Origin of the sequence: uncultured Piscinibacter sp. (assembly GCF_937952055.1) — a bacterium.
In the GTDB taxonomy this organism is placed as follows: Bacteria; Pseudomonadota; Gammaproteobacteria; order Burkholderiales; family Burkholderiaceae_C; genus Piscinibacter.
Genome location: NZ_CALFYO010000032.1, coordinates 111,243 through 166,515, shown reverse-complemented (window position 1 = coordinate 166,515; position 55,273 = coordinate 111,243). Strand labels below are relative to the sequence as shown.

Here is a 55,273-nt window from a genome sequence, read left to right as displayed (position 1 = left end):
AAACCTTGGTCGACCAGCGCTGCCCAGCGCTGGTACTCCACTTCGGCAGCACGTGCCGCTACGTCGGCCCGGGCCAACGCTGCGGCACTTTCGGCCTGGCTGGACGACACGGCCCGCTCGGCTTGAGCCAGCGCCGCCCGGCGGCTGGCCAGCTGCTGCTCCGCGACGGCAAGCGCGGCTTGCAGTGCCGGTGCACTGTCGAACACGGCCAGTGGCGTGCCGGCCAGCACCTGCTGACCCTCGGTAACCAGGATCTCCGCCACCCGGGCATCGCCGGCACCGAACGGCGCAGCCAGCGTGCGGAGTTCGCCCGACGGAGCCAGCCGGCCGAGGGCCGCGACGTGAGGCGGTACGTCAGCGGTTGGCTGCGGCCGGACCGATCCAAGCCCCGGGGCCAGGGCCGCTGGCTGATCGAGCAGGACAGCGCCACCCGCTGCCCCTGTGGCGAGAAGCACGATCAGCCACCACCACCGCCGTTGCAGCCATGGACCCCGGACGTGCGAGGCAGGCTCGCCTCCGCGGGCGACCACTTGAAGCGGCAAGCCAGCCGACATCGGCGCAGCAGGTGTTGGGGCAGTCGAATTCATGACGATGGTCAAATTGATCAATCGGACAAATTGTACAGTTGATCAAACTTGGATCGCAAGCTGGGCAGGATCCACTCTGGCGGGCCTCGACCTGCTGGCGCTTGCGCTTGCCTGCCGATGGCTTGGCCGCCAGATGCTGGCAACTGTGGGCGCCCTCAGTCCGCGTGCAGTGCGCCACCTGCATGACAGCGGCCGACCAGACAGTCTCCACAGCCGTGACGGCTCATCCGGCTCGCTCGGCATGTCGCCGCGAGCGGCGGCTTTGCACGAACAAGGTCAAGACTCCGGATGTCGGCAACGGGTCGGCTTGTTGAGTTCGCCCGAAGTGGAAGCAGTCATCCGCCCGACGCCGGCTTATCGGCCGACCTCGACCGCACGCTTCGCGAGTTCAGCGGTCGCTCGCGGCGCGGACCCTCGAGGGACCGGCCACGATGATCTTCAACTCGCCTTGACGCCGTCGGTCGTGTGCGACCGCAGATGGCCGGGTCCGTGAGTTCGGGGTCAAGGCAAGAAGCGGACCTCGAGTTCGGAGGCCTCGCCGGACAAGTTCAGGTCAAGGCAGCCTCAATGTTGACCGGCGCCGTCATCGGATGTCGGTGGTCAGGGGTGGCTCTCTGGCATTCCTTTTGGCGTGCTGTGTCCGATGGACCGGCAAGGCGGTCACCTGAAGAACTCCCGCTGCACGGCACTGGCCCGCACGCTGCGCGGATTCGCAGTCGCGGTCAAGGGCTGTACTGATCAGGTAGCGATTTCCATCGTGGTCGGTTGCCGCGCCTTGGGCAGCGCCCCGCTGTTGTGGCCGTGGTCCTCGGGCGGGTGTACCGCACTCTAGCCGCGCGGCACCTCGCGCCCGGCCAGGTGGCAGGTCAGAAGCGCGTCAAATCGGGGCACGTCGATTGGCTTCGTCACGAACTCGTTGAAGCCGGCGCCAAGCGCCTTCAGATCCTCGCCCGGCATGGCATTCGCGGTCAGCGCGAGGACCGGAACGGCCCGTGTCGATTCGAGTGCACGCAACTGCTCAAGCACCTTGTACCCATTCATGTCGGGCAGGTGGATGTCCAGCAGGATCAGGTCGAGGCGCCGCGCGCGAGATCGAGCCCGAGACGCGCCGAAGGCGCCGTGATCAGTCGAGTGCCCGGGTGGCGCAGAACGATCTCCTGTACCAGCACCAGGTTGGCAGGGTTGTCCTCGACATGGAGCACCACCGCCTCGTCGGCGCGCGGCACGGTAACGACCGGCCGGCAGTCGAATGACCGGTGACGGCCATCGCCGTCGTTCGGGTCATCGACCGCGCCTGACTCAGGCCTGTCTTCAGCCGCCCTTCGTTCGCATGCGGCGACGTGATCACGCCCGTGCGGTGCGAGCGGCATTCGCGGCCCAGCGCGCGGCTACGATAGCGTGCATCGTGCAGCGTCGCCTCGCTCTCACATCGCTCGCAGCCGGAGTCGCCGCGCCGTGGGTCGCGCGTGCCTCAGGGGCAAGGCTGCCACGCGTTGCCGCAGTGCCGGGAGGTGTCGCGATCGTCGAACTCGGCGCCGCGGCGCTGCGCCCGTCGGCAACGTTCGATGGCCGCCGCGTGATGGTGCTGTCCAAGCCCGAACGGCCGGGATTCTGGACAGCCGTCGTCGGCATCGGGCTTGCTGCAGATCCGAAGCGGCGGCACACGCTCAGCGTATTCGCCGGCGACGGCCCGGCGCGTGAGATCGCGCTCGCGCTCGAGCCCAAGCGCTACGCCGAGCAGCGGCTGACGGTCCCTCGCCGGCATGTCGATCTGTCGCCGCAGGATCTGATGCGCTACGAACGCGAGCGCATCCACCTCGCCGACGTGTCGAGCCGCTTCACGGCGTCGCACGAGCCGGCGACACTGCTGCTCGCGAGCCCGGCCGAGGGAACGCGATCGTCGTCGTTCGGCCTGCGCCGGATCTTCAACGGCGAGAAGCGCAATCCGCACAGCGGTATGGACATCGCCGCACCGGCGGGCACGCCGGTCGTCGCCGCTGCTGCCGGCGCAGTGGCCGACACTGGCGACTACTTCTTCAACGGCAACACCGTGATCGTCGACCACGGTCAGGGGTTCCTAACGCTGTACTGCCACCTTTCCGAGATCGAGACCACCGTCGGTGCGATCGTCGACGCCGGCGTGCAGATCGGCCGGGTTGGCGCGACCGGTCGCGTGACCGGAGCCCATCTGCATTTCAGCGTCTATCTGAACGCGACGCCGGTCGATCCGGCGCTCTTCCTGGCGCGATGAGCGGTGGGCGTGTCCGATTCGGATCGAGAGTTCGCATTCGACAAGGCTCAAGACAGTCCAAGATCGCTCTCGCCGACAGCGTTGGCTTGACGTGCACCCCCCGACTGGCAGAAATCAGTCTGATGCAGCGAGAGCCAAGAGATGGCGTCCCACCTCCCGCCACCGCCATTGAGCCAGGCGTGAGCAGACAGCGGACCTCGCGCCCCGGGCCGATCAATTGAACGCGGAGACAGTTCGGTATCCGCCGCTCCCAGGACACTGGCGCGGATATCGAAAGCTCACTGGACTGGCACGACCAAGGGCGATGGGCGAGTTCAGACTTCAGTGAAGCGAAGCCTGAATGGTTCAGCCTTGAATGAATAGGTGGTTCGGGATCCACCGAATCCGTCGCGCCGAAGTGATTGATTCACCTGTATTTTTGATTCAGAGCTGGGCGACGTTCGACACGAGGTTCATCGATTTCTGAACTTTGTTCTTTGATTCCTGGACGCCTGACGGGGCCGCGCGCGCCACCAAGGAGTTGTCGCACCATGGAAATCTCCTGCGCAAGCACGAGGTCGGTTCAACTGCACGAGACCAAGGAGCAAGTCAGTCTCGCGACAGGGGATGTCGGCATGGGAGCGCACTGGGGTCAACGCCAGCGGAATTGCCTGCCGAGGTGGCGACCCAAGAGGCCTGGACGCCGGCAAGTGTGTGGACAAAGTGTGTGGACAGTTTGGCGACTCATCTCGCTCGTGCACTTGGATTTCGGCCCAATGCCCGAAGCGCTGGCAGGGGTGGTCGGATCGTGTTCAGTGATGAATCGAACGGCAGGTGTCAGAGCCCAAACCAACGAGCCGAGCGGCTGGATCCGAAACGCAACTTGTGCGCCCGCCCGGAGACCGAGGGCGGGTGGAAAACGCTCTTCAGGTTCGGTCCGGTCAAAAAATCCAGGTCCGCCCAGCTGAGGCGGCCGTCGCCGAACTCGACCAGGCAACTGCCAGTTCCCGTATTGGGCGCCGGTTCGCCGATGCCGAGCTTGGCGAGGATCGAGCTCGCTACGGCGCGGGCTGCGCTCTCGGCAAACGACCCGGCCTTCGGTAGCCCCGTCGCGGCTCCGTCGCCGATGGCGTAAACGTCGGGAAAGCGCGTCTCCAGCGTGCGCACGTCGACCGGCACCCAGCCGTTCACTGCCAGGCCGCTTTCCAGCACCGGCAGCGGTACCTGGTGCTTGGGCACGCCGAGGTACAGCGCATGGGGCAACTCGGTTCCGTCGTCGAGCACGGCGGTCTTGCGCGCCGGCTCCAGTGCCCTGACCGAGCGACCCAGCAGCAGTGTGATGCCCGTTTCGGCAAACGCGTCGACGAGCGCTTTCGAGACGTCGGCCGAGGCCGGCATCGGGCTGGACAGCGGCAGTACGAGCGTGAGGTCGCACGCGCCGCGCACGCCGCGCGTCGCGAGGTAGTGGTGCAGCGTCAGCACGCACTCGCTCGGCGCCGGCGGGCACTTGAAGGGAAAGGCGGACACGCCCACGATCGCATGGCCCCTGGAAAACGCGGGCAGGATCTCGCGCACCCGGCTTGCACCCGCCACCGAGTAGAACTCGTTGCCGTCCTCGGCAAGGCCCGGCGTCGCGGCGAGGTCGTGGTCGGCGCCCAGCGCGACCACCAGGCACTCGCCTTCGTAGGTGCCGCCGCTGGTGGTCACGCGCCGCGCCACGGGATCGATCGCGGTGATCGTCTCGTGCACCAGGCGCACGCCGGGCTCGACAAAGTTGCGGTAGGGCAGGCGCACCGACTCCGGGCTAGCCTTGCCGAACATCACGTCGATCTTGGAATAGTCGAAGACGAAGGCGTCGCCCTTGTCGATCACGGTCACGTCGGCCTGTTCTCCGAGCGCCTCCGACAACAGGGTGGACAGCTCCATGCCGCCGAAACCGGCACCCAGCACGAGGACGCGGGACTTCATCACGATTCGTTCGCCCGTCGTGCGCTGCCAAGCGCTCTGCTGAAGAAACTTGTGGACGAACGCAATCGCCATGCTGCCTTCGCCGACCGCGGCGGCGACGCGCTTGACCGGGCTCAGGCGCACGTCCCCACAGGCGAAGACCCCCGGCACACTCGTTCCGAGCAGGTAGGGGTCTCGCTCGAGCGGCCAGCGCCCGGCCTTCACCACGTCGTCGCCGGTCAGGACGTAGCCGCGCGCATCGCGCGCGATGCTCTGCGGGAGCCAAGCAGTCTCGGCGTCGGCGCCGATGAAGTCAAACACGCCACCGCAGTCCTCGCGGCGCACCTCGCCGCTTGCGTTGTCGCGGATGTCGAACGCCGTCAGGTGCGTGTCGCCGTACGCGCACACGACTTCCGAGCGCAACTGCACCTTCACGTTGGACTTCCCGGCGAGCTGCTCGATCAGGTAATGCGACATGCTCTTTTCCAGCGAATCGCCCCGGACGACGAGCGTCACGGTTCGCGCGTGATTCGCAAAGAACATGGCCGCCTGGCCGGCCGAGTTGCCGGCCCCGATGAGGTGGACATCGAGTCCGAGCGTCCCCGAGGCTTCGCTGCGCGCGGCGCCGTAGTAGACGCCCTTGCCGATCAGTCGATCGAATCCCTCGATCTCGAGGCGGCGCCACGAGACTCCCGTCGCAAGGATGATGGTGCGGGCCCGGACGACATCCCCGCCATCGAGGTGGATCTCACGCGTTTGCGGATCGATGCGATCGACCGCGCGCGTGACCAGGATCTCCGCGCCGAGCCGCATTCCCTGCTTGAGCGCCCGGCTCGCGAGCTCGTCACCCGAGACCCCGCTCGGGAAGCCAAGATGGTTCTCGATGCGCGAGGAGGTTCCGGCCTGCCCACCGGGTGCCTCGCGCTCGATCACGAGCGTGCGCAATCCCTCGGACGCGCCGTACACCGCCGCCGCCAGGCCCGATGGGCCGCCGCCGATGACGACGGTGTCGTAGTCGGCGAACCGCGCCTGCGTTTGCAGGCCGAGGTGCTGGGCCAGTTCACGCGTCGCGGGCCGACTGAGGCGCGTTCCGTCGGCAAGCAGCAGCACCGGGCAATCCGCGTCCGCCGGAGGAGGTCCGGGCCAGCGCGCCCCCAGGTCGGGCGCATCGGGCGTGATCCATTCGTGGGAGATCTGGTTGCGGGCGAGGAACTCGCGCAGATCGCTGCAGGCCTTGTCCGAGCGGTGCCCGACCATGATCACGCGGGGCTTGGGCGACTCGGCCGCGATGCCCTGCATTCCGCCGATGCGCTCGCGCGCCAGCGCCGCCACCTTCAGCGCAATCTCGGGCGATGCCGCGGCGATCGCGTAATACTCGCGGATGCCCACGCGCATGACGCGAGAGGGTTCGGACGCACGATAGCTTCCGTACAGCGGCGTCCCGATCGCAATCGGCAGTTCGCCGAAAAACACGCCTGGAAGGCGCCAGCCGAGCCTGCGCTCGACTCCGGCGAAAACTTGATGGCCTCCATCTTGCCGGAGAGAACGACGTACAGCGCGCGCTCGTCCGCACCCTCATGCGCCGCGAACTCCCCAGGCGCGAGGTGCAGGTCGGCAGAGGTCTGCGCAAGCTGCTCGAGCTCCGGCTCGGCGAGTGTCGAGAACAGCGGCACGGCCCGGACGTCGTCAATGGTCAACATGCTTCGGTCACTGGGAGGAAGAGGGAGCAAACCAAAGGTCTTGCTTCACGCAACTGTCGCAGCCTGGCAAGAAGGTGCGTGTGCAAACTGGTCGCTTTGCGGCCCATCGTTTGGGCTGAGCCGCCCGCGGCGGCAGGACGGCTCGGCCGGGCGGCGGGAAACGGGCGCAGCTTGCTCCGCTGCCCGGCCAAGGCGGCCCGCAGCCGCGGGTTGGCCCAAGTGAGTGGATAGACCGCATTCGACGCTCGATGGGAAGGCTCATGGCCATGCATCTGGCAGGGCGGCCGATGCTCCTGCGAGCTTGCGTGTCCGCTCCGTCTCCGCCATCAGCACGCCCCGGCGCGTGCGCAGCTTGATCGGCCGGGTGATGATCGTCTGCAGCAGCGCGTGCAGCCCATCGTCGGTGGGTGCGCCCACCTCGACGAACACTGGGGCACGCCGTCGGCGCCGCGCCCAGCCCTACGGGCACCTCAGGAAGGTGTACGCTACGGGTTCCGATCAACTGCGAAAGGAGGTGACATGTCTAAGACGTCTCGGTTTGGGGCGGAGCCCTACCTCTTGTAGTTGGTTCTGTAGCCAGACCCGCGGGCGCTGCACACTTCGGTGGCAGCGCCCGCGTCATTTGAGCGCCGCGTGATCGTCCGTGTCCGGCGATCCGCCTCGATGCCGCGGCGCGTCAACCACGCCGCGCCGCCTCGATCACGGCGATGTCGATCTTTCCCATGGATATCATCGCCTCGAAGGCACGCTTGGCCGCGGCCCGGTCGGGGTCGGCCAGCGCTGCGGTGAGCGCGCGAGGCGTGATCTGCCACGACAGGCCCCACTTGTCCTTGCACCAGCCGCATTCGCTGGCCTGACCGCCGCTGCCGACGATCGCGTTCCACAGGGGGTCGGTCTCCGGCTGGTCATCGGTGCGTCCAGTTCGTCGTCGGTGGGCGCGCCCGCCTCGACGAAACTGTGCATGCCGTCCGCGTCGCACCGGTACACACGATACGGCACCAGGCCATGCAGCCTGATGTTGAGGTTGGCCGCTGAGCCAGAGCGCTGGACCAGCATGGCGGCGCCGCCATGGCCTGTTTCCGGGCCTTCGAGGTGGTCGGCCCCGGCGTGCTCGAATGAGCCGGTACGCGGGCGCGTTGGCGATCACGCGCCACATTCCGTCAACACAACGACGGCCGGCCTTCCTGCGTGCCGGCGGCATTGCGGTAGCCTCGGGGCCATGCAGCCCGACTACCTGATCATCGGCAGCGGACTGGCGGGGCTCTCGTTCGGGGCGTTGATGGCGCGAGCCGGAAAGCGGGTGCGCTTGCTCGAGGCACACTCACTGCCCGGCGGCTACGGCCACACCTTCGAGATGGGCGAACGCTATCGCTTCAACGCCCAGCTCCACTATGTGTGGAACTGCGGCGAGGGGCAGACCGTGCACCGCCTGCTCTCGAAGCTGGGCCTGGCCGACGAGGTGACCTTCGAGCAATACGACCGCAACGGCTTCGACCACATGCGCATGCCGGGCTACGCGCTCGACATCCCCTATGACCTGGACGAACTCGCGGCGCGCCTGGGCCGGCTCTTCCCCCGGCACGCCGGGCCGCTGGCGCGCTTCGTGGAAGAAGTGCGGCGCACTGCAGAAGAAATCGACGCGTTGCCGGAGCCGCTGAGCACGCTGGCGCTGCTGCCCCGGCTGCACCGCTTCACCCGGGTGCTGCGCTACCGCAAGGCAACATTGCAGCAGGTCTTCGATCGCTTCGGCTTGCCTCTGGAGGCGCAGACCTTGCTCGCGCTGCAATGGCCGGACTTTCTGCTGCCGCCCGGCCAGCTTTCCTTCTTTGCCTGGGTGATGCTGTTTGTCGGCTACACCCGCGGCGCGTACTACCCCACCCGACACTTCGAGCACGTGATCGACTCGCTGGTCGGCGTGATCGAGAAGCATGGCGGTGAGGTGCTGACCGGGCACAAGGTGATCGAGTTCGTGCTCGACGGCGATCGGGTGCGCGGCGTGGTGGCCGAACAGGTCGACGACAGCGGCGTACCGACCGGGCCGGTCGCGGAACACAGCGGCACCGAGGTCGTGTGCAACATGGACCCGCGGCGGGCGGCCGAGATGATCGGCCTGGGGCACTTCTCGCGTTCGGTGCGCCGCAAGCTCGACTACGACTACTCCCCATCGAACTTCGTGGCCTATTGCGTCGTCGAGGGGATCGACCTGCGCGACCACGGCTTCGGCCGCTGGAATCTCTTCCACGCCGAACATCCGGATCTGAACCAGGCGTTCCACGATATGCTGCTGCGTGGCGACTACTCGCGGCCGAGCTTCGCCGTCACCACGCCTGGCCTGCTCACCGACGTGAAGGGCGACTGCCGCGAGGGCCAGCAGATCATCCAGTTCCTGACCGTCGCCGACCACGCGCGCTTCCGCGACCTGAAGCTCGCTGATCCGCGCGCCTACCGCGACAAGAAGCGCGAGATCTTCGACGCGATCCTCGACGTGATGGAGCGCGACTACGTGCCTGGCCTGCGCAGGCACATGGTGTTCAAGATGACCGGTAGCCCGACGACGAATCAGCGCTACTGCCACAGCCCGGCCGGTCACTCGTACGGCTCGAACATGACGCCACAGAACATCGGCCCCGGCCGCCTGGACCACCGGAGCTCGCTCGCCCATTTCCATTTCTGCAGCGCATCGGCCGGATACGCGGGATTCGCCGGTGCGTGCTGGACCGGTTGTCGGCTCTACGAGCACCTAAGCGGCGACAGGCTTCGCTAGCGGGTGCGCCGCCACATTTCCGCGGCCGCGCGCGGGCCGACCGCGAGCCCGCCATCGACGGAATCGTCGTGGGTCAGTTCCCGGACCTCTTCTCGGCCGCTGCACCGACAGGCGCCGCGCGCTCGAGCAGCAGCCACCACAAGATCACGTAGCTCACCTTCTGCCGGAACTGCGGGTCGTAGTGCTCGTCCCATCTTCGTTCACCGAACAAGCGCATCCACGTGTCGGCCTTGATCTCGATCCACTTGTGCAGGTGATGGGGATCGCACAGCAGCAGCAATGGAATCATGCCCAGCTTGCGCAATGTCCAGCGGATCTTGGGCGCCTGGAAGTGATCGCGGTCGAGGACGCCCGTCAGCCGATAGTCCTCGGTCTTGTCCCAGCGTGCCTTTTCGTTGAACCAGTCACGTGACCAGCGGGAGAGGCCATCGGGGCCCATGGGATAGAAGCCGGAGTGGTAGCGCGTCAGGAAGTAGGCCGAGACGTTCGCCTGCAACCCCCAGGTCTTGTCGTTCTGGTGCAGGCAGGAGATGAACACCCGCCCGGGCCTGGCCTGCGGACGCAGCAGGTGTGCGGCGAGTTCGAACATCTGGCGGTAGATCTCACCTTGCTTCTCGAGGGACTTGCGGTGCGTCGAGGGCACGTAGTGCTCGATCGTGTCCATGAAGGTCACCGCGTCGAACTGCCCGAAGAGCTGCTCACGAAGACGCGCATCACCGGAAATGTCCTTCCAGTTTCGCGCAACGATCTCGAGCCCTCTGTGCGTCTTCGCGTAGTCCGCCTGTTCAAGCGAGATGTTGACGCCGACGACGTCGACCCCTCGGCTTCGGGCGTAATCCAGCCAGTCACCGTACCCACAGCCGATGTCGATGAGCCGATCGCCGGGTTTCAGGCCAAGCTGGGCGAACATGAAGGCCCACTTGTCGGCCTGAGCGCGAGGCCCCGTCTTGGTCAGCTCGCCGTCGTAGAGGTTGAAACCCAGGTCACGGCCATGCCCGGAGACACGGTCGAGAAAGACGTGTGCGAATTGGTAGCCCCTCTGCACGGCCACCTCGGTGTCGAGCAGCGAGCGCCCGAATCCGAAATACAGGACGTCCTCGAGGAGGAGAAAGCCGGGCCAAAGGAGCAATCCCAGCGGACTCCAGACCACAGCGAGGATGAGGCTGAAGGCAACCAGCGCGACATTCAGCCCACTGTTGCGGTCGAAGAATGGCAACGTGAGCTTCGTGTCGCTCGTGTTGACGGCGGCCATCGACCTGGGCGCCGGCAGCGCGGACGTGTCCAGGGGTTCCATGTGCTTGTCCTGCATTCCATTCCTTGGCGTGCCGATATCCGAAGCATGCCCCAGAAGTCGCCGCGACGCAGCGGTCATTGGTCGCAGTCGACCCACTGCCAATGCAACTGTCTGGCCGCAGTGGATGCGCGGCGGATACCCTTACGGCACCCGCGGGCCGGTCATTCACAGCAACTGTCCGCCGAGCCGCCGGGAGACCTGCACGGCGGACGTCACGGCGCCCTCGTGCAGGCCGTTGCCGAGCCAGGCCCCGGCGTGGAAGGTATGCCCCTCGCCTTGAGTCTCGATGACCTCGACCCGGTAGCGCAGCGCCTCGACGGTGTAGAGCGGCGTGTGGTGCGCCTGCTCGTGCACGATGCTGTCTGGGTCGATCTCGTGGTCGAGGCCGTAGGCCAGGAAGTAGTGAACCGGATGATCCGGCCCCAGGCCGGCAAGGCGGTTCAGGTAGGCGTTGTAGCCCGCGCCTCCGTCGGGGGTCTCGAAGAGGTCGAACTCCGAGAAGTAGCCGGCACGGCGGCGTGCATACAGGCTCGCATCGGTGTGGATCACGGTGTGAATGTGGTTCGCGCGCCAGCCCGCGAAGCGCCGCGTCTCCGCGGGCGTCGGGTCCGCGAGCAGCTTCAGCACCTGGTCGGGCGGCGTCGCGAATACCACCGCGTCGAAGCGTAGCGTCTCGGCGGATTGCAGCCGGATCTCGACGCCGCCGCCGGCTCGCGATACCGCCTCGATGCGCGCGTCGAGCAGGTACCGCGCATGCGTCGCCTCGGTGATCCGTCGCAGGTATGCGTAGGTCCCGCCGACGATGGCCGTCCAGTTCACGGTGCCGGTGAACGCGCGCAGCACGGGCACGGCCAGCGCCGCGGGGATGTTCCCGGTTTGCGCATACGGGATCGAGTAAGCGTACATCAACAGCATGCGCAGCCAGGTTGCATAGGTACCGGCCTCCAGATAGTCGCCGATCGAGTGCGCATGGAGTTCCGCGGCCGACAGGGCCTGGGTGCGCCGCTCGAACCGCCGTTTCTGAGGCGCCACCGGCAGCACACGCGCGGTGGCGGCAACGCGCTCGATCCAGCTGCCGCTCCCGAGTTCGATGTTCTCAAGGGAGCGAAAGTGCCGGCCATCGGCCAGAAACAGCGCCGTGGTGCCAGGCGCCGCGCGCCGCGCCACCTTGAGCTCGTCGAGCAGCCGACCCACCGAGGGGAAGTGGTGCTCGTCGAACTCGATGACTCCGGCGTCGAGAAGAACCCGGGGCGGGACTCGTTCGCAGCGCACGTTCTCGCCGAGGGTGCGCACGTGGCCACCGAGCTTGTTGCAGGCCTCGAAGACGGTCAGCTCGTGTCGGCCGCGCAGCAGATACGCCGTCACCAGACCCGCCGCGCCACCGCCGACGATGGCGACTTTCATGGCGGCGATGCCATCGCGCGCGTCGAACGGGCAGGCGCCGATGCACCGACAGGTCGCCATGTCCGGGCCTCGACGTCCCGGCCGGGCCCTGCGGTGGCGAGCAATAGGAAGATGGACAGCGACATCGTCGTCGACGGCGGACAGCAGGCTCAAGCGTTGTTGAAGGTGTCGGCGCCGCCCTTGTACCATTCAACCGAAGAAGTCGGGGTCGAGTTCCTGTCGATTGGCCGTGAAGCCCCCGAGGTCCGGAGCATGCGTCGCTGTCGAAACTTCCGGGTTTCGCGGAGTACGGATGGCGTGGACCGCTGCAAGACATCTCGATGTGAGCAGACCGTCGCCTCAAGACTGATCTGAGACAGTCGCGCCCGCCGGTCTGAACGGCGGCGGCGGCGGCCGTGAGCAGTCGTTCAACGATCGACCACTCGTACGACTGCTTCACATGCAAGACCGGGTACTCGCCGACTAGTGGCAACAAGCCCGCAGTGAAGGACCGGTTTCGCTCGGAGCGAACTGGTGCTTCCGACCCTCAGCGGAAGTGGCCGCAGGGGCCTACGACGCCCGTTGGGCAGCGGTTTCAGTCCTTCGACCGCGCACTGCCCAATCACACTGGCTGATCCAAAGCAGCCTTTCGCATGAGCGACCGTTGTCGACGCCAACAGCGGCTGTTTGAGGTGGTGCTGTCGTTGGCCTCAGGATCTCCCGCGAGCTGGCTCACCGACCGTTTCCTGAGCGCCTCAACGGGCGATACCTACCCTAAGCAGTCCTCAACCACGGCATCAGCAAACTCAGACGACCGATCCGGGACCGCGCCATGGTCCAGCAAGTACAGGGCAACGTGCTCCTGCCTGGCGAGGATTGCTCCGACCAACGGCGTCGACAGGAACTCTGGATAGTTGACGTCGACCCCGCACTTCACGTGGTACTCGACGAGGACAAGGTCACCTTCGCACCCCGCATTGAACAGTTCCTTCCAGTTCCCGCCAGACATCGGTTTATCCCAAGTTGAGCTTGTGCGGCTGCGCACTGTATGCCACCGTCCAGAGCCGCACGAAACCGTTGCGGCGAAGGCGGCACCAAGGAGACCAGCGACTGCTCTGCGGCGCCTAAAGTGTTAGTGAGGAAAACCTTACGTCGTCTATTACGACAGGTATCGTCTAACACTACCGCCACTGGCATCCGCAAGGGCTTGGCGCATCTGCGCTTTCCACTCGCTTGACTGGAGCGGAAGTGGCTGAGCCGAGCTGGGCCGGGCGAGGCAACCGCGAGCCACCAGCACGAGGTCCCTGAAGGACGCTGATGAGTTCGCCGGGCACCAAGGCGCAGGGCCCGCGCCGGCAGCCGAAAGGTCATGCCCCGACCTGCAGCTCCGCATCCCCGATGGGGATCTACTTCGCCACCTCGATGGCAGTCACGAGGAAGGCGCCGCCGGACCTCTCGGCGCGAAACCGCACGAGGTCGCCGACCTTCACCTTCGACAGCAGCCCCGGGTCCCGGACCTGGAAAACCATCGTCATGCCGGGCATGTCGAGGTTCCTGATCGCGCCGTGCCTGAGCGTTAGCCGGCCGGCATGCGCGTCGACCTTGCGGACCTCGCCGTCGGTCAAGGTGGCAGTGTCCGCGACAGTGCCGGCGGCGAGGTGTGCGGAGTGGTCGTCCGCCTTCGGCTCGGCCAAGGCGGGGCCGCCGAGCAGTGCGGCAACGAACAGCGAGAGAGCAAGGGGGTTCATGAGGACACCATGGTCAAGAGTTTGGGGAGGAGTCGGCACGGCGTTCACCTGGCGCCTGTCATGCGCCATCGACACTGAGGGTGCCGACCATGCCGGCTTGGTAGTGGCCGGCGATCAGGCAGGCGAACTCGAAGCGACCGGCGCGGTTGAAGGTCCAGACGACCTCCCCGACGCGGCCCGGGGCGACGTGGGCCATGTACGGCTCGTCGTGCGCCATGCCGGGGAACTTGATCATCTGGTCGGCGTGCTTCGCGTTCGCCGCCCGCGTACCGATGACAAACTCGTGCATCACCCGGCCGTCGTTGTGGACTCGGAATCGCAGCGTCTCGCCCTGACGCACGTCGACTCGAGTCGGCGTGAAGCGCATGGCATCGTTCATGCGGATCTCGATGGTGCGATGCACTGCCGCCGCATGGCCAGCGATGCCCCATGCCATCTGATCGCCCTGCACCGGGCGGGCGTGCGCCGCATGGCCGTCGGTGCCGTGGGCTCGAACGGGCCCGGACCGGCCGAGAACGAGGGCAGGCAGAACGAGGAGAAACTGACGCTTGAGGGTATTCATGGAAGGGCTCCAGAGGGTCGATCGGTGGACGCCGTAGCAGGCCCGGGATCGGCAGGCCTGCAACCGGCGAGGGGGTCGGTGCTCTATTCGGTCGCTGCCCCGCGCCAGCGCCGCAGCGTCAGGGCGTTGGCGACGACGCTCACGCTGCTGAAGGCCATGGCCGCACCGGCGATCACCGGGCTCAGCAGGCCGAAGGCTGCAAGCGGGATGCCGAGCACGTTGTAGGCAAAGGCCCAGAACAGTCCCTGCTTGATCTTCGAATAGGTGCGGCGCGAGACGTCGAAGGCGTCGGCTACCAGGCGCGGGTCGCCGCGCATGAGCGTGATGCCGGCGGCCTCCATCGCGACATCGGTGCCGGTGGACATCGACAGGCCCACGTCGGCGGCCACCAGCGACGGTGCATCGTTCAGTCCGTCGCCGACCATCGCGACGACCTGGCCCTCGTCGCGCAGCTGCTGCACGATGCTCGCCTTGTCCCCCGGCAGCAGCTCGGCGCGGACCTCGTCGATGCCGAGCTCGCGCGCCACGGCCTGGGCGCTGCCTTGGTTGTCGCCGGTCAGCATCACGGTGCGGATGCCGAGCGTACGCAGCCGCTCGACCGCAGCCCGGGAAGACAGCTTGATCGTGTCACCAAAGGCCAGCAGGCCGAGCACCTGGGTGCGCTCACCCGAGCCTTCGCCCGGCGCGAGCAGCCACGAGATGCTGCGGCCCTCGCCTTCCAGGCGCTGCGCCAACATCATCAGCGGTCCCGGTTGGGCGCCCGACTCGTTCATCAGCCGCGTGCTGCCCAGCAGCAGGCGCTGGCCGCCGACCACCGCCTCGACGCCGCGGCCGGGCAGCGCCCGGGCTTCACGGGCCTCAGGCATGGTGACGCCGTCGGCCTTGGCCTTCTCCATCACGGCATGCGCCAGCGGATGGTCACTGGTCTGCTGCAGCGCGGCGGCGAGTTGCAGCACGCGGCTCGCGTCAACCGCTGCGCCGGCCTCAACCGCGACGAGCGACGGCTTGCCCTCGGTGAGCGTACCGGTCTTGTCGAAAGCGACCGTGGTGACCGAGTGCGCCACCTCGAGCGCCTCTGCGTCCTTGATCAGGATGCCGCGACGAGCGGCCACGCCGGTGCCGGCCATGATCGCGGTCGGCGTCGCCAGCCCCAGTGCACAGGGGCAAGCGATGACGAGTACCGCCACGGCGCTGATCAGCGCCTGCTCCCAGTCGCCACTCCACGCCAGCCAGCCGGCGAAGGTCAGCACCGCGATGCCCAGCACCACGGGAACGAAGACCGCACTGACGCGGTCGACGATGCGCTGGATCGGCGCCTTGGCCGCCTGCGCCGACTCGACCATGCGAATGATGCGCGCGAGCGTGGTCTCCGCACCGATGGCACCGGTGCGCACCTGCAGCACACCCTCCTCGTTGACCGAGCCACCGGTGACGGTGTCGCCCGACGCCTTGGCCACGGGCAGGCTCTCGCCGGTGATCAGCGACTCGTTGACGTGGCTGCGGCCGTCGACGATCTGGCCGTCAACGGGTACCCGCTCGCCAGGCCGGATCACGACAACATCCCCCACCGCCACCTGCTCGACCGGTGTGGTCACCTCCGCGCCGTCGACCAGCACGCGGGCCACCGTCGGCCTCAGCGCATTCAGCGAGCGGATCGCGTCGGCGGTCTGCCGCTTGGCGCGCGTCTCCAGCCACTTGCCAAGCAGCACCAGCGTGATGACGGCGGCCGACGCCTCGAAGTACAGGTGCGGTGTGCCGTGGTCGGCGTGTTTCCACAGCAGGTAGACCGACAGGCCCCAGGCCGCGCTGGTGCCCAACGCCACCAGCAGGTCCATGTTGCCGGCGCGCGCCTTCACGGCCTTCCATCCGGCGCGGTAGAAGCGTGCACCGAGCCAGAACTGCACCGGAGTCGCCAGTGCGAGCTGCACCCAGCCATCGGGCATCCAGTGGATGCCGAACAGCTGCAGCAGCATCGGCAGCACGAGCGGCAGGGTCAGCAGCGACGCGACAAGCACCGGCCACCACTCGGGCAGGCGGCGCGTCGCAGGGGTGTCCGGGGTCGCCTCGACCGGCTTCGCCGAGTAGCCTGCCTTGCCGATGGCGGCGGCCAGGGTCGCGAACGACACCGAGGCCAGCGCGGTCACGGCGGCCTTCTCCGTGGCCAGGTTGACCGCCGCCGCGGAGACGCCGGGCACCTTCAGCAGAGCCTTCTCCACCCGCGACACGCAGGACGCGCAGGTCATGCCCTCGACCTGCAACTCGACCTGACGCGACCGAACCTCGTAGCCGGCCCGGCGCACGGCGTCGGCGAGCGCGACGGCCTCCATACCACCCGTGGCCCGCACGGTCGCCTCCTCGGTGGCCAGGTTCACGGTGGCGCTCTCGACGCCGGGAAGGGCTTTCAGCGCCTTCTCGACCCGCAGCACGCACGAGGCGCAGGTCATGCCGTCGATCGGCAGCTTGAAGTCCTGAAGTTGCGTTGCGAACGCGAGAGTGCTCATGGTGTCGGTCTCCGCAGGGTCGGTTTGGCAATGGACGGGAGCTTCGTCCTTGACCTCATGGGAAGGTCAAGCGGCGGCTTGGGCCGCACTCCCGTCCGCCGGGTCAGCGTCATCCAGACCGCGGCCCCTTGACCTTGCTGTCGGGGCAAGCCCAACAGTGAAGCCTCCCTCAACCGCTCAACATGGAGAGCACCGTGATTGCATTCGAAGTGAATGACATGACCTGCGGCCATTGCGCCAGCACGATCACCAAGGCCCTCAAGGCCACCGACCCGCAAGCCCGGGTGACCGTCGACCTCGCCCGGCATCTCGTGACCGTGGAGCCCGAGGCTGCCGATGCGGACGAATTGCGCGACGCGATCGCCGAAGCCGGCTACACACCGGTCCGGGCGGACGCCATGAGCGCGGCGGCGAACGCGGCAGACGGCGGGTCGTGTTGCGGCCAGTGCCGCTGACCCGCGTCGACGCGCGCCAAGCCCGTCCGGTCATCGGCGCGGGCTTGACCTTCACCCTGTGGCAAGGTCCAAGCTGGCGTCCCACCATGCCATCGATCGACGGGAGGTTCCCATGGCACGCTGGATGAACATTGGCGAAGCCGCCGCAGCCGCGGGGGTGTCGCCAAAAATGATCCGCCACTACGAGCAGATCGGTCTGGTGCCCGAGGCAACGCGCACCGAGTCCGGGTACCGCCAGTACAGCGAGCGCGAGGTTTCGATCTTGCGCTTCATTCGCCAGTCTCGGCAACTCGGCTTCTCGATCGAGCAGATCGCCGAACTGCTGGGGCTGTGGAGCGACCGCAGCCGCGCCAGCCGCGAGGTCAAGGCACTGGCACGGTCGCACCTCGACGCCCTCAACCAGAAGATGCGCGAGCTCGCGCAGATGCAGTCCGCGCTGGAGCGCCTGGTCGCATCGTGTCACGGCGACGACGATCCCCACTGCGCGATCCTCGAGGGGCTCGCGGTGCACAGCCCCGAGGCGCCACCACCCGGGGCTGTCGGAGCCAAGCCGGTACGCATGTCGACGAGTGCAGAAGAACGCGGGGCTCACCGGCCGGCTCGCGCAACCGAGTCGTTACCGGGAACCACGACGTACCTTGACCTGATGGCGTGGACCCGAGCGGCCCACGACGCTCACGGCCGGCACTGACGCCACACCGGCGACCGGCTCTGCTTGTCGCAAGGAGCACGGCCCTGACGTCAGGCCGCTGCAGCGGCAGGTCCGGAAGCCCGGCCGCTGCTGCAGGCGCACATCGTCGATGGCAACCGCAGGCAGTGCCTGGCGCTCCATCGATATCAATCACCATCGGGGCGTCGACAGCCCGAGCATGGCATCTGGCTGGCGGCACTTCCAGATCGACGCGAGCCACAAGGCACACGTCACGACTCCGGAGGAGCTTGCTTCACTCTTCGCCACTCTGTGCGGGCACGAGGCCGGCGGCACGTCGCAGCCGCGCGCATGAGGGCTGAATGGCCGCTTCCCGGCGCCTTGGTAACGCGGTGAGCCTTTCCGAAGAGGGTCGGGTTCGCCCGGTCGTCCCGAGCTGAAGGAGCCGTTCGCGGACCGTCGGGCGGATGGCCATGCGCGAGTGACCGGTCGAGGAGGTGCAGCGGTCATCCGACTTGCAGCGCCACCGAAGACCGCTTCCGGCCGTGGTCGCCGCTCAGCGGCTGAACCTAACCGGCAGCAACCAGTGGGAAGCGGTCGCGTGGCACGTCGAGCGGGCCGACCGCTGCTGGCCGTCACCGGTCTCTCGAAACTGATCGTCGGTGTGCTGGTACGCAGGAGATGGGTCGTTCCTGCGTGAGCCGGATCCAAAGGACCGGTCCATCGGTCCCGACACGTTCGACGCCGACGCACGACGAACCATCAGCGCAGTTCACCGATCAGCAGGCCCCAATGATTCACGTCGCGGCCTCCGCCCTCGGTGCGCCACCGCTGCCGCAGCCGTCCTTCGAGCGTGAAACCCAGCGAGGCGAGCAACCGGTTGGAGGCTTGATTCTCGGGAAGGGCCTCGGCCTCGATCCGGTGCAGGCAGACCTGCATGAACGCGGCCTTGCAGAACGCCCGCAGCGTCTCACGCATCAGGCCTCGGCCCCAATGCGCGCGGCCGAGCACGTAACCGACTTCTGCGCGGGCGCTGGAGGGCTCGTGGCGGAACAGCAGCACTGTGCCGATGGCTCGCCCTTCGCCGCGAGAGACCAAGACGAACTGGCGCCCGGTGCCGGCATCCTGAAGTGCACGCATGCGCCCGAGCCACGCCTGCCCATCGGCGAGCGAGCGCCATGCGCCGCAGGGCAGGTGCCGCACGACCTCGGCGTCGCCATTCACCGCGAGCAGGTCGGCGATATCAGTGTCGTCCACCGGACGGATCACGAGCCGGTCGGTAGACAGCGCATCAAGGGTGTCGAGGCTCACGGGGGCTACCGCATGAGGGGAGCGGTATCGGGTCTGCGTCGGGAGGTGGTTCGCCTCAGAGGCCCTCGAGAATCACGCCATTGAAGCGCCCGGCCGCAAGGCGCAGCTGCTTCACCTCGCCATACTCCGGCGAGTCGCACCACTGATTCGCTTGGGCTGCGTCCGGAAACTCGATCATGACGAGATAGGCCGGCGTCCAGTCGCCTTCCACGCGGCGGGCGTTTCCGCCCAGCACCACGTAACGGCCGCCGAAGCGCCCCACCAGGGGGGCGACGCGTGCCTTGTAGGCCTCCAATTGGGCGAAGTCAGTGATCTCGAGGTTCTCGAACAAGCAATAGGCGGACATCAGTTTCTCCGTTTGGGTGGGGATGTGTAACTCGTGGGCGTGGGGTGGTCAGGCGCTGACGGCGGGGGGACGGTGGATGAACTCGATGCCGCTGTCGACGTTCACCTTGCGGTACACGTTGGCGTTGAGCTCGACGATGACCCACCGTGAGGACCCCTCTGGACCGACAACCTCGATTTGTGTCTGCTCCGGGTTCGCGAATCGCCAGCGTCCCGGTACGGTGCTGCCGTCGCGCAAGGTGCGCGTGCCGGACCCGTCGGACGCGTAGCGGACGCTGACAATGGGCGAGCGGGATGTGACGTCGACGCCGTCGGCAATGATCTGCACGTCGAACGCCTGGCGCGTGATGAGGTGGTGACGGTCCATCGAGTGTCCTTCCTTGAGAGCGTGGTATGCCGGCCGTGGCCGACCACTCCTTTGACGATCTGAGGGCCGTGCGTGTGACACGGTGGGCCTCAGCCGTAGCGAACTGCGGTGGCGAACAGCCGACCACCGGATTCGCCACCGACGACGAGCACCTGCCCACCAGGCAAGGCCGTCGCGCGATGCCACGCACGCGGGTCCGGCATGGGCGGCAGCCGGCGTGGCGCGGTGCCGAACGCCCACGCGGCAGCGACGGCGTGACCCGCTGCGTCCAGTCCGCCGAAGAGCAACAGTTCTTCGCCGCGCACGGCGCTGGCCGCCGCCGTTTCAATCCAAGGCGGCGCGCCGGCGACCGGGGCCGCCGTCCACGGTTCGCAGGCCAGCCACACCGCGCTCGGCGTGGCCGGCTGCGCGAGCGGCCCCTGTTCTCCGCCGGCGATCAGCACGCGGCCGTCGGGCTGCGCCATGGCCGCGTGGCGGTGTGGTGCAGCCACGTGGGAGTGGCTACCGCCTGCAAGGTCGTGCCCGTGCTCAGATCGACCCACTCCGCCGTGCGTGATCCTGCGAGGCTGCGCGCGCCGCCATGCACAAAGAGCTGCATCGAGCCCAGCGGGACCACGCAGGCCTCGGCTCGGCCCGTGCCCATTCGAGCGGCCTCTCTCCATGTGCCGGCGAAGGCGTCCAAGACGCTCACGCAATCCGACAGCACGACGTCGTCGCCCCCGCCCCCACAGGCGGCCAAGGCGAGGGACGGAAGCGGGGCCAGCCCGAAGGCAAGGAGCCGTCGACGGCTGAGTGTGCGGGTCCCATGGGTCGGCAGCCCTGCTGCCCTTGCGTCATGGACCGGAAGCCTTCACCCTGCCACAGGGGCAAGGTCAAGAGTTCGTTCTGAGCGCCCCGCCGTGTCACACAGCGGCACTGACGGACGTCCAAGGGAGCAGGGAACGCACGCTGCGGGCCCGCCACCAGGAGCGTTCAATGAGCCGACTGGATTACGCGACGCGCGACGGCGTTGCCTGGGTTCGCCTGTGCCGTCCCGAGGCGCGCAACGCCATCGACGATGACATGGATGCCGCGCTCGCCCGGGCCTGGCAGCAGTTCGAGTCCGACGCCAGCGTGCGTGTGGCTGTGCTGCACGGCGAAGGTCCGGCATTCTGTGCCGGGGCCGACCTGAAGAGCGTGATCCCGCGCTGGGCCGATGCGACCCCCGCGATGTTGCGCGCCAATGTGGCATGCGGCCTCGGGGGCGGCCTCACACGCGGCCGGCACCGGCTACGCAAGCCCGTGATCGCTGCCGTGCACGGGCACGCCGTCGGTGCCGGCTTCGAGCTTGCGCTTGCCTGCGACATCCGCGTGGCGGCGGACGACGCCACGTTCGGCGCCTTCGAGATCCGTCACGGCCTGCATGCGGGCGATGGCGGCCTCGTTCGGCTGGTGGCCATCGCCGGCGCCGGCGTGGCGCTTGACCTCGCGCTGACCGGCCGGCCTGTCGGTGCCGACGAAGCCCTGCGCCTGCGTCTGGTGAGCCGCGTCGTCTCGCGCGATCAACTGCTCGCGGAGGCTGCTCGAACGGCCGCCGCGATCGCCCGCCACAGCGGGCACGCCGTGGCGTCGGCCAAGGAGACCATTCTCGACCTGATCGGCCGCCCGCTGGACGATGCGCTGCGCCTCGAAGCTTTGAACGGCTACACCAGCTTCGGCCATGCGGATGCATTGCGACGGGCCTTGCCGTCCCAGGACAAGCGGCCGATGCGGCGCGACGCGGGGGCACCCACATGAGCTCAGGCTTCTCGATCGAAGCGACGAGACCGGGCCGCTTCCGCGCCCCCACCGACCCGCGATACTGGAATCAGATCGGCCCGTTCGGCGGCTGGCTCGCGGGGCTCGCGGTGGCGGCGCTGCAGCGCGAGGCGCCCGGCGGCTGGCCGTTGCGCGCGGTGACGCTTCAGTTCCTCGGTCGATTGCCGGCCGGCTCGATCGACATCGAGGTCGAGCGCCTGCGCCTGCAGCGCCGTGTGGCGGGTCTGCGCGCCACGTTGCAGCCCGAAGGCCACATGGGCGTCGCGGTCACGGCCGAGGCCGTGTTTGGCGAAGCCGGCCCCGGCGCGCCGTCGACGCAGCGGCAACGCCCCGTCCTGCCGGATCCCGTCACGCTTCCGCGGCTGACCTCGCTCGACGCACTGGCGGCATTCGTGCGCACCATCGACCACCGCGTGGCGTTTGGGCTGCCGTTCGCCCGTGGAGGCGCGGCGCGATCGGGGGGGTGGCTGCGGTCTCGCGAGCCACTGCCAGAAGGCCCCGCGGCGTTGCTGCTGCTGGCCGACGCATGGTTCCCGCCGCGCTGGGCCACGTCGTCCCAGCCGGTGCCGGTGTCGACGGTGTCGATGCAGGTGGTCTTCCACGACGTGGCGCCCGGCCCGGATTCGACCGACGGCTTCTTCGCCGCTTGCCACGAGGAGGACGCCTGCACCGAGGGCTTCGGCCTGGAGCGCGGTACGCTGTGGTGGCCCGATGGGCGACTGGCCCTGACGATGCAGCAGCTGACCTGGATCGGGCAGACCGCCGGCCCCAAGGATCACGCATGAACATGGACGACCCGACACTCGAAGTTGACCTCGCAAAGTCCCTCGAGGGTGACGCACGCGCGCTTGAACGCGTGTTGCGGGCGGCACAGCCGCTGGTCTTCAATCTCGCGCAACGCATGCTCGGCCGTCGCGAGGACGCGCTCGATGCCACGCAGGAGATCCTGCTGCGCGTGGCCACACACCTGTCGGACTACCGCGGCGACAGCCGCTTCTCGACCTGGGTCTACCGCATCGCGGTCAACGCGCTCCTCGACGAGCGGCGCGCCGGCGAGCGCCGCCGCGCCGAGCGCAACTTCACCGAGCTGGGCCTCGACCTCGAGGCTGGCATCGATCGTGCCGAGGCGTTGCCGGCACCCGTCGACGCCGTCACGCCCGAGCAGCGGGTCGCCGTGGTGGAGCTTGCGCTCGTATGCACCCAGGGCATGCTGATGGCGCTGCCGGCCGCGCAGCGCCTGGCCTACGTGCTGTGCGAGGTGATGGACCTCGAAGGCCCGGAGGCAGCGCACATCGCGGGAGTTTCGCCGGCCGCGATGCGGCAGCAACTGGCGCGCGCCCGGCAGGCGCTGCGCAGCTTCGTCGACGCCCACTGCGGCCTCGTCTCGCCAACGGCGCGTTGCACCTGCGACCGCCAGCTGCTGGCGCTCGACCAACGCCAAGTCGTGTGGCTGCTCCGCCAACCGTTGTCGCGCGGCACCGCAGCGCCCGTGTTGCACAACACGGTCGCCCGGCAGGGTCTGCGCGACATCCGCCGCCTGCAGTCGGCCGCCCAGCTGTTCCGCGCCCACCCGGAGTACGCGATCGACCCGGTCCGGGTGAGCGAGCTGCTGGCCAGCATCGACGCCACGGTGTTCGGTGCTGGTCGGTTGGCGGGCGATGCCCCGCACTGACGCACAGGCCTGTCCAGGCTGCTCGGTCAGCACAGCACCCGGGCCATCCCTTTCAAGGCGATAGACGCGCTTCGGTTCTTGACTTCCTCTGGGCTGGAAGCATGACGAAGGCGCTCCGTTCCACACCATCGGAGGCGTCGCATTCGGGGTCCAACCTCCCGACGTGAACTGCGGCCACGGCGCCAGGCGCGTCTCGCATGCCCCCTGTCAGGTGCCAAGCAAGGCAACGGAGCCGACAGCGCCCCTTTGGACGTCTTCTTCTGGGTGGTGGAGTCCGCAAACCGAGCGTCCCAGGAGGGGCGGGAGTAGCAGTTCGTTGATGGAGGAAGCTGCCGCCCGAGCCTCCTCAGAGGGCCTCGACGCATACAAGGTCAGCTGGACCTCCATGAGCGGTGATTGAGCCGACGATCTCGCCGCCGAGCGGAAGACTGCTTCGCGCGAGACACCGTGTGCAGACGCTGCGGCCACCACCGACCGCAACCGCTGCCAAGCAGTCGAAGAAGGTCTGGTCCCCTGCCCGTTGTCGTCCGACTGCAGCGCCCCGCCTGCAAAGGCGTCCACCTCGGCGAAGACCGCGTCCAGCAGCCGGGCCGCGGCAGCGCGGGCCTGCGACTGAAGGCATTGCAGCAGCCGCGCTTCGCCGAACAGGCGGCGCTCGGCGTCCTCGGCCTCGGTGACGCCGTCGGTGTACAGCGGCAGCGCGCTGCCAGGCGCGAGCTCCAGCTCGTCGCTGCGATCGCACAGCCCGGGGATCATGCCGACCAGCGGGCTGATCGGCCCCTCCAGGTAGGTGAAGGGCTGCCCGGCCGGGGCCACCAGCGGCGGGTGGTGGCCTGCATTCACGTACTGCAGTCGGTGCGTGTGCAGATCCAGCACGCCGCAGAAGGCGGTGATGAACTGGTGCGCGGCGATGGCGCGCACCATGAACAGCGCTGCGGGCAGGCCCTTGCCGCAGACGTCGGCAATCACGAAGAGCAGGCGATGCTCGTCGAGGAAGAACAGGTCGTAGAAGTCGCCGCCCACGTCGCGCGCCGGGCGCATGCGGCCTGCGCAATCGAGCCGCACGTCGCCGGCGAACAGCGACTCTGCGGGCAACAGGCTGGACTGGATGTCGTGCGCGAAGGCCAGCTCGCGTCGCGCCTGCTCCAGCGCCATCAGCTGGCGCATGCGCGAGATCGTCAACCGGTCGCTGCGGCGCATGCGCTCGGCCATCGCCGACATCAGGTTGCGCGCCACTCTCGGCATCGCCAGAACGCGGTCGAGGAAAGTGAGGCTGTCGATCAGCAGCAGCCGCGTGCCCGCCACCGCCACGACATGTGCCGACACCGGCTGATCGTCGATGACGGACATTTCGCCGGCGCATTCGCCAGCGGCCACCTCGATGAAGTCGCCGCTGTCGGACTGGTCCAGGGAGACATGCAGCGAGCCCTGCAGCACCAGCATGACCGACTGGTTGGCATCGCCGCGCTGCAGCAGCCGCAGGTCCTCCGTCACGTCGAGCAATGGCAGACCGACGAGCAGCGGCTCGAGTGCGCCCGCCGGCACACCCTGGAAGATCGGCGCCTTGGCCGCCTGCGAGAGCACGCCGAGGTCCATCGCGCCCGACGGCGGCCGTGCGAGTTCGAAGACCAGCGTCAGCCGGTTGCAGCCGTCACGGTGCTCGTAGTGGCGTTCGTCCGTGAAGCAGCGAGCAGATGCAGGCCCTGGCCGCCGACAGGCATGTCTTCCACGCGCTGCGCCGGCGTGCGCGGTGGTGCGGCCAACGGATCGAAGGGCGCGCAGCGGTCGACCAGCGTCAGGCTCAGGCGGTGCGCGTCGAGCACCACCTGCACATGGACCCGGCTGCCCTCGCAGGCTTCGCCGCCGTACTTGAGCAGGTTGGTGGTCAGTCCCGCAGCACACAGCTCCAGGCGGTATCGAACCTGCGCGTTGAGCTCTGCCTCGTCGCCCAAGACCTGACACCAGCGACCGATCGCACCCACCAGCGCCGGCCCCATCGGGCCCACCAGCGAACGCCGTCGCACGCCGGCGGAGGCGCCATCACCTGCGAGACCCCGATCCATGGTCCCGACCACCGGTGGCCACCGGTGGGCAGCTCGGAACAGCGCCAGCGCTTCGTCCATCGTGCCACGCACGGGCACGAACTGATCCATGCCGGTGGTCCTCCTTGACCCCGTCGGCGTCGAGCCGGCCGTCCAGGACGATGCGGAGAATGGTCTGGGGCTGGTCGACTGCCGCCTTGCCTGACATCTCCTGTGTGTCATGCGTCTCGAGCGGGCGGACCCCATCGCGGGATGGAGCCGCCAGTGCCCGCCCCATCCTAGGCGACCTGCACTCCCGCCAGCCATAGCCACTTGGGATACGGCGCGATAACCCAAATGGGCTATGGCACGGCATGCCGCGAAGGCGGTGTCATGTTGCCCTTCGAAGCCTGCAGAAGCAGTGATGATCACCCGGCTGATGCCGCACCCCGCCCGACCAGACTGCTCCGCCAACCCCTCGCCGTCCGCATGCGCCCCACCCACCTGAGCCAAGTCCTCGACCGTGAGTTCAATGCCACGCTGCAGGGGCTGCACACCCCGCTGATGCTGTGGGGCCCGCCCGGGATCGGCAAGTCGGGCCTGGTGGCACAGATGGCGCAGCGCCAAGGCGTGCCGATGATCGACGTCCGCCTGTCGCAGATGGAGCCGTCGGACTTGCGCGGCATCCCCTTCCGCGTCGGCGACCTGGTGCAGTGGGCCGTGCCCGCGCTGCTGCCGGACGCGGCGCGGCACGGGCCGCGCGGCGTGATCTTCCTCGACGAGATCACCAGCGCCGCGCCGGCGGTGTCGGCCGCGGCGTACCAGCTGATCCTGGACCGCCGGCTCGGGGACTACGTGGTGCCCGCGGGCTGGGCCATCGTCGCCGCCGGCAATCGCCAGGGCGACCGCGGCGTCACCTACACCATGCCGGCGCCGCTGGCGAACCGCTTCGCGCACTTCGAGCTCGACGTGGACCTGGACGACTGGGTGCAATGGGCCTGGACGCAGGGCATCGACGATCGGCTGATCGGCTTCCTGCGCTTCAAGCCGGAGCTGCTGTTCGACTTCGACCCCGCACGCACGCTGGCCGGCGAGATGGCCTTCCCGAGTCCGCGCACCTGGGAGTTCGCGCACCGCGCGCTCGCCAAGTTCGCCGACCGGCCGGCGTTGCTGCAGGCAGCGCTCGCGGCCTCCGTCGGCCAGGCCGCTGGCGTGGAATGCGCCGCCTACCTGGCGACGCTGGACCGCCTGCCCGACGTCGACGCCATCGTCGACGGCCGCGAGGCCGGCGTGCCGCGTGAGATCGACCTGCAATACGCGGTGGCCGCCGCGCTGGTCGGCCGCGCGCTGCGCGCCAAGGGCACGCCCGAAGCGGCGCGCGTGTGGGGCCACATCCTCGACTATGCGGAGCGGCTGCCCACGCGAGAGATGGGCGTGATGCTGGTGGCCGACCTGCACCGCGGCTTGGGCACGCCGCTGTTCGCGGTGCCGGCGTTCCAGCGCTGGGCCGAGCGGGCGGCGGAGGTGCTGCTCTATGACTGAGCCGGCCGCCAGCGCCGCCGCCGAGGCCGCACGGCGGCTCGCCGTGGCGCGCACGCGGCTGATCCTCGGTCACCCTTTCCTCGGCGCGCTGGCGCTGCGGCTGCCGCTCAAGCCCGCCGGCGCATGGTGTGCCACCACCGCCACCGACGCGCGCACGCTGTACTACAACCCGGCATGGGTTGCCGCGCTCGGTCCGGCGCAACTGCAGTTCGCTTTGGCGCACGAGGCGCTGCACTGCGCGCTGGGCCACTTCGCGCGGCGCGGTCACCGTGTGCGGCGGCGCTGGGACCTGGCCTGCGACTTCGCGATCAACCCGCTGCTGCTCGACGAAGGCCTGCAGCCACCCGCCGGCGCGCAGGTGCTGGATCTGTACCGTGGCATGAGCGCGGAGGAGATCTACCCCTGCCTGAGCGACGAGCAGGTGGCGCAGGACACGCTCGACGATCACGCCTGGGACGAGCCATCGCAAGACGGCAGCCAGGGCGGCGGCGAGGGGCCCGAGCGGCCCCCGCCACCCGACGGCGGCGGCGCACCGCCGCAGGACAGCGCCGCGCCGACCGACCTGGCGACGAACCGCCCGCAGCCGCTTTCGGCCGGCGAGCGTGAACAACTGCGCCAGCAGTGGCAGCGCCACATGGCCGCGGCCGCGCAGCGCGCGCGCGAGGTGGGCAAGCTCGGCGGCGCGTTGGCACGGCTGGTCGAGACGGGCCTCGCACCGCGCGTGTCGTGGCGCGCGGCACTGGCACACCACCTGATGCAGACCGCGCGCGAGGACTATTCCTGGCTCCGCCCCTCGCGGCGCGAGGGCGAGGCGTTGCTGCCCAGCCTGCGCAGCGCCAGCGGCCATGTGGTGGTGGCGCTGGACATCTCGGGCTCGGTCGGTGATGACGAACTGGCGCAGTTCGTCGGCGAGATCAATGCGTTGAAGGGCACGCTCAGCGTGCGCACCACGCTACTCGCCTGCGACAGCGCCCTGGCCGAGGGCGGGCCTTGGGTGGCCGAACCCTGGGAGCCGCTGGAGTTGCCCCGGCAACTGCGTGGCGGCGGCGGCACCGACTTCCGGCCGGTGTTCGACTGGCTGGCGCGATCGGGCCAGCGGCCGGATGCACTGGTGTACTTCACCGATGGCGAGGGCGAGTTTCCCTCGCATCCGCCCGACTATCCGGTGATGTGGCTCGTGAAGGGCCGCGCCCCGGTGCCCTGGGGGCGGCGCATTCCATTGAACTGAGCTGCGGCCGCCGGGCCTGCCCGTTGCGGGTAGCTCTTCCGGGTGGGTTCGCGCGCCCCGTGACCGTGTCATATTCGCCCGGCCCCTCCCCCTGCGCCCGACGCGGTGCGACGACCTTGGCCCTGGAACAACTCGCCTCAGAAGACGCGCTTCGCCTGGCCGTGCTGCTGGCCGGCGAGTTGCATGCCGTGCGCATCGACGAAGGCACGCTCACGCTGCACGCGCTCACCCCGCGCGGCGAGGCGTGCATCGCGCTGCATCCGGACACCCGCGCCGAGCGCTACCTGATGCGCGTGCGCGAGGCGCTGGCCGGCCATGCGATGGGCTCGCCCGGCGGGTACCCGGTCCATCTGCGGCGCTGGACGCGCAGCGGTCACGCCAGCCCCAGCAACCTGGCTGCGCTGCTGTGCCTGGCCGAGCCCGAGGCGGTGACGGCGGTGTCGCTGTCGGCCCACCTGACCGACGAGTTGGCGCGCCGCGTCTGGTGGCTGCAGGCCGATGCACCGACCGCGCGTGCGATGCTCGGCCATCCCGTGGTGCGCCGCGGGCCGATGGGTCCGGTGCTGGCCGCGCACCTGCTGGAGCTCCTGCCCTTCGAGACCGACCCCGACACCGCCATGGCCTCCATCGACGTGGTGGCCGCCGCGGGACTTCTGGATGCGCCGGCGCGCGAGCGGTTGTGGCGCGCAGCGCAGCACCGGCCGCACTACCTGATCGGCTGGCTGCAGCGTGCGCCCGAGACGCTGCCGCCCGAGGCGGCACGCGCGCTGCCGCCTGCCGTCGAGGCCGCGGCCGAGCGGGGTGACGCACTCGCCGGCCTGCTGCGCCAGTGCGCCGCGCCGGGCGGTCAGGCGGTGCTGCGCGTGATGCAGCTCGCGCTGGACAAGCTGCCCACGCATGCAGCCACCTACCGGCTGCTGGACCTGATCGGCGAGCGCTTCGCCGCAGCGCGCGGGGCCGCTGCCGGCGCCGCCGTGCCGAGCCACTTGGCCGAGGCGCTGCAGGTGCTCGGCAACACCAGCGCGGCGACGGCCGAGCCGGTGCTCAGCCGCACCACCGCGGTCGGACCGCTGATGCGCCGGCATCTCGCGCCGGTCCTGCAGCCCATCGGCGCACAGTTGCAGGCGCTGCGCGAGCTGACATGAAGGGCGGACTGACGCTGGACCCCGAGGCGGGCCAACTCGTCACGCGCGCCTGGGCCGTCATCCATGCCCGGCGCGGCAGCCGCAAGCGCTTCGCCGAGGGCTGCGTCGAGCTGTTGCCCAGCGCCGAAGCCGCACTGGCGCGCGCCGACCCGGCACGCCAGCAGCATGCGGCCGAAGTGATGGGGCCTTCGCGTTCGTCGGAAGGCGTGCGTCTGTACTACCTGGTGCGCTGGCTGTCGGACGAGGCCGCGGGCTGCTGAGTACCGTCGCGCCCACCGCGGCGCTGCGCCAGGGGGCAGATCAGCGGAAGACTTCTGCCTCGCGTGAATCGAGGACCCAGAGGCGACTGAATCGGCACTCGTAAGTGCTTGATTTACGGCGAGAATCGGTTCAGGACCAGACGACCTTCGAGAATGACGACACGCCGACGCCTGCTTCTCGGCGCCGCCACCGCGCTCGCCCTGCCCGGTCAGGTCGGCGCGCAGCAGCGCCAGTCCTTGGACAACCCGCTGCGGCTGGGGGCCGACCAGGCCCTGGTCGATTCCGGCCTGGCCGCGGCGCTGCGCAAGGGGTTCGGCCGCGACACCGGCGTGGTCATGCAGCTCGTGCCAGAGCTCGCCGTGCCGCTGCTCGGGGCGCTGGAGCGCGGCGAACTCGATGTCGCGCTGAGCAACGTGCCCGAAGCCGAGGAGCGGCTGGTCGCCCAGGGCCTCGCCCACGATCGCCGCCGCGTCGCGGAGACGGCGCTGGTGCTGGTCGGCCCGGCGGCGACGAAGAAGAAGCCCGACCCGGCCGGCATCGCCAGGATGCGCGACGTGGCCCAGGCGCTGGTCACCCTGCGTGACGCCGCGCTGGCCAATCCCGGCACGGTCAGCTTCCTCACCGCCGGTGACGGCTCGGGGTCGCACATCGCCGAGCAGGCACTGTGGCGAGCGGCCCGGATCGCCCCGGAAGCCCCCTGGTACGCGAAAGCGCAGCCGGGTCCGCTGGCCGCCCAGGCGCGTGAGCAGCGCGCCTATGCGTTGATCGAGCGCGGCGTCTGGCTGGACCGCGCCGGGGCGCCGCTGGCCGTGCTGGTCGAAGGCGACGCGCGCATGGCGATGCCGGTGCACCTGCTGCGCTCGTTCCGCGCCAGCCACCCGGCGGCCAGACTGTTCGCCGCCTGGGTCACCGGGCCGAAGGGGCGTGCCGTGGTGGCCTCCCAGCGCGGCTACCGCGTGCCGGCGTGAGGCAGAAGATGGTCGATCGGCGCGTCGCCAGCCTCAACGTCGCACTGGCCCGCGCGGTGGAGATCAAGGGCCGCAAGGTCATGACGGGCATCGGCAAGCGCCCGGTCGAGGGCAGCCGGCGCGTCGGCGCCATGGGGATCGAGGGCGACGAGCAGGCGGACCTGTCGGTGCACGGCGGCCTCTCGAAGGCCGTCTACGCCTACCCTTCGGAGCATTATCCGTTCTGGCAGACGGTGCGTGCGCAGGCACGCGCCGCGCTGTGGGATGAAGCGCTGCTGCCGGGCGCGCTGGGCGAGAACCTGACGATCACCGGGCTGCTCGAGCAGGACGTCTGCGTCGGCGACGTGCTGCGCTTCCCCGACTGCGAGCTCGCCGTCAGCGAGCCGCGCTTTCCCTGCTTCAAGTTCAACGCGGCAATGGGCTTCGACCAGGCGAGCAAGCTGATGTTCGCCAATGCCTGGTGCGGCTTCTACCTGTCGGTGCGGGTGGCCGGCACGCTGCGCGCCGGCGAGTCCTTCACGCTGGTCCACGGGCCGCGCGAAGTCGGCATCGTGGAGCTGTTCCGCGCCCGAGTGGCGGCGCAGCGCCGCTGAGGCGAGACCCCGCGCGGCGTGCCCGCCCTCGAGCCGGCTGCGCCCGGCCCGTCAACGCACAGCGTGCAGAATGCCGTGCAGGCCTCGCGGCAGCGGGCCATCAACCAGGAAGGAGAACGGACATGGGCATCGTGAGTTTCTTCAAGGAGGCTGGCGAGAAGCTGTTTGGCAGCAAGGACGCCGAGGCCGCGGCGGCCGCGGCGGCGCAGGCGCCGAGCCAGGCGGAGCTGCAGGAGCGGTCGAAGCAGGCCAATGCCGCCGCCGCCGCCGCCATCGAGAAGTACATCGCCGCGCAGAGCCTGTCGGCGGATGGCCTGCGCGTCGAGTTCGACGGTGCGTCGAGCAAGGTGACGGTGGCGGGCGTCGCGCCGGATCAGGCGACCAAGGAGAAGATCCTGCTGTGCTGCGGCAACGTCCAGGGCGTCGCCTCGGTGGCGGACATGATGACGGTAGCGCAGCCGGCCGACGAGTCGCAGTACCACACCGTGGTGCGCGGCGACACGCTGTCGGCGATCGCCAAGAAGTACTACGGCAACGCCAACGCCTACCCGAAGATCTTCGAGGCGAACAAGCCGATGCTCAACCACCCCGACAAGATCTACCCCGGCCAGCTGCTGCGCATTCCGCCGGCCTGACGAGGGTCGCCGTCAGGGGGCCACCGGCTCCAGGCTCGGGTAGTCGGTGTAGCCGGCTGCGCCGCCGCCGTAGAAGGTCTCGCGCCGCGGCACGTTCAGCGGCGCGTCCTCGCGCAGCCGGCGCACCAGGTCGGGGTTGGCAATGAAGGGCCTGCCGAAGGCGACGAGGTCGGCCGCGCCGCGCGCCACCACGTCCAGCGCCATCGTGCGGTCGTAGCCGTTGTTGACCATCCAGGCGCCAGCCGGGTGGGCCTGCTTGTAGCTGCGGCGCAGCGCCTCGAAGTCGAAGGGCACGGCGTCGCGCGAGCCGCCGGTGGCGCCCTCGATGACGTGCAGGTAGGCCAGCTTCAGCGGCGCGAGTCGCTCCACGACATGGCCGTAGAGCGCCTGGGGGTGGCTGTCCTGGCCGGCGTCGTTGGCCGGCGTGACCGGCGACAGGCGCAGCCCCGTGCGGCCCGCGCCGATCTCGTCCGCCACCGCCTGCATCACCTCGAGCATCAGCCGCGCGCGGTTCTCGATCGAGCCGCCGTAGCCGTCGCGGCGGTCGTTGATGCTGTCGCGCAGGAACTGCTCGAGCAGGTAGCCGTTCGCACCATGCACCTCGACGCCGTCGAAGCCGGCCTCGACGGCATGGCGCGCCGCCTGGCGGTAGTCGGCGACGATGCGCGGCAGTTCGTCGGCGCGCAGGGCGCGCGGCACCGACACCGGCTCGAAGCCCTTCGCGGTGAAGGTCTTCGCATTGGCCGCCCGCGTCGTCGACGACACCGGCACCATGCCCTCGGGCAACAGTGAGACATGCGAGATGCGGCCGACGTGCCAAAGCTGGATGACAATGCGCCCGCCCGCGGCGTGCACCGCGTCGGTGACGCGGCGCCAGCCGGCCACCTGCTCGCGGCTGTAGATGCCCGGTGTGTCCAGATAGCCCTGGCCCTGCGGCGAGATCTGCGCGGCCTCGGTGACGATCAGACCGGCGCTGGCGCGCTGCCGGTAGTACTCGGCCTGCAGGTCGCCGGGAACGCGGCCGGGACCGGCGCGGTTGCGCGTCAGCGGCGCCATGACGATGCGGTTGGCCAGCGCGATGTCGCCGGCCTGGAAGGGTGAGAAGAGGGGATGCATGGGCCGGGACGATACAGTCACGAGCCCATCCCTTGCCGACCACGCCATGCTCGCCTACCGACACGCCTTCCATGCGGGCAACCACGCCGACGTGCTCAAGCACCTGGTGCTCGTACAGGTGCTGCGTTACATGAACGGCAAGGACAAGCCCTATCGATTCGTCGACACCCATGCCGGAGCGGGCGGCTATTCGCTGGAGGGCCGCTACGCGCAGAAGAAGGGCGAGTACGAGCGCGGCATCGGCCTGCTGTGGGATCGCGACGATCTGCCCGAGCCGCTGGCCGACTACGTGGCGCGGGTGCGCGAGTTCAATCCGCAGGGCGTGCTCGAGCAGTACCCCGGCTCGCCCGCGATCGCGCGCATGCTGCTGCGGCCGACCGACCAGATGCGACTGTTCGAGCTGCACCCCACCGAGCACCGCATCCTGGACGCCTACCTGGGCGCGCAGCGCGGCGTCGAGGTCAAGCATGCCGACGGGTTCGACGGCCTGAAGAGCCAGTTGCCGCCGACCACGCGCCGCGGCGTGGTGCTGATCGACCCCAGTTACGAGGGCCACGGCGACTACGGCCGCGTGATCGCCACGCTGCGCGACGCGCTGCAGCGCTTCGCCGAGGGCGTCTACCTCGTCTGGTATCCGCAGGTGCAGAAGGTCGAGGCCGCCGAGCTGCCGCGCCGCCTGGAGGCACTTGCCCCGAAGGCCTGGCTGCATGCGCGCCTCACGGTGGCCAGGCCCGACTCGCAGGGCTTCGGTCTGGCCGGCAGCGGCATGTTCGTCATCAACCCGCCTTACACGCTGCACGACACGCTCGCCGGCGTCCTTCCCTGGCTGGTGGAAGTGTTGGGGCAGTTCGAGGGTGCGAACTTCCTGCTCGACCAGCGCGCTGCCTAGGCTTTGACGGGGGTCTGAGCATGGCTTGCGCGCAGCCCCACCGCCACGCCATCCCGTCGGCCGGGTGAACGCCGGGCCGCAGCAATGGCCGAAGCGCCCTGTAACGCCCGTCGTCGGCGCGCATCGGGCCGGGTTGCGTCAGCGGGCCGAAGTCGACGTGAAATGCCCCCCCCGCCATGCGTGTCGATGCCGGCATCCGGCGCGGGCAGGGACATCGCGCCGCGATGCGTGATCCCGGCGCGCTGGAACCCGTCGACGGGCGCAGCCAGCCCTGCCGCCTTCGCCAGCGCACTTGACTGCTGGCTGACTGGCGAAGCGAGCACCAACCCCACAATCGCATTTGGCAAGCGCCAGCGCTGCTCTGGAGGCACGGGACGGTAGAAACCCGGCCCCTCGGCGCGGGCTGCGGCAGGCGCGCCAGGCAACAAGCGCTTACGGCCGGGCGACAGGCCCTGTCAGCTCGGCACAGGGCACGGATCTTGATGGGCTCTGCCTCCCATCCGTGCCCGAGACGCCGCCATGACCGCCCCGCACCGACTCGTTGCCGCTCTGGCCCTGGCCGCCGGCACGTTGCTGCTCGGTGGCTGCACCACGTCGCTGGTGATCGCGCATCTGTACGACAAGATCACCGAAGGCGACCCGACCTCCTGCTTCCGTCTGAACAGCGTCGAGCGTGCGCTGCAGCCGCGTTGCGGGCCCTATGTCGCCGGCAGCATCTCCGCCAGGGACGTGGCCGCGCCCGGGCTGCCAGTGTGCCCGCTGACCCTGGCGGCGCGCGACCCCGCACTCTGGCCGGTGCTGCCGGAGCTGATCGACAAGGGTGCCACGCCGGAGGCCTGCACCGCGGCGCCGTGGGTGGCGCTCGCGCAAGCCCATCCCTGCCCGGACTTCGCGCGCGCCTCACCCGAGCAGGTCCGTTCGCTGCGCTGGCTCGCCGAGGCGGATGCTCGCGCCATCCACCACGACGTGGTGCGCGCGCTGAGTTGCCCGAGCGCACGCCGTGCCGGCCTGGATCTCGTGCTCGACCAGTGGCTGGCGCAGGATCAGCTGCGCGCTGACACGCTGCCCTTCGGCATGCTGGGCGCGCTGCATCCCTCGCACCTGAACTCGACGCTCGCGCGCACGCTGGAAGCACGCGGGCACACCGCCGTCGCCGGCCTGGGCGCCTACAACGGCCAGCTCGCCCCAGGCTTCGAAGAGGCGCTGCGCGTCGCCGACTTCGACGCACTCGACTGGTGGATCCAGCGCGTGCCTTCCCTGGTTGACCGTGCGCCACCGTCCCGCGGCAACCAGCTGCCCTGGGCTCCGCTGGCGCGCGCCATCACGCCGGCCTTCCTGCCCGACCTTGTCAGACAGCGCGAGGTGGTTTCCTACCTGCTCGCCCATGGCGCCGAGCCCTGGCGGCCGCTGCCGCACGACCCGCAGCAGACGCCGGCCTCGCTGGCGATGAGGATGCACAGCCCGCTGGCCGAAACACTCGCCGGGCCGCGCGTCGCGACCACGCGCGGCGCCGCACCGGTGGCCGCAGCCGCGGCAATCTTCCCGCGCCGCTGAACGATCGGGCGCCGCGCGGCTCAGCGGTCGTCGCGCTTGAGGTCGCGGAAGGCGGCGAACAGCCACGAGCGCATGCCGACCACCAGCGTGTAGGGCCGCTTCTGCTCGGGTGCCAGCTTCTGATCGGCCAGATGCTGCTGCGCGAAGTCCTGACCGACGCGCTGCAGCCTCTCGACGAAGGTGGCGGCCAGGCTGCGGCCGATCTGGCCGTGCACCAGCATCAGCATCTCGCCCTCGCCGTCGAAGCCGCCGCTGAAGTAGTCGTCGGCGACATGCTCGCGAAAGTACGTCATCACCGGGCCGTGCGGCCGCCAGCGGAAGCCCTTGGCCACCTTCAGCCGGTACCGATTGAGCGGGCGCAGCTCGATGATGCCCAGCCTGTCGAGCTGCACCAGGTACTTCACGCACTCCGCCTCGGTGAAGGTGTAGGTGGCGATCATCTGCTCGAAGGTCCACTGGCTGAAGGCGCAGATCGCCACCAGCAGCAGCTTGCGGTCGGCGATCACCGCCGACTCCTGCTCGTGCGTCAGCTCGCGGCGCAGCGGCTGCGCGTCGGCGACCTTCCTCGCCAGGTCGGCGAAGTCCATCTTCAGCACGCGAAGCACCTCGTCGATGCGCGACAGCGGCATGTCGGCCTTGGCGAAGATGCGCTTGATGCTGGATTCGGCCATGCCGAGTTCGCGCGCCAGGTCGGCGTAGGTCAGGCCGGCCGCCTTCAGCTCGGCTTTCAGCGCGGTGATCAGGTCGTGTGTCGTGCTCATGCCCGGTACCCCCGAAAAGTACCGCTATGAGATACCCAAGGCCCGCTTCGCTGCAACCCTCCTAGGAGGGATAGATACCCGCTCGGAGCTTCGAGAGGATGCGCCCATCTTCAACCACCCGACAGGGGTTTCGCATGAACAGCGCCACGATCCAACACGACACCAAGGCCTGGAAGGCTCAGGTCTGGATCTCCTTCGGCATCGCCGCCAGCCTGTGCGCCATCGGCCTGGCCTACCTGCCCGGCCAGGACCTGGACCGCGCCTTCATGTTCATGGGCTACGGCTTCTGCCTGTCGGCGGCCTTCATGGTCGCCAAGCACGTGCGCGACAACCAGCACCGGCGCATCGACACGCCGATGTGGGGCATGGTGGTCTGGGGCGGCTTCGCGCTGGCGATGACGCTGACCGGATGGGGCCTGTGGCGCATGGACATCAACCCGACCTACAAGGCCTTCCTCGGCGTGTGCTGGTTGTTCCTCATCTCCAGCGTGTTCACGCTGGCCAAGACGCTGCGCGACGCCCACGAGGCCCGCGTCGCCGCGATCCGCCACGATGCCCGCCGCATGGCGAACGAGCAGTGAGGTGCGCCATGACGAACGCCCTGTTCCGCTCGGCCCTCGCGGCGGCCGTGCTGGCCTCCAGCCTGCACGGCGCGGCGCGCGCTCACGTCAACGCCTCCGACGCGAGCACGCTGTCGGCGTTGCCGATCGCGGTCTCGGTCGCCGCGCCAGCGATGCTCCTGTCCGGCGGCGTGATGCTCACCGTGGTCGCCATCGAGGCCTCGGCCGAAGGCACGGTGTGGGTGCTGGAGCGCGCCTCGGACGGCGCGCGCGCCAGCGTCACGCTGTCGGCCGCGGCAGCGGGCGGCCTGTCGGTGGCGGCCGGCACGGCGGTGTCGGTCACCGCCTTCAGCGCCGGCTGGGTGCTGTCGGCGGCGGGCAAGGCGCTCGCCTACATCCCGAACGAGATCGGCGCGGCGCTGCTGCACAACGAACGGCTGACCCGATGAAGGCGGCGCTGCTTCTCACGCTCGCGCTGAGCGCCGGCGCGGCTCACGCTGGACGCACCTGCGAGAACCAGGCGCCGGACGCCGTCGACGTCCAGCGCGCCATGACGCTGGCCGAGCGCACCGCCCGTGCGCTCGACGCCAGCGGCGCGCAGGTGGTGGTGCTCGCCCGCGCCGGGCAGGACCTGAGCCGTTACGGCCTGGCCTGGTCGCACCTCGGCCTGGCCTACCGGGAGGGCAGGCACTGGCGCGTCGTGCACAAGCTCAACCAGTGCGGCAGCGCCCGGGCAGCGCTGTACCGCCAGGGCCTGGGCGAGTTCTTCCTCGACGACCTGCACGAGTACAAGGCCGGCATCCTCGTGCCTGAGCCGGCGGTGCAGGCGAAGCTGCTGATGACCTTGCGCGACGACGCTCGCGTGACGCGGTTGAACACGCCCGCCTACAGCATGCTCGCCTACCCCTGGTCGCAGCGCTACCAGCAGTCCAATCAGTGGGCGCTGGAGACGATGGCGATGGCGCAGGACCCGGCGGCCAGCACGCGCGAGCGCGCCCAGGCCTGGCTGATGCTGCAGGGCTACGAGCCGACCCCGCTGCGGCTCGGCGCGCTGACGCGCCTCGGCGCCCGCGCCACCGCGGCGAACATCGCCTTCGACGACCACCCGAACGAGAAGCGATTCACGGACCGCATAGAGACGGTCACCGTCGACTCGGTGTTCGCATGGTTGAATCGCAGCGGCCTGGGCGGCCCGGTCCAGGTGGTCCGCTGAACCGCATCACGGCAACAGGGAGCACAGCGCTTGAGCACACCGCACCGTCATCCCAATCAGTTCGCGCTGCTCGGCCAGCGCCGCTTCGCGCCCTTCTTCGCGGCCCAGTTCCTCGGCGCGGGCAACGACAACCTTTTCAAGTTCGCCTTCACGGTGATGGTGACCTTCGGCAGCGCTAACGCCAGCGGCCTCGAACCGGCGCTCGTCGTGCAGCTGATCGCCGCGCTGTTCATCCTGCCCTTCCTGCTCTTCTCGGCCACCAGCGGCCAGCTCGCCGACAAGTTCGACAAGGCGGTGCTGATCCGCCTCGTGAAGAGCCTGGAGATCGCCATCATGGCAGTCGCGCTCTATGGCTTCACGGCGAAGAGCGTGCCGGTGCTGCTGCTGTGCACCTTCGGCCTGGGCATGCACTCCACGCTGTTCGGGCCGGTGAAGTACGCCTACCTGCCGCAGCACCTCGACGAGCGCGAGCTCACCGGCGGCAACGGCATGGTGGAGATGGGCACCTTCGTGGCCATCCTGCTGGGCAACGTGGTCGGCGGCCTGCTCATCGCCCTGCCCGAGGTGGGGCCCGCCTACGTGGCCGCGTGCTGCCTCGCGCTCGCCGTGCTCGGCCGCGTGAGCGCGCAGTTCGTTCCCGGCGCACCCGCCACCGACGCCGGCCTGAAGATCAACTGGAACCCCGTCACCGAAACCTGGCGCAACCTCCAGCTCGCGCACGGAAACCTGGTGGTGTTCCGCTCCTTGCTGGGCATCTCGTGGATGTGGTTCTTCGGCGCGGTGTTCCTGACCCAGTTTCCCTCCTTCGCCAAGGACGTGCTCGGCGGCAACGAGCAGGTCGCCTCGCTGTTGCTGGTGGTGTTCTCGGTGGGCATCGCGATCGGCTCGCTGCTGTGCGAGACGCTCTCGCGCCGCCACGTCGAGATCGGCCTGGTGCCCTTCGGCGCCTTCGGCATGAGCGTGTTCTCGATCGACCTGTACCTCGCCTCGCGCGGCATCAGCCACCCGCAGGCGGCGCTGACGCTGATGCAGTTCGTCTCGCTCGGCCAGAACTGGCGCGTGATGGCCGACCTCGCGCTGCTCGCGCTGTTCGCCGGCCTGTACAGCGTGCCGATGTACGCGCTGATCCAGCTGCGCGCGCAACCCAGCCACCGCTCGCGCATCATCGCGGCGAACAACATCCTCAACGCCCTGTTCATGATCGCCAGCGCCGCGATGGCCGCGCTGCTGCTCAAGGCCGGCGTCAGCGTGCCGCAGATCTTCCTCGTCACCGGGCTGCTCAATCTGCTGGTGGCCGGCTACATCTTCCTGCTCGTGCCCGAGTACCTGCTGCGCTTCATCGCCTGGGTGGCCACCCGAGTGGTCTACCGCTTCAAGGTACGCGGCGAAGCGAACATCCCGCTCGAGGGCGCGGCTCTGCTGGTATGCAACCACGTCAGCTTCGTCGACGCGATCCTGCTGATGGCGGCCAGCCCGCGGCCCATCGTCTTCCTCATGGACCACCGCATCTTCAGGCTGCCGGTGCTGGGCACGCTGTTCCGCCTGGCCAAGGCCATCCCGATCGCGCCGCAGAAAGAGGACCCGCAGGCCTACGAGCGGGCCTTCGCTCGCGCCAGGCAGGTGCTCGACGGCGGCGACCTGCTGTGCATCTTTCCGGAGGGCGCGATCACCCGCGACGGCACGCTCGGCGAGTTCAAGGGCGGCGTGATGAAACTGCTCGAATCCAATCCGGTGCCGGTGGTGCCGCTGGCGCTGCAGAACCTGTGGGGCTCGTTCTTCTCGCGCATCGACGGCACGGCGATGACGCGGCCGTTCCGCCGCGGCCTGCTCAGCCGCGTCGGCCTGGTGGCGGGCGAACCGGTGCCGGCGGCCCAGGTCAGCCCGGCCGGGCTGCGCGAGCGCGTCGGCGCGCTGCTCGCCTCGTGATCTCCAGCCTCGGCCGCCAGGCGCTGGTGCGCATCGCGCCGTTCGCGCTGTTCATGGCGCTGCTGGCGGCGCGCGGCTTCGCCGCCGACGGCGCCTGGGGCTTCGACGAGCGCTGGCTGTATGCCGTCTCGACGTTGGGCGTCGCGGCGCTGCTGGCCGTCTTCTGGCGCGACTACGGCGAGCTCGCCAGGCCGCTGTGGCCGGAGCGGCGCGAGGTCGGGCTCGCCATCTTGGCCGGCGCGGCGGTGTTCTTCCTCTGGACCAGCCTCGACCAGCCGTGGATGAGGCTTGGCGAGGCCACCGCGGGCTTCCGCCCGGTCGATGCAGAGGGTGAGTTGATCTGGCCGCTGGTGATCGTCCGCGCGCTCGGCGCCGCGCTGATCGTGCCGCTGATGGAAGAGCTCTTCTGGCGCTCCTTCCTGATGCGCTGGATCGACAGCCCGCGCTTCGAGGCCGTGCCGCCGCAGCGCGCCAGCCTGCGCGCGCTGGCGCTGTCCACCTTTGTCTTCATGCTCGCCCACACGCTGTGGCTGGCGGCCATCGTCGCCGGCGCCGTCTACGCCTGGCTCTACATCCGCAGCGGCAAGCTGTGGGTGGCCGTGCTCGCGCACGCGGTGACCAACGGCGCGCTGGCCATCTGGGTGGTGGTCACCGGCAACTGGGGCTACTGGTAGGCCTCAGGGCTTCCACAGCGACGCCAGCATCGGCGGCAGCGGCGGCCGGGACAGCGGCGGCCATCGCGTCGGCCCGCTGCGCGTGAGGCGGTCGGTGATCACGGCCTTCAACGGCGGCAGCCGCTCGGCCACGCGGATCACCGCCTGGCGCAGCAAGCGCGCCGGCTCGCCGTCATCGGTGAACAGGCCCACCAGCGCATTGGTGCCGTGGTAGATCGGCCAGGTCTCGCGGCGGTGGCGCGTCTCGTAGGGCCTGAGCACCTCCGGGCTGCCGAGGTCGCGGCCGTTGCGCCGCGCCGAGGCTAGCAGGTCGCTCAGCACGTCCACGCCGTAGAGCCCGAAGTTGTAGCCATGCGCGGTGACCGGGTGCATGCCGACGGCAGCGTCGCCGATCAGCGCGAAACGCGGCGCGACGAAGCGATCCGCATACACCGCCACCAGCGGATAGAGATGGCGCACGCCCTTCAGCGCCATCGTCCCGAGGCGGCCACCGAGCTGTTGCTGCACCCAGCCGGCGAACTGTTCGTCGCTCCAGCGCTGCATCGCACCGGCCCGGTCCGTGCTGACGGTGACGACGATGGAGCTCTCGCCGCCGTTCATCGGCAGCACCGCCAGCGTGTGGCCGGTGTGGAAGCACTCCTGCGCCACCGCGCGGTTCGGCGCGCTGTGCGTCATGCGGCACACGATCACGCTGCGTCCGAAGTCGCGCATCTGTGCGCCGATGCCGGCGCACCGGCGCGCTTCGGAGAAGCGGCTGTCGGCGGCCACAGCGAGCGGCGCGCGCAGTTCCACCTCGGCACCGTCCTCGCTCCGGCACGACACGATCGCGCCTTCGGCGTCGATGCGCAGGCCGATCACGCGCGTCGCCGGCCGCAGACCGATGGCCTCTCGTCCCAGCACGGCCTCCCAGCTCGCACGGCGCACCAGGTGGTTGGCGACGAGGTGGCCGAGCTCGTCCTCGCCCGAGCCTTGCGCGTCGAAGTGCAGCGCTTGCGGGTCGCGCCCGTTGTAGACCACCGCCTCGCGCAGCGGCGCCACCTCGGCCGCGGGCAGGCGCTCCCACAGGTCGAGCCGGCGCATGATCGCCTGCGCGCGGTGCGTCAGCGCGATGTCGCGGCCGTCGGGTGCAGGCTCGGCGAGCGTCTCGGCGCTCTGCCCATCGAGCACGATGCTGCGGATCTGCGCATCGGCGAGTGCGCGCGCCAGCGCCAGTCCGCTCGGGCCGGCGCCGATGATCAGCACGTCGGTGTCGTGGGGCGTCCGGGACGAGGGCATGGCGGGTCGGCGTGGTCGAGGAGGCGACGATCCTGAGCGCGCTCGCCGCAGGCCGCGCTGACCCCGGTCAACGCCCGCGCAGTCTCAGACGCCGCGACGGCGATCCTCGGCGAACTTCGCCGCAAAGGTCTCGAAGTGGCCTGCATCGAGCGCCGCGCGCACCTCGCGCATCAGGTTCACGTAGTAGTGCAGGTTGTGGACGCTCGCCAGCATCGGCCCGAGCATCTCGTTGCAGCGGTCGAGGTGGTGCAGGTAGGCACGGCTGAAGTTCGCGCAGGTGTGGCAGCTGCAGGTCTCGTCGACCGGCCGCTCGTCGGTCTTGTAGCGCGCGTTGCGCAGGCGCAGATCGCCGAAGCGGGTGAACAGGTGGCCGTTGCGCGCATTGCGCGTCGGCATCACGCAATCGAACATGTCCACGCCGCAGCCCACGCCCTCGACCAGGTCCTCCGGCGTGCCCACGCCCATCAGGTAGCGCGGCTTGTGCGCGGGCAGGCGGTGCGGCGTATGCGCCATGATGCGCTGCATCTCCTCCTTGGGCTCGCCCACGCTGACGCCGCCGATCGCATAGCCGGGCAGGTCGAGTTCGACGAGGGCCGCCAGCGACTGCTCGCGCAGCGTCTCGAACATGCCGCCCTGCACGATGCCGAACAGCGCGTTCGGGTTCTCCAGCCGACGGAACTCCGCCAGGCAGCGCCCCGCCCAGCGCAGGCTCAGCTCCATCGAGGCGCGCGCTTCCTTCTCCGTCGTGATGTGGCCCTTGGTCTCGTAGGGCGTGCATTCGTCGAACTGCATGACGATGTCGCTGTTGAGCACGCGCTGGATCTGCATGCTCACCTCGGGCGTGAGGAAGAGCTTGTCGCCGTTGACCGGCGAGGCGAACTTGACGCCCTCCTCGCTGATCTTGCGCATGTCGCCGAGCGACCAGACCTGGAAGCCGCCGCTGTCGGTGAGGATGGGCTTGCGCCAGGCCTCGAAGCGGTGCAGCCCGCCGAACTGCTGCAGGATCTCGAGTCCCGGACGCAGCCAGAGGTGGAAGGTGTTGCCGAGGATGATCTGCGCGCCCATCGCTTCCAGCGACGAGGGCATCACCCCCTTCACCGTGCCGTAGGTGCCCACCGGCATGAAGACCGGCGTCTCGACCACGCCATGGTTGAGGGTGAGCCGGCCGCGGCGCGCCCGACCTTCGGTGCGGAGCAGTTCGAACTGGAGCATGTGCCGATTGTCGCAGGGCCCCCTGCGACGACCGGCACGGCGGCGCTACTTCTTCGGTGCCTCGAGCGCCAGGATCCAGCCGACCAGCCGCTTCGCATCGGCCGGCGCGATCGCCACCGCGTTGGGTGGCATCGCCAAGCCGCTGGCCTGACCCTTCCAGTGGCTGTCGTAGGGGTTCGACCCCTTCATCACGGTGGCGGTCAGCGCCTCGACCGCACCCTTGCGGCCCTTGTACTTGGCGGCCACGTCGCGCCACGCCGGACCGACCGGCGGCAGCCCGTCCGGGCCCTTGCCGCCGGGCTCGACCTGGTGGCAGGTCAGACAGCCGGCATGCCGAGCCAGTGCGGTCATCGAGTCGTCGTTGCCGGCGGCCATGGCGAGCAGGGGCATCGCCGCCAGGGTGATGGCGACCATCTTGTTCTTCATCGGGTCCTCCTCGGACGGATCGTTGATCTGCGAGCCATGCTAGAAAGCAGGCGCCGCGTCCTTCTGACCAATGTCAACCGCGCACCGCGTTTTGCCAGGGTGGAGCAGGCCGGACGGCGCGAACACCACGGCCTGTGTCAGCGAGGAGCAGTGCCTGTGTCGCGCGGCAGCAGCATCGCATCGCCGTAGCTGAAGAAGCGGTAGCGCCTCGCGATGGCGTGGCGGTACAGCGCCATCACCTTCTCGTGCCCGGCGAAGGCGCTGACCAGCATCATCAAGGTGCTCCGGGGCAGGTGGAAGTTGGTCAGCAGCCGGTCGACGACGCGGAAGGCAAAGCCCGGCGTGATGAAGATGTCGGTTTCGCGCGCACCGGCCGTGAGGCGGCCCGACAGCGCGGCCGACTCGAGCGCGCGCAGCGTGGTCGTGCCCACGGCGACCACGCCATGGCCTGCCGCACGGGTGGCTTCGATGGCATCGACGGTGGCCTGGCCGACCTCGAACCATTCACTGTGCATGCGGTGCTCGGCCAGGTTCTCGCTGCGCACCGGCTGGAAGGTGCCGGCGCCGACGTGCAGCGTCACGCTGGCCATGCCGACGCCACGCTCGCGCAGCGCGGCGAGCAGGTCTTCGTCGAAGTGCAGCGCCGCCGTCGGCGCGGCCACCGCGCCGGGGTGCTTGGCGAACACCGTTTGGTAGCGGCGCTCGTCCTCGGCGCTGTCGGCGTGGGTGATGTAGGGCGGCAGCGGCACGTGGCCATGGTGTTCGAGCAGCCCGTGCGGCTCAGCGGGGAAACGCAGGTGGAACAGCGAGCCATCCGGACCGCCGCGGCCGAGCACCTCGGCCTCGAAGGACGAGGCGCCGTCGGCGGCGACAAAACGCACGCGGCTGCCCGGTCTGGGCGACTTGCTCGCGCGCAGATGGGCCAGCACCTCGTGGCCGCCGAGCACACGCTCGACCAGCGCCTCCACCGCACCGCCGCTGGCCTTGGCGCCGAGCAGGCGCGCCTTGATCACGCGCGTGTCGTTGAAGACGAGCAGATCGCCGGGGACCAGCAGCCCGGGAAGGTCGCGGAACACCCGGTCGGCCGGCTCGGCGCCGGTGGCGTCGAGCAGCCGGGAGGCGCTGCGTTGCGCGGCGGGATGCTGGGCGATCAGCTCGGCCGGGAGTTCGAAGTCGAAGTCGGCGAGCGCGAGGGGACGTGGCGTCGAGGGCATGGAGGCTGTACCGGCCTGTGATGCGAGGCCGCGATGTTGCCATGCCCCGGCGGCGGTGCCGGCGACGGCCCGCCGCCTTGCGGCCGCGTCAGTTCGGGTCGATGTGCACTGCGGGCTGGGCGGCCGCCCGCTCGGAGCGGTCCCAGGCGAGCGCAGACAGCGCGCTGACGACGGCAACGATGACGAGAACCAGGGCGAAACGGGCGACGATGCGCATGGACGGTGGCGGGGTTGGACGCGACAGCGCGCGATGCTAAGGGCGGCGGCGGCGAAAGTCTCTAGAGGCAGCCCTCGGTTGGCCATTGTTCGCCACCGGCGCCCCCTGCTGCGCGACGAACTGCGGCAGGAAGTCACGCCAGCGCCACCGGCGAGAATCGGCGCATGGCCGAGACCGCTCCGCCGTCGAACGAGAAGAAGCCGAAGTCGGCGCCGCAGCGGGCGCTGGAGAAGCTCGGCCTGGTGCGCGACATCGACCTTGCGCTGCACCTGCCGCTGCGCTACGAGGACGAGACGAGACTCGTGCCGATCGCGGCGCTGCGCGACGGCGACACCGCCCAGGTGGAGGGCGTGGTCACCGACAGCCGCGTGCAGTTTCGCCCGCGGCGGCAGCTCGTCGTGAAGATCCATGACGGCGCCGATGACCTGGTGCTGCGCTTCCTGCACTTCTACCCCTCGCACCAGAAGGCGCTGGCCGAAGGCGCTCGCGTGCGCGTGCGCGGCGAGGCGCGCGGCGGCTTCTTCGGGCTGGAGATGGTGCACCCGAGCTTCAAGGCGGTGACGGAGGGCGCGCCGCTGGCCCGCGCGCTGACCCCGGTCTACCCGGCCAGCGCGCAGCTGCCGCAGGCCTACCTGCGCAAGGCGGTGGCCGCGGGGCTGTCGCGCGCGGATCTGTCGGAGCAGCTGCCGCCGGGCACGGTGCCGCCGGACATGATGAGCCTGCGGGAGGCGCTGGACTTCCTGCACCACCCGGCGCCGGACGTCAGCGTCGAGGCGCTGCTGGACCACAGCCACCCGGCCTGGCAGCGGCTGAAGTTCGAAGAGCTGCTCGCCCAGCAACTCTCGCAGCTGAAGGCCAAGCAGGAGCGCGAGCAGCAGTGCGCGCCGGCCTTCGCGCTGCGGTCCGGCGGGCTGCAGGAGCAGCTGCTGGCCGCGCTGCCCTTCTCGCTCACCGAGGCGCAGCGACGCGTCGTCGAGGAGATCGCCCGCGACCTGGGCCAGGAGCAGCCGATGCACCGCCTGCTGCAGGGCGACGTCGGCTCCGGCAAGACGGTGGTGGCGGCACTGGCCGCCGCCATTGCCATCGAACAAGGCTGGCAATGCGCGCTGATGGCGCCGACCGAGATCCTCGCCGAGCAGCACCTGCGCAAGCTGGTCGGCTGGCTGACGCCACTGGGCATCACCGTGGCGTGGCTGACCGGCAGCCGCAAGGGCAAGGCGCGACGCGAGATGCTTGCGCAGGTCGCCTCTGGCGAGGCGGCGCTGGTGGTCGGCACCCACGCGGTGATCCAGGACCAGGTGGAGTTCGCCAGGCTCGGCCTGGCGATCATCGACGAGCAGCACCGTTTCGGCGTGCAGCAGCGCCTGGCGCTGCGAAGCAAGCTTCAGGACGGGCCGCTGGAGCCGCACACGCTGATGATGAGCGCCACCCCGATCCCGCGCACCCTGGCGATGACGCTCTTCGCCGACCTCGACATCAGCACCATCGACGAGCTGCCGCCCGGCCGCACCCCGGTGGTCACCAAGCTGTTCGCCGACGACAAGCGCGAGGCGGTGATCGCGCGCATCCGCGACGAGGTGGCGGCCGGCCGGCAGGTCTACTGGGTCTGCCCGCTGATCGAGGAAAGCGAGACGCTCGACCTGCAGAACGCCACCGCCACGCACCGGCAGCTCTGCGAGGCGCTGCCCGGCCGCATGGTCGGCCTGTTGCATGGACGCATGCCGGCGGCCGAGAAGGCGGCGGTGATGTCGCTGTTCGGCGGCGGGCAGATGGGCGTGCTGGTGTCGACGACCGTCATCGAGGTCGGCGTCGACGTGCCCAACGCCTCGCTGATGGTCATCGAGCACGCCGAGCGCTTCGGCCTCAGCCAGCTGCATCAGCTGCGCGGGCGCGTCGGCCGCGGCGCGGTGGCCAGCGTGTGCGTGCTGCTCTACAGCACGCCGCTGTCGGACACTGCCAAGTCGCGGCTGAAGGCGATGGTCGAGACCCACGACGGCTTCGAGATCGCGCGGCGCGACCTGGAGATCCGTGGTCCGGGCGAGTTCTTCGGTGCGCGGCAGTCGGGCGCGCCGCTGCTGCGGTTCGCCGACCTGGCGCTCGACGAACCGCTGGTGCACCAGGCCCGCGCCAGCGCGCTGGCGCTGCTCGCGAAGCACCCGCAGGCCGCCGAGCGTCATGTGGCGAGATGGCTGGGCTCGAAGACGGACTACCTGAAGGCCTGAAGCGCTCGGCTCATCCGAAGTGCATCTGGTACTTCGCCCCGTCGGAGAACAGGCACACGCCGGTGCCCAGTGTCGGCCCGCTGATCAGGTACTCGCATTGCACGTTCACGCCCTTGCTGCCGAACGCGTTGGCGATGCCGCGCCGGCCGCTGAAGTTGCGTGCCGCACTGCCCAGCACCTCGATGTGCAGGCGGCCGAAGGCGGCGTAGTTCGCGTCCACGCGCGTGGCTTCGCCCTGCAGCGTGTCGCCCAGGTAGGCCAGCGTGAAGGTGCCTCGGCCGGTGTGGCTGTCGACGACGATGGCGGTGAGCAGGCCGCCCTGATTGGCCTGCGGATTCAGCGGATACAGGCGCACGCTGAGCACACCGGGCTGCGGCGGCGCGCTGGGTGCGGGCGGCGCGACGACGGTGACGCTGGCCGGCTCGCGTGCTGGGTAGGCAGCAACAGGGTAGGCCTGACCGGTGCGCGGATCGATGGGCACGACGTAGCAGGCGGAGAGCCCGGCGACTGCGGCGGCACAGGCCGCCGCGAGAGCGAGGCGTGGGGCAGGATTGGATCGTTCGGTTTGCATGAGTGAAGCCGTAGCGCGGTACATGCCGCCCACGCAGAGTCCTCCGGCGCACGGACGGCCGCAAGGCGCAAGCGCGCCGGTATCGAAGCGCGATGCCGGGCGTCGCAGCGGGCGATGCGCCGCACTGCGATACTTGCCGGCATGACGCTCACCGAACTCCGCTACATCGTCGCTGTCGCCCGCGAGAAGCACTTCGGCCGCGCGGCCGAGGCCTGCTTCGTCTCGCAGCCCACGCTCAGCGTGGCGATCAAGAAGCTGGAGGAGGAGCTCGACGTGAAGATCTTCGAGCGCGGCGCCAGCGAGGTCAGCGTCACGCCGCTGGGCGAGGAGATCGTGCGCCAGGCACAGTCGGTGATCGAACAGGCGGCAGCCATCAAGGAGATCGCCAAGCGCGGCAAGGACCCGATCTCCGGCCCGCTGCGCCTGGGCATCATCTACACCATCGGGCCGTACCTGCTGCCCGACCTCGTCAAGCAGGCGATCGAGCGCGTGCCGCAGATGCCGCTGATCATCCAGGAGAACTTCACCACCAAGCTGCTGGAGATGCTGCGCACCGGCGACCTCGACGCGGCGATCATGGCCGAGCCCTTTCCCGACACCGGCCTGGCGGTGGCGCCGCTGTACGACGAGCCCTTCATGGCCGCGGTGCCGAAGACGCACCCGCTGGCCAAGCGCCGGAGCATCACCGCCGAGGAGCTGAAGAACGAGACCATGCTGCTGCTGGGCACCGGCCACTGTTTCCGCGATCACGTGCTCGAGGTCTGCCCGGAGTACGCGCGCTTCTCCAGCGATGCCGAGGGGATCCGCAAGAGCTTCGAGGGCAGCTCGCTCGAGACCATCAAGTACATGGTCGCCTCGGGCATGGGCGTGACGGTGGTGCCGCAGCTCTCGGTGCCGAAGGAACCGCAGTCGCACGTCACCTACGTCCGGTTCGCGGCGCCGGTGCCCACGCGCCGCGTGGTGCTCGCGTGGCGGCGCACTTTCACGCGCTACGAAGCGATCGCGGCGCTGCGCAACGCCATCTACGCCTGCGAGCTGCCGGGCGTGAAGCGCCTGACCGACTGAGCCGCGCCGCGGCTATCGCGGCCATAGTCCACAAGGCTATCGCGCCCTTCGAGGCAATTGCTTTGACCGGCGGCGACAGGGTTCCTAGAGTGGATGCATCGCTTCAACATCCCCTGTCAGGAGACCCGATGACGCACTCCGCACCTCACGCCGCCACCGCTTCGGGATGCCCGTTCGGACACGGTGCTCCCAGGAACGCCGTGGCGGGCGCTCCGACGAACGCCGACTGGTGGCCGAATCAGCTCAATCTGAAGATCCTGCACCAGCACTCCGACCGGTCCGACCCGATGGGCAGGGACTTCGACTACGCCGAGGCGTTCAACAGCCTGGACCTGGACGCCGTGGTGAAGGACCTGCATGCCCTGATGACGGACTCGCAGGACTGGTGGCCCGCCGACTGGGGCCACTACGGTGGCCTGATGATCCGCATGGCCTGGCACAGCGCCGGCACCTACCGCATCTCCGATGGCCGCGGCGGCGCAGGCACGGGCAACCAGCGCTTCGCGCCCGTGAACAGCTGGCCGGACAACGGCAACCTCGACAAGGCGCGCCGGCTGCTGTGGCCGATCAAGCAGAAGTACGGCCGCAAGCTCTCCTGGGCCGATCTGATGATCCTCGCGGGCAACGTGGCACTGGAATCGATGGGCCTCAAGACCTTCGGCTTTGCCGGCGGCCGGCCGGACATCTGGGAGCCGCAAGAGGACATCTACTGGGGCCCCGAGAAGGCCTGGCTGGGCGACCAGCGCTACAGCGGCGACCGCCGGCTCGACAACCCGCTGGCCGCCGTGCAGATGGGCCTGATTTACGTGAACCCGGAAGGGCCGAACGGCAACCCGGATCCGGTCGCCTCGGGCCGCGACGTGCGCGAGACCTTCGCGCGCATGGCGATGGACGACGAAGAGACGGTGGCGCTGGTGGCCGGCGGCCATACCTTCGGCAAGGCCCACGGCGCGGGCGACCCGGCGCTGGTCGGCCCCGAACCCGAAGGCGCGTCGATCGAGGAGCAGGGCCTGGGCTGGAAGAACGGCTTCGGCACGGGCAAGGGCGTGCACACCACCACCAGCGGCATCGAAGGCGCCTGGAAGCCCCACCCCACGCGCTGGGACAACGGCTACTTCGACATGCTGTTCGGCTACGAGTGGGAGCTGACGAAGAGCCCGGCCGGCGCGCACCAGTGGGTGGCGAAGAACTGCAAGCCCGAGCACCTGATCCCTGACGCGCACGACCCCGCGAAGAAGCATCCGCCGATGATGACCACGGCCGACCTGTCGCTGCGCTTCGATCCGGCCTACGAGAAGATCTCGCGCCGCTTCCACCGGGACCCGAAGGCGTTCGCCGACGCCTTCGCCCGCGCCTGGTTCAAGCTGACGCACCGCGACATGGGCCCGCGCGCCCGCTACCTCGGCACGCTGGTGCCCGAGGAAGTGCTGATCTGGCAGGACCCGATCCCGGCGCTCGACCATGCGCTGGTCGACGGGCAGGACATCGCGGCGCTGAAGGCCCAGGTGCTGGCCTGCGGCCTGAGCATCCCGCAGCTGGTGCGCACCGCCTGGGCGTCGGCGTCGACCTTCCGCGGCAGCGACAAGCGCGGCGGCGCCAACGGCGCGCGCATCCGCCTGGCGCCGCAGAAGGACTGGGAAGTCAACCAGCCGGCCGAACTAGCCACGGTGCTGGCCCGGCTCGAGGCGATCCGGGAGGCCTTCAACGGCGCGGCCACCGGCGGCAGGAAGGTCTCGCTGGCCGACCTGATCGTGCTGGCCGGGGGCGCGGCCATCGAGGCGGCGGCGAAGCAGGCCGGCGTCGAGGTCACCGTGCCGTTCACGCCGGGCCGCATGGACGCCTCGCAGGAACAGACCGATGCGGCCTCGTTCGCGGTGCTGGAGCCCCAGGCCGACGGATTCCGCAACTACGCGCGCAAGGGCCTGGAGGAATCGGCGGCCGAGTGGCTGGTGGACAAGGCGCAATTGCTGACCCTGACCGCGCCCGAGATGACGGTGCTGGTCGGCGGCCTGCGTGCCTTGAACGCCAACGTGGACGGGGCGGCGCACGGCGTCTTCACCCGGCGGCCCGGCACCCTGAGCAACGACTTCTTCGTCAACCTGCTGGACATGCGCACGAAGTGGCAGAGGTCCGCCACCGAGGGTGTGCTCGAAGGGCGTGACCGGTCCACCGGCGAACTCCGGTGGACCGCCACCGTGGTCGACCTCGTGTTCGGCTCGAACTCGCAGCTGCGCGCCCTCGCGGAGGTCTACGCGGCCAGCGACGCGCAGGCCACCTTCGTGCGCGACTTCGTGGCCGCCTGGACCAAGGTGATGAACCTCGACCGCTACGACATCGCCTGAGCGTTGTCGCCTGTCATTGGCTCGACCCTGCCACTTCGCTACAGTGGCAGGGTCGCACCCGTCCCGAACAAGGAGCCTCGCGCATGGCGAAGAAGAGCAAGACCCCCTCGAAGTCGGCCGGCCCGGCGATCAACATCGGCATCAGCGAGAAGGATCGCGCGGCCATCGCCGGTGGCCTGTCGCGCCTGCTGGCCGACACCTACACGCTGTACCTGACGACGCACAACTTCCACTGGAACGTCACCGGGCCGATGTTCAACACCCTGCATGCGATGTTCATGGCGCAGTACACCGAGCTGTGGAACGCGGTCGACCCGATCGCCGAGCGCATCCGCTCGCTCGGCTCACCGGCGCCGGGCTCCTACGCGCAGTTCGGTGCACTGGCCTCGATGAAGGACGCACCGGCCAAGCCGCCCAAGGCGATGGAGATGGTGAAGATCCTCGTCGACGGCCATGAAGCGGTGGCGCGCACCGCGCGCAGCATCTTCCCGCTGGCCGACGCCGCCGGCGACGAGCCCACCGCCGACCTGCTCACCCAGCGCCTGACGGTGCACGAGCAGACCGCCTGGATGCTGCGCTCGCTGCTCGAAGACTGAGCGCGGAGCAGGCCTCGTGCGCATCGCAATCCTGACCTTCGACGGCTTCAACGAGCTCGACTCGTTCATCGCGCTGGGCCTGCTCAACCGGCTCGGCACCATGGGGTGGAAGGCCGAGATCGCCAGCCCGACCTCGTACGTCACCTCGATGAACGGGGTGACGGTCCAGGCGCAGCGGCCGCTGGAGTTCGCCAACGAGGCCGACGCGGTGATCTTCGGCAGCGGCATCTACACCCGCGCCATCGCCGAGAACAGCAAGTTGCTCGACCGCCTGCAGCTCGACCCCCTGCGCCAGCTGATCGGCGGGCAATGCTCGGGCGTGCTGCTGATGTCGCGCCTGGGCCTGCTCGCCGACGTGCCCGCGTGCACCGACCTGACCACCAAGCCCTGGGTCGTGGAAGCAGGCGTGCGCGTGATCGACGCGCCCTTCCATGCGCGCGGCCCGGTGGCCACGGCCGGCGGATGTCTCGCTTCGCAGTACCTTGCCGCCTGGATCATGGCGCGGCGAGCGGGATTCGACGCTGCTGCACAGGCGCTGCACTACGCGGCGCCGGTGGGCGAGAAAGAGGCCTACGTCGAGCGGCTGCTGCAGGTGGTGCGGCCGTTCGTGGATGCACCGGCGGCCTGAACCGTCCTCCGGGCCGGGGCGCCCTGCGGGGCGCCTCGACCCGGTCGCGCACTGGTGGAGCCTCGGCGCGGACGACCTGCTGGCCGCGCTGGGTTCGAGCCGCGAGGGCCTCTCCCCGCGCGAAGCCGCCCGGCGGCTGCGTTTCCATGGCCGCAACGCGGTGCGCGACGACGACTCGCCGAGCTGGCCGCGGCTGCTGCTGCGCCAGTTCGCCAGCCCGTTGGTGCTGATCCTGCTGTTCGGCGCCGCCGTCTCGATGGCCCTGCGCGACTGGACCGAGGCGTTGGTCATCATCGCCATCGTGGCCGGCAGCGCGCTGCTCGGCTTCGCGCAGGAAGCGCGCGCTTCGGCAGCGATCGCGCGGCTGCGTCGCCGCCTCGCCCTGCACGCGCAGGTGTTGCGCGGCGGCGTGGCGCGCACCGCGCCGGCTGGGCAGCTGGTGCCCGGTGACGTCGTGACGCTGGCCGCCGGCAACCTGGTGCCGGCCGACGCGCTGGTGCTCGCGGCGAAGGACTTCCTCGTCACCGAATCGGCCCTCACCGGCGAGTCGCTGCCGGTGGAGAAGCGTCCCGGCATCAGCCCGCCGCTGGCGCCGATGGCGCGGCGCGAGAACTGCGTCTTCCTCGGATCGTCGGTGCGAAGCGGCACGGCCACCGTGGTGGTGGCCGCGACCGGTCCCGACACCGCCTTCGGCGCCGTCGCGGCGCGACTCTCGCAGCGCGAGCCCGAGACCGACTTCGCGCGCGGCGTGCGCCGCTTCGGCGAGCTGCTGTTGCGCGTGATGATCGTGATGGTGCTGTTCGTCGTGGTGGTCAACCAGTGGCTGGGCCGGCCGATGGTCGAGTCGCTGATGTTCGCCGTGGCACTGGCCGTCGGGCTTTCGCCCGAGCTGCTGCCGGCCATCGTCAGCGTGACGGTCTCGCGCGGCGCCCGCGCGATGGCACAGCGCGGCGTGCTGGTGCGGCGTCTGGACGCGATCGAGAACCTCGGCAGCATCGATGTCCTGTGCACCGACAAGACCGGCACGCTCACCGTCGGCGACATGGCGCTGCACGGTGCGCTCGGCCCCGCCGGCGAGCCTTCGCCGTCGGTGCTGCGCTGGGCGCACGCCAACGCGGCGCTGGAGACCGGCATCGCCAACGCGCTGGATGCCGCGCTGGTGGCCGCCGGCCGGCAGCAGGGCCTGAGCGCAGACGGTCTGCACAAGGTCGACGAGATCCCTTACGACTTCCAGCGCCGGCGGCTGACCATCGTGGTCGCCGAGGACGTGGCCACGCATCGCATCGTCACCAAGGGTGCCTTCGACAACGTGCTCGCGGTGTGTGCCGAGTGGCGTGCGGGCGATGCGGCACGGCCGCTGGACGACGGCGCGCGCCGGCAGCTTGCCGCGTTCTTCCGGGAACGCAGCGAGGCAGGCTTCCGCGTGCTGGCGCTGGCCACGCGGCGCCTGCCGGCCCAGCCACGCTACGCGGTGGCCGACGAGACCGGCCTGTGCTTCGAAGGCTTCCTGCTCTTCGTCGATCCGGTCAAGCCCGGCGCCGCGCAGACGCTGCGTGAACTCGCCGCGCTGGGCATCCGCGTCAAGGTGATCACCGGCGACAACCGCCACGTCGCGGCGCATGTGGCCGGTGCGCTGGGACTGGCCACCGACACGCTGCTGACGGGGGAGCAGCTCGCCGGCATGCGCGACGAGGCCCTGTGGGAACTGGCCCAGCGCGCCGACGTGTTCGCCGAGATCGACCCGCAGCAGAAGGAGCGCATCGTGCACGCGCTGCAGCGCACCGGCCACGCGGTGGGCTACCTGGGCGACGGCATCAACGACGCGCCGGCGCTGCACGCCGCCGACGTCGGCATCTCGGTCGACCAGGCAGTCGACGTGGCGCGCGAGAGCGCCGACATCGTGCTGCTGCGCCCCGACCTCGACGTGCTGCGGCGCGGCGTCGAGGATGGCCGACGCACCTTCGCCAACACGCTCAAGTACATCGGCATCACCACCAGCGCCAACTTCGGCAACATGGTCAGCATGGCGCTGGGCACCCTGTTCCTGCCCTTCCTGCCGCTGGCGGCCAAGCAGATCCTGCTCAACAACTTCCTCTCCGACCTGCCCTCGATCGCCATCTCCACCGACCGCGTCGATGCCGAGCGGCTGGCCACGCCGCAGCGCTGGCAGGTGGGCGAGCTGCGGCGCTTCATGATCGCCTTCGGGCTGGTGTCGACCGTTTTCGACCTGCTCGCCTTCGTGGTGCTGCACCGCTGGTTCGATGCCGACGAGGCCACCTTCCAGACGGCATGGTTCACGCTGTCGCTGCTGACCGAACTGGCGGTGGTGCTGGTGCTGCGCACGCGCGGCGCCTTCTGGCGCAGCGCGCCGAGCCGACTGCTGTGGCTGACCACGCTGGGGGTCGGCGCGGCCGCGCTGCTGCTGCCGCTCGTGCCGGCCGTGCGGGCGCTGTTCGGCTTCGTCGAGCTGGCGCCGCCGATGCTGGCCGCCCTGGCGGGCGTACTGCTCGCCTACTTGCTCGCCAACGAACTGCTCAAGCGGCGCATCGGTGCGGCCTGAGGCTCACACGTCGTCGATGTGCCGCGGCCAGCTCGCCTTGAGCAGGCGCGACAGCGCCCTGTCGGCGAGCAACTTGCCGCCGGTCTGGCAGCGCGCGCAGTAGTTGGTCTCGTTGTCGGCGTGGACGATGCGCTGCACCGGCGCACCGCACACCGGGCAGGGCAGGCCGAAGCGGCCGTGCACCGCCATCTCGGAGCGAAAGGCCGTCACGCGCTTCGGCCAGCCCCCGGCCCGTGACGCTTCTTCGCGCAGCCGATCGGTCCACTCGCGCAGCACGGCCTGGGCGGCGTCGCGCAGGCGCTCGATCTCCTCGGGCTTCAGCGAACGGCTCAGCGCCACGGGGGAGAGGCGAGCGCGGTGCAGGATCTCGTCCGCATACGCGTTGCCGATGCCGCTGAACAGCGCGGGGTGGGTGAGCGAGCGCTTCAGCGTGTGGTTCTCCGCCTGCAGGCGCTGGGCATAGGCTGCGCTGTCGCTGCCGAGCGGCTCGATGCCGCCCGGGTCGGCCGCCTGCAGCGCCTCCCGGCCGGCCAGCAGGTGCAGCGAA

General features: G+C 69.6%; 54 protein-coding genes and 1 pseudogene (2 of these 55 only partly in view). 28 read left to right on the top strand and 27 right to left on the bottom strand.

All coding sequences use genetic code 11. The features are described from left to right. The 3 genes from Q0599_RS23500 to Q0599_RS23490 all read right to left on the bottom strand — a co-directional run. Positions 1–608 carry the 5' portion of an HlyD family efflux transporter periplasmic adaptor subunit gene (locus Q0599_RS23500; protein WP_298835089.1) on the bottom strand. 577 nt of this gene lie to the left of the window's left edge, so only the first 608 of its 1,185 coding nucleotides appear in the window; it begins with the start codon at positions 606–608; its stop codon lies beyond the left edge, outside the window. Positions 609–1,415: 807 nt separating this feature from the next. Further along, entirely contained in the window at positions 1,416–1,628 is a 213-nt protein-coding gene (locus tag Q0599_RS23495) for a response regulator (protein ID WP_298835087.1), read from the bottom strand. Between the two features lie 26 nt (positions 1,629–1,654). Further along, the gene (locus tag Q0599_RS23490) at positions 1,655–1,813 is read right to left on the bottom strand and encodes a hypothetical protein (protein WP_298835085.1); all 159 of its coding nucleotides are present in this window, start codon (positions 1,811–1,813) and stop codon (positions 1,655–1,657) included. A gap of 23 nt (positions 1,814–1,836) precedes the next feature. Between Q0599_RS23490 and Q0599_RS23485 the strand changes: the two genes are divergently transcribed. After that, a complete protein-coding gene (locus tag Q0599_RS23485) occupies positions 1,837–2,838 on the top strand; it encodes a peptidoglycan DD-metalloendopeptidase family protein (RefSeq protein WP_298835083.1) in 1,002 nt (333 codons plus the stop codon). An 816-nt stretch (positions 2,839–3,654) separates the two neighbouring features. Here Q0599_RS23485 and Q0599_RS23480 read toward each other — a convergent pair. From Q0599_RS23480 to Q0599_RS23465, 4 genes and pseudogenes are all read right to left on the bottom strand, one after another. Continuing rightward, entirely contained in the window at positions 3,655–6,159 is a 2,505-nt protein-coding gene (locus Q0599_RS23480) for an FAD-dependent oxidoreductase (protein ID WP_298835081.1), read from the bottom strand. Then, positions 6,099–6,464, bottom strand: coding sequence for a hypothetical protein (locus Q0599_RS23475; protein WP_298835079.1), 366 nt, complete (start codon positions 6,462–6,464; stop codon positions 6,099–6,101). The genes Q0599_RS23480 and Q0599_RS23475 overlap by 61 nt, the downstream gene beginning before the upstream one ends. A gap of 258 nt (positions 6,465–6,722) precedes the next feature. Further along, on the bottom strand, positions 6,723–6,893 hold the full coding sequence (locus tag Q0599_RS23470) for a hypothetical protein (protein ID WP_298835077.1): 171 nt from the start codon (positions 6,891–6,893) through the stop codon (positions 6,723–6,725). Positions 6,894–7,140: 247 nt separating this feature from the next. Continuing rightward, a pseudogene (locus tag Q0599_RS23465) lies at positions 7,141–7,377 on the bottom strand (VOC family protein); the annotation flags it as partial. Positions 7,378–7,518: 141 nt separating this feature from the next. Here Q0599_RS23465 and Q0599_RS23460 point away from each other — a divergent pair. Beyond that, positions 7,519–9,228 (top strand): NAD(P)/FAD-dependent oxidoreductase, encoded by a 1,710-nt coding sequence (locus Q0599_RS23460; protein WP_298835075.1) that lies wholly within the window; start codon positions 7,519–7,521, stop codon positions 9,226–9,228. A gap of 73 nt (positions 9,229–9,301) precedes the next feature. Here Q0599_RS23460 and Q0599_RS23455 read toward each other — a convergent pair whose 3' ends face one another. Further along, complete coding sequence (locus Q0599_RS23455; RefSeq protein WP_298835073.1) at positions 9,302–10,522, bottom strand: class I SAM-dependent methyltransferase; 1,221 nt, start codon at positions 10,520–10,522, stop codon at positions 9,302–9,304. Between the two features lie 165 nt (positions 10,523–10,687). Beyond that, positions 10,688–11,926, bottom strand: coding sequence for an FAD-dependent oxidoreductase (locus tag Q0599_RS23450; protein ID WP_298835071.1), 1,239 nt, complete (start codon positions 11,924–11,926; stop codon positions 10,688–10,690). 111 nt (positions 11,927–12,037) lie between these two features. Here Q0599_RS23450 and Q0599_RS23445 point away from each other — a divergent pair, with 111 nt between their 5' ends. Further along, a complete protein-coding gene (locus Q0599_RS23445) occupies positions 12,038–12,280 on the top strand; it encodes a hypothetical protein (RefSeq protein ID WP_298835069.1) in 243 nt (80 codons plus the stop codon). Between the two features lie 1,031 nt (positions 12,281–13,311). Here Q0599_RS23445 and Q0599_RS23440 read toward each other — a convergent pair. From Q0599_RS23440 to Q0599_RS23430, 3 genes are all read right to left on the bottom strand, one after another. Continuing rightward, positions 13,312–13,701, bottom strand: a complete 390-nt coding sequence (locus Q0599_RS23440) for a copper-binding protein (RefSeq protein WP_298835066.1) — start codon at positions 13,699–13,701, stop codon at positions 13,312–13,314. Positions 13,702–13,711: 10 nt separating this feature from the next. Further along, positions 13,712–14,215 (bottom strand): cupredoxin domain-containing protein, encoded by a 504-nt coding sequence (locus Q0599_RS23435; RefSeq protein ID WP_367180988.1) that lies wholly within the window; start codon positions 14,213–14,215, stop codon positions 13,712–13,714. Between the two features lie 83 nt (positions 14,216–14,298). Next, positions 14,299–16,716 (bottom strand): heavy metal translocating P-type ATPase, encoded by a 2,418-nt coding sequence (locus tag Q0599_RS23430; protein WP_298835064.1) that lies wholly within the window; start codon positions 16,714–16,716, stop codon positions 14,299–14,301. 194 nt (positions 16,717–16,910) lie between these two features. Here Q0599_RS23430 and Q0599_RS23425 point away from each other — a divergent pair, with 194 nt between their 5' ends. Next, on the top strand, positions 16,911–17,171 hold the full coding sequence (locus Q0599_RS23425) for a heavy-metal-associated domain-containing protein (RefSeq protein ID WP_298835061.1): 261 nt from the start codon (positions 16,911–16,913) through the stop codon (positions 17,169–17,171). 112 nt (positions 17,172–17,283) lie between these two features. Further along, positions 17,284–17,862, top strand: a complete 579-nt coding sequence (gene cueR / locus Q0599_RS23420; protein ID WP_367180987.1) for a Cu(I)-responsive transcriptional regulator — start codon at positions 17,284–17,286, stop codon at positions 17,860–17,862. Between the two features lie 720 nt (positions 17,863–18,582). On the opposite strand, the gene Q0599_RS23415 is transcribed toward cueR, so the two are convergent. The 4 genes from Q0599_RS23415 to Q0599_RS23400 form a co-directional block, all read right to left on the bottom strand. Continuing rightward, entirely contained in the window at positions 18,583–19,131 is a 549-nt protein-coding gene (locus Q0599_RS23415) for a GNAT family N-acetyltransferase (RefSeq protein ID WP_298835059.1), read from the bottom strand. 55 nt (positions 19,132–19,186) lie between these two features. Further along, positions 19,187–19,477: a DUF1330 domain-containing protein gene (locus Q0599_RS23410; protein WP_298835057.1), complete on the bottom strand. Its 291-nt coding sequence runs from the start codon at positions 19,475–19,477 to the stop codon at positions 19,187–19,189. A 48-nt stretch (positions 19,478–19,525) separates the two neighbouring features. Beyond that, entirely contained in the window at positions 19,526–19,843 is a 318-nt protein-coding gene (locus tag Q0599_RS23405; protein WP_298835055.1) for a hypothetical protein, read from the bottom strand. 89 nt (positions 19,844–19,932) lie between these two features. Next, positions 19,933–20,307, bottom strand: coding sequence for a hypothetical protein (locus Q0599_RS23400; protein ID WP_298835053.1), 375 nt, complete (start codon positions 20,305–20,307; stop codon positions 19,933–19,935). Positions 20,308–20,818: 511 nt separating this feature from the next. Between Q0599_RS23400 and Q0599_RS23395 the strand changes: the two genes are divergently transcribed. The 3 genes from Q0599_RS23395 to Q0599_RS23385 are packed head-to-tail and all read left to right on the top strand — an operon-like array spanning position 20,819 to position 23,312. After that, a complete protein-coding gene (locus Q0599_RS23395; RefSeq protein ID WP_298835215.1) occupies positions 20,819–21,619 on the top strand; it encodes an enoyl-CoA hydratase/isomerase family protein in 801 nt (266 codons plus the stop codon). Then, positions 21,616–22,425, top strand: coding sequence for a thioesterase family protein (locus Q0599_RS23390; protein WP_298835049.1), 810 nt, complete (start codon positions 21,616–21,618; stop codon positions 22,423–22,425). The genes Q0599_RS23395 and Q0599_RS23390 overlap by 4 nt, the downstream gene beginning before the upstream one ends. Continuing rightward, positions 22,422–23,312 carry an RNA polymerase sigma factor gene (locus tag Q0599_RS23385; RefSeq protein WP_298835047.1) on the top strand — a complete coding sequence of 297 codons (891 nt, stop codon included), beginning with the start codon at positions 22,422–22,424 and terminating at the stop codon, positions 23,310–23,312. Before Q0599_RS23390 ends, Q0599_RS23385 begins: the two co-directional genes overlap by 4 nt. Before the next feature lie 207 nt (positions 23,313–23,519). Here the strand turns inward: Q0599_RS23385 and Q0599_RS23380 are convergent, their stop codons facing one another. After that, entirely contained in the window at positions 23,520–24,908 is a 1,389-nt protein-coding gene (locus Q0599_RS23380; RefSeq protein WP_298835045.1) for a SpoIIE family protein phosphatase, read from the bottom strand. 38 nt (positions 24,909–24,946) lie between these two features. Beyond that, the gene (locus Q0599_RS23375) at positions 24,947–25,465 is read right to left on the bottom strand and encodes an ATP-binding protein (protein WP_298835043.1); all 519 of its coding nucleotides are present in this window, start codon (positions 25,463–25,465) and stop codon (positions 24,947–24,949) included. Between the two features lie 357 nt (positions 25,466–25,822). Here Q0599_RS23375 and Q0599_RS23370 point away from each other — a divergent pair, with 357 nt between their 5' ends. The 7 genes from Q0599_RS23370 to lysM all read left to right on the top strand — a co-directional run bounded on the left by Q0599_RS23370 (position 25,823) and on the right by lysM (position 31,705). Then, positions 25,823–26,875 carry an AAA family ATPase gene (locus Q0599_RS23370; protein WP_298835041.1) on the top strand — a complete coding sequence of 351 codons (1,053 nt, stop codon included), beginning with the start codon at positions 25,823–25,825 and terminating at the stop codon, positions 26,873–26,875. After that, positions 26,868–28,103 (top strand): VWA-like domain-containing protein, encoded by a 1,236-nt coding sequence (locus Q0599_RS23365; RefSeq protein ID WP_298835039.1) that lies wholly within the window; start codon positions 26,868–26,870, stop codon positions 28,101–28,103. Before Q0599_RS23370 ends, Q0599_RS23365 begins: the two co-directional genes overlap by 8 nt. 116 nt (positions 28,104–28,219) lie before the next feature. Continuing rightward, entirely contained in the window at positions 28,220–29,248 is a 1,029-nt protein-coding gene (locus Q0599_RS23360; protein ID WP_298835037.1) for a hypothetical protein, read from the top strand. Further along, on the top strand, positions 29,245–29,508 hold the full coding sequence (locus Q0599_RS23355) for a hypothetical protein (protein WP_298835035.1): 264 nt from the start codon (positions 29,245–29,247) through the stop codon (positions 29,506–29,508). The genes Q0599_RS23360 and Q0599_RS23355 overlap by 4 nt, the downstream gene beginning before the upstream one ends. A gap of 153 nt (positions 29,509–29,661) precedes the next feature. Then, on the top strand, positions 29,662–30,477 hold the full coding sequence (locus Q0599_RS23350; RefSeq protein ID WP_298835033.1) for a substrate-binding domain-containing protein: 816 nt from the start codon (positions 29,662–29,664) through the stop codon (positions 30,475–30,477). Then, positions 30,474–31,070 (top strand): MOSC domain-containing protein, encoded by a 597-nt coding sequence (locus Q0599_RS23345; protein ID WP_367180986.1) that lies wholly within the window; start codon positions 30,474–30,476, stop codon positions 31,068–31,070. The genes Q0599_RS23350 and Q0599_RS23345 overlap by 4 nt, the downstream gene beginning before the upstream one ends. Positions 31,071–31,192: 122 nt before the next feature. Continuing rightward, positions 31,193–31,705 (top strand): peptidoglycan-binding protein LysM, encoded by a 513-nt coding sequence (gene lysM / locus Q0599_RS23340; protein ID WP_298835031.1) that lies wholly within the window; start codon positions 31,193–31,195, stop codon positions 31,703–31,705. Positions 31,706–31,717: 12 nt separating this feature from the next. On the opposite strand, the gene Q0599_RS23335 is transcribed toward lysM, so the two are convergent. Next, the gene (locus Q0599_RS23335; RefSeq protein ID WP_298835029.1) at positions 31,718–32,821 is read right to left on the bottom strand and encodes an alkene reductase; all 1,104 of its coding nucleotides are present in this window, start codon (positions 32,819–32,821) and stop codon (positions 31,718–31,720) included. A gap of 46 nt (positions 32,822–32,867) precedes the next feature. Here Q0599_RS23335 and Q0599_RS23330 point away from each other — a divergent pair, with 46 nt between their 5' ends. Further along, the gene (locus Q0599_RS23330) at positions 32,868–33,710 is read left to right on the top strand and encodes a 23S rRNA (adenine(2030)-N(6))-methyltransferase RlmJ (RefSeq protein ID WP_298835027.1); all 843 of its coding nucleotides are present in this window, start codon (positions 32,868–32,870) and stop codon (positions 33,708–33,710) included. Between the two features lie 519 nt (positions 33,711–34,229). Further along, positions 34,230–35,264 (top strand): hypothetical protein, encoded by a 1,035-nt coding sequence (locus Q0599_RS23325; protein WP_298835025.1) that lies wholly within the window; start codon positions 34,230–34,232, stop codon positions 35,262–35,264. Positions 35,265–35,284: 20 nt separating this feature from the next. Here Q0599_RS23325 and Q0599_RS23320 read toward each other — a convergent pair whose 3' ends face one another. Further along, positions 35,285–36,025: a helix-turn-helix transcriptional regulator gene (locus tag Q0599_RS23320; RefSeq protein WP_298835023.1), complete on the bottom strand. Its 741-nt coding sequence runs from the start codon at positions 36,023–36,025 to the stop codon at positions 35,285–35,287. A gap of 134 nt (positions 36,026–36,159) precedes the next feature. Between Q0599_RS23320 and Q0599_RS23315 the strand changes: the two genes are divergently transcribed. Genes Q0599_RS23315 through Q0599_RS23295 form a run of 5 tightly spaced genes read left to right on the top strand, consistent with a single transcriptional unit; the run spans position 36,160 to position 40,398 of the window. Then, positions 36,160–36,606, top strand: coding sequence for a YiaA/YiaB family inner membrane protein (locus tag Q0599_RS23315; RefSeq protein WP_298835020.1), 447 nt, complete (start codon positions 36,160–36,162; stop codon positions 36,604–36,606). An 8-nt stretch (positions 36,607–36,614) separates the two neighbouring features. Continuing rightward, complete coding sequence (locus tag Q0599_RS23310; protein ID WP_298835018.1) at positions 36,615–37,034, top strand: hypothetical protein; 420 nt, start codon at positions 36,615–36,617, stop codon at positions 37,032–37,034. After that, complete coding sequence (locus tag Q0599_RS23305; RefSeq protein ID WP_298835016.1) at positions 37,031–37,798, top strand: DUF2145 domain-containing protein; 768 nt, start codon at positions 37,031–37,033, stop codon at positions 37,796–37,798. Before Q0599_RS23310 ends, Q0599_RS23305 begins: the two co-directional genes overlap by 4 nt. A 30-nt stretch (positions 37,799–37,828) precedes the next feature. Then, on the top strand, positions 37,829–39,724 hold the full coding sequence (locus Q0599_RS23300) for an MFS transporter (RefSeq protein ID WP_298835014.1): 1,896 nt from the start codon (positions 37,829–37,831) through the stop codon (positions 39,722–39,724). Continuing rightward, complete coding sequence (locus tag Q0599_RS23295) at positions 39,721–40,398, top strand: CAAX prenyl protease-related protein (protein ID WP_298835011.1); 678 nt, start codon at positions 39,721–39,723, stop codon at positions 40,396–40,398. Before Q0599_RS23300 ends, Q0599_RS23295 begins: the two co-directional genes overlap by 4 nt. A gap of 3 nt (positions 40,399–40,401) precedes the next feature. Here the strand turns inward: Q0599_RS23295 and ubiM are convergent, their stop codons facing one another. The 5 genes from ubiM to Q0599_RS23270 all read right to left on the bottom strand — a co-directional run bounded on the left by ubiM (position 40,402) and on the right by Q0599_RS23270 (position 44,742). Next, on the bottom strand, positions 40,402–41,673 hold the full coding sequence (gene ubiM / locus Q0599_RS23290; RefSeq protein WP_298835009.1) for a 5-demethoxyubiquinol-8 5-hydroxylase UbiM: 1,272 nt from the start codon (positions 41,671–41,673) through the stop codon (positions 40,402–40,404). A gap of 84 nt (positions 41,674–41,757) precedes the next feature. Then, positions 41,758–42,885 carry a tRNA guanosine(34) transglycosylase Tgt gene (gene tgt, locus Q0599_RS23285; RefSeq protein ID WP_298835007.1) on the bottom strand — a complete coding sequence of 376 codons (1,128 nt, stop codon included), beginning with the start codon at positions 42,883–42,885 and terminating at the stop codon, positions 41,758–41,760. A gap of 45 nt (positions 42,886–42,930) precedes the next feature. Next, positions 42,931–43,311, bottom strand: a complete 381-nt coding sequence (locus Q0599_RS23280) for a c-type cytochrome (protein ID WP_298835005.1) — start codon at positions 43,309–43,311, stop codon at positions 42,931–42,933. 137 nt (positions 43,312–43,448) lie between these two features. Next, positions 43,449–44,525, bottom strand: coding sequence for a tRNA preQ1(34) S-adenosylmethionine ribosyltransferase-isomerase QueA (gene queA, locus Q0599_RS23275; protein WP_298835003.1), 1,077 nt, complete (start codon positions 44,523–44,525; stop codon positions 43,449–43,451). Positions 44,526–44,613: 88 nt separating this feature from the next. After that, positions 44,614–44,742, bottom strand: coding sequence for a hypothetical protein (locus Q0599_RS23270; RefSeq protein ID WP_298835001.1), 129 nt, complete (start codon positions 44,740–44,742; stop codon positions 44,614–44,616). A gap of 164 nt (positions 44,743–44,906) precedes the next feature. On the opposite strand from Q0599_RS23270, the gene recG reads away from it, so the two are divergent. Beyond that, on the top strand, positions 44,907–46,964 hold the full coding sequence (recG, locus tag Q0599_RS23265; RefSeq protein WP_298834999.1) for an ATP-dependent DNA helicase RecG: 2,058 nt from the start codon (positions 44,907–44,909) through the stop codon (positions 46,962–46,964). A 10-nt stretch (positions 46,965–46,974) separates the two neighbouring features. Here the strand turns inward: recG and Q0599_RS23260 are convergent, their stop codons facing one another. Continuing rightward, a complete protein-coding gene (locus tag Q0599_RS23260; protein ID WP_298834997.1) occupies positions 46,975–47,535 on the bottom strand; it encodes a hypothetical protein in 561 nt (186 codons plus the stop codon). A 141-nt stretch (positions 47,536–47,676) separates the two neighbouring features. Here Q0599_RS23260 and Q0599_RS23255 point away from each other — a divergent pair, with 141 nt between their 5' ends. From Q0599_RS23255 to mgtA, 5 genes are all read left to right on the top strand, one after another. Further along, positions 47,677–48,600 (top strand): hydrogen peroxide-inducible genes activator, encoded by a 924-nt coding sequence (locus Q0599_RS23255; protein ID WP_298834996.1) that lies wholly within the window; start codon positions 47,677–47,679, stop codon positions 48,598–48,600. A gap of 128 nt (positions 48,601–48,728) precedes the next feature. Further along, entirely contained in the window at positions 48,729–50,942 is a 2,214-nt protein-coding gene (gene katG, locus Q0599_RS23250) for a catalase/peroxidase HPI (protein ID WP_298834994.1), read from the top strand. A gap of 83 nt (positions 50,943–51,025) precedes the next feature. Continuing rightward, entirely contained in the window at positions 51,026–51,538 is a 513-nt protein-coding gene (locus Q0599_RS23245; protein WP_298834991.1) for a Dps family protein, read from the top strand. Positions 51,539–51,554: 16 nt separating this feature from the next. Continuing rightward, positions 51,555–52,166: a DJ-1/PfpI family protein gene (locus tag Q0599_RS23240; RefSeq protein ID WP_298834989.1), complete on the top strand. Its 612-nt coding sequence runs from the start codon at positions 51,555–51,557 to the stop codon at positions 52,164–52,166. Continuing rightward, complete coding sequence (gene mgtA / locus Q0599_RS23235) at positions 52,150–54,726, top strand: magnesium-translocating P-type ATPase (RefSeq protein WP_298834987.1); 2,577 nt, start codon at positions 52,150–52,152, stop codon at positions 54,724–54,726. Before Q0599_RS23240 ends, mgtA begins: the two co-directional genes overlap by 17 nt. Positions 54,727–54,729: 3 nt before the next feature. Here mgtA and Q0599_RS23230 read toward each other — a convergent pair whose 3' ends face one another. Further along, positions 54,730–55,273, bottom strand: partial view of a DNA-formamidopyrimidine glycosylase family protein gene (locus Q0599_RS23230; protein ID WP_298834985.1) — the 3' portion only. The gene runs 341 nt beyond the window's last position; the window shows 544 of its 885 coding nt (coding positions 342–885); the start codon falls outside the window, past its right edge; it ends in the stop codon at positions 54,730–54,732.

Excerpts from the sequence above, each read along its gene's own strand:
- Q0599_RS23370 (WP_298835041.1), top strand. The coding sequence starts at position 25,823 with ATGCGCCCCACCCACCTGAGCCAAGTCCTCGACCGTGAGTTCAATGCC.
- Q0599_RS23355 (WP_298835035.1), top strand. The coding sequence starts at position 29,245 with ATGAAGGGCGGACTGACGCTGGACCCCGAGGCGGGCCAACTCGTCACG.
- Q0599_RS23385 (WP_298835047.1), top strand. The coding sequence starts at position 22,422 with ATGAACATGGACGACCCGACACTCGAAGTTGACCTCGCAAAGTCCCTC.
- Q0599_RS23445 (WP_298835069.1), top strand. The coding sequence starts at position 12,038 with ATGGACAGCGACATCGTCGTCGACGGCGGACAGCAGGCTCAAGCGTTG.
- Q0599_RS23330 (WP_298835027.1), top strand. The coding sequence starts at position 32,868 with ATGCTCGCCTACCGACACGCCTTCCATGCGGGCAACCACGCCGACGTG.
- Q0599_RS23320 (WP_298835023.1), bottom strand. The coding sequence starts at position 36,025 with ATGAGCACGACACACGACCTGATCACCGCGCTGAAAGCCGAGCTGAAG.
- Q0599_RS23495 (WP_298835087.1), bottom strand. The coding sequence starts at position 1,628 with ATGAATGGGTACAAGGTGCTTGAGCAGTTGCGTGCACTCGAATCGACA.
- Q0599_RS23405 (WP_298835055.1), bottom strand. The coding sequence starts at position 19,843 with ATGGACCGTCACCACCTCATCACGCGCCAGGCGTTCGACGTGCAGATC.
- Q0599_RS23430 (WP_298835064.1), bottom strand. The coding sequence starts at position 16,716 with ATGAGCACTCTCGCGTTCGCAACGCAACTTCAGGACTTCAAGCTGCCG.
- Q0599_RS23375 (WP_298835043.1), bottom strand. The coding sequence starts at position 25,465 with ATGGATCAGTTCGTGCCCGTGCGTGGCACGATGGACGAAGCGCTGGCG.
- Q0599_RS23325 (WP_298835025.1), top strand. The coding sequence starts at position 34,230 with ATGACCGCCCCGCACCGACTCGTTGCCGCTCTGGCCCTGGCCGCCGGC.
- lysM (WP_298835031.1), top strand. The coding sequence starts at position 31,193 with ATGGGCATCGTGAGTTTCTTCAAGGAGGCTGGCGAGAAGCTGTTTGGC.
- Q0599_RS23410 (WP_298835057.1), bottom strand. The coding sequence starts at position 19,477 with ATGTCCGCCTATTGCTTGTTCGAGAACCTCGAGATCACTGACTTCGCC.
- Q0599_RS23315 (WP_298835020.1), top strand. The coding sequence starts at position 36,160 with ATGAACAGCGCCACGATCCAACACGACACCAAGGCCTGGAAGGCTCAG.
- Q0599_RS23435 (WP_367180988.1), bottom strand. The coding sequence starts at position 14,215 with ATGAATACCCTCAAGCGTCAGTTTCTCCTCGTTCTGCCTGCCCTCGTT.
- Q0599_RS23335 (WP_298835029.1), bottom strand. The coding sequence starts at position 32,821 with ATGCATCCCCTCTTCTCACCCTTCCAGGCCGGCGACATCGCGCTGGCC.
- katG (WP_298834994.1), top strand. The coding sequence starts at position 48,729 with ATGACGCACTCCGCACCTCACGCCGCCACCGCTTCGGGATGCCCGTTC.
- Q0599_RS23395 (WP_298835215.1), top strand. The coding sequence starts at position 20,819 with ATGAGCCGACTGGATTACGCGACGCGCGACGGCGTTGCCTGGGTTCGC.
- Q0599_RS23245 (WP_298834991.1), top strand. The coding sequence starts at position 51,026 with ATGGCGAAGAAGAGCAAGACCCCCTCGAAGTCGGCCGGCCCGGCGATC.
- ubiM (WP_298835009.1), bottom strand. The coding sequence starts at position 41,673 with ATGCCCTCGTCCCGGACGCCCCACGACACCGACGTGCTGATCATCGGC.
- Q0599_RS23460 (WP_298835075.1), top strand. The coding sequence starts at position 7,519 with ATGGCGGCGCCGCCATGGCCTGTTTCCGGGCCTTCGAGGTGGTCGGCC.
- Q0599_RS23255 (WP_298834996.1), top strand. The coding sequence starts at position 47,677 with ATGACGCTCACCGAACTCCGCTACATCGTCGCTGTCGCCCGCGAGAAG.
- cueR (WP_367180987.1), top strand. The coding sequence starts at position 17,284 with ATGGCACGCTGGATGAACATTGGCGAAGCCGCCGCAGCCGCGGGGGTG.
- tgt (WP_298835007.1), bottom strand. The coding sequence starts at position 42,885 with ATGCTCCAGTTCGAACTGCTCCGCACCGAAGGTCGGGCGCGCCGCGGC.
- recG (WP_298834999.1), top strand. The coding sequence starts at position 44,907 with ATGGCCGAGACCGCTCCGCCGTCGAACGAGAAGAAGCCGAAGTCGGCG.
- Q0599_RS23450 (WP_298835071.1), bottom strand. The coding sequence starts at position 11,926 with ATGAAAGTCGCCATCGTCGGCGGTGGCGCGGCGGGTCTGGTGACGGCG.
- Q0599_RS23280 (WP_298835005.1), bottom strand. The coding sequence starts at position 43,311 with ATGAAGAACAAGATGGTCGCCATCACCCTGGCGGCGATGCCCCTGCTC.
- Q0599_RS23305 (WP_298835016.1), top strand. The coding sequence starts at position 37,031 with ATGAAGGCGGCGCTGCTTCTCACGCTCGCGCTGAGCGCCGGCGCGGCT.
- Q0599_RS23310 (WP_298835018.1), top strand. The coding sequence starts at position 36,615 with ATGACGAACGCCCTGTTCCGCTCGGCCCTCGCGGCGGCCGTGCTGGCC.
- Q0599_RS23260 (WP_298834997.1), bottom strand. The coding sequence starts at position 47,535 with ATGCAAACCGAACGATCCAATCCTGCCCCACGCCTCGCTCTCGCGGCG.
- Q0599_RS23390 (WP_298835049.1), top strand. The coding sequence starts at position 21,616 with ATGAGCTCAGGCTTCTCGATCGAAGCGACGAGACCGGGCCGCTTCCGC.
- Q0599_RS23475 (WP_298835079.1), bottom strand. The coding sequence starts at position 6,464 with ATGTTGACCATTGACGACGTCCGGGCCGTGCCGCTGTTCTCGACACTC.
- Q0599_RS23365 (WP_298835039.1), top strand. The coding sequence starts at position 26,868 with ATGACTGAGCCGGCCGCCAGCGCCGCCGCCGAGGCCGCACGGCGGCTC.
- Q0599_RS23400 (WP_298835053.1), bottom strand. The coding sequence starts at position 20,307 with ATGGCGCAGCCCGACGGCCGCGTGCTGATCGCCGGCGGAGAACAGGGG.
- queA (WP_298835003.1), bottom strand. The coding sequence starts at position 44,525 with ATGCCCTCGACGCCACGTCCCCTCGCGCTCGCCGACTTCGACTTCGAA.
- mgtA (WP_298834987.1), top strand. The coding sequence starts at position 52,150 with ATGCACCGGCGGCCTGAACCGTCCTCCGGGCCGGGGCGCCCTGCGGGG.
- Q0599_RS23455 (WP_298835073.1), bottom strand. The coding sequence starts at position 10,522 with ATGGAACCCCTGGACACGTCCGCGCTGCCGGCGCCCAGGTCGATGGCC.
- Q0599_RS23485 (WP_298835083.1), top strand. The coding sequence starts at position 1,837 with ATGACCGGTGACGGCCATCGCCGTCGTTCGGGTCATCGACCGCGCCTG.
- Q0599_RS23380 (WP_298835045.1), bottom strand. The coding sequence starts at position 24,908 with ATGGACCTCGGCGTGCTCTCGCAGGCGGCCAAGGCGCCGATCTTCCAG.
- Q0599_RS23350 (WP_298835033.1), top strand. The coding sequence starts at position 29,662 with ATGACGACACGCCGACGCCTGCTTCTCGGCGCCGCCACCGCGCTCGCC.
- Q0599_RS23480 (WP_298835081.1), bottom strand. The coding sequence starts at position 6,159 with ATGCGCGTGGGCATCCGCGAGTATTACGCGATCGCCGCGGCATCGCCC.
- Q0599_RS23270 (WP_298835001.1), bottom strand. The coding sequence starts at position 44,742 with ATGCGCATCGTCGCCCGTTTCGCCCTGGTTCTCGTCATCGTTGCCGTC.